Consider the following 55,068-nt stretch of genomic DNA (forward strand, 5'->3'; position numbering starts at 1 on the left):
GCCCGGTTTTGAAGATCTCTATTTCGAGATGTTGAAGGCAGGTGGATCGAAGCACCACAAAGAACTGCTCGCCCCCTTCGGCCTTGACGCCAGCGACCCTCAGTTCTGGGACAAAGGGCTTAGCATGATTTCGGGCTTCATCGACGAGTTGGAAGCAATGGAAGAGTGACCCGCATCGGGCGTTGGGCGGCACTTCGGGCGCGCCTGCGCCCGGCCCTGACCCACATCCGCCGCAACGTGCCTCGCGGACTGCGGATTATTGTTGGCCTGTTGCTGATTGTCGGCGGAGTGTTCGGCTTCCTGCCCGTACTCGGCTTTTGGATGATCCCTCTTGGCATCCTGGTCGCTGCGATGGACATCAACCTCTATCGCAGGTGGAAACGCCGCAGAAACAGGCAATGACCCTTGCTCAGTCTGCCGCCTGTTCAGGGGCTTTCCGCTTTGTCGTCATGAACACCGCCGCCACGATCAGTGCGGCACCAAAGACTTCAACAGGCGTTATCAACGTGCCGAGAAAAACCGCAGAATTGACGAAAGTGAATACAACAGATGACGCAAACATGAGGGTCGCGGTCAATGTCGAAACCCGCGCCGCGGCCTCGTACCACAGATAGTAGGCGAGAGCGGTCGGGAAAACGCCCAAGAGTACCAGAAAAACCGTATCATCTACGCTTGGCACCGTCAGCCCGAACAGCGCAAAGGGCATAAGGAGCAGGCCCGAGCAAACGAAAATTCCCAGCAGGAAGTTGAGCCGTTCCGTTGTCGAATTGGACGCCTTCATTGCCCTGCTGCTGGCGATCAGAAATATCGCCCAACTGAATCCCGCGCCTATTTCCATGACATCGCCGACAAGCGGTTCACCACCGCCTTCGAAATCCCGGAACACAGTCAGGAATACCCCGAAAATGGCGAGTACGGTTGCAATCACTTCTTTGGGTCCGACAGCCTCTCCAGCAAAAAAGTAAAGGAAAACCAGAACGAAGAATGGGGCCGTATTCTCCAAGACCATCGCATTTGCGGCGCCCGTGTGCTCTAGCCCAACATGGAACAGGATGTAATTCACGACGGTGGACAGAACGGCCAGCCGAAAATTCCAACTGCTGAAATTCATCGAAACCCGAGCGCCCATTAACCGTAAAAGAATAAAGATCGAACATGCCGCGATAAAAAGGCGTAAGGTTGCGATCTGAAGCCCACCCATATCGGCGGTCAAATACCGGACGATCACGCTGTGTGTTCCCCAAAGGAACGCAGCAAGAAACCCCAGTAACAGCCCATTCTTAAAAACAAAACCCATGCAGAATACCCGAGAGATAGTGCGCGCCCTACAAATTCGCTATTTCAACTGACTGTCCTTTGACCCCCGCCTGTTGAATCGCGCGCGTGGCTTGAAAGCCGTGTCGCGCTCCTGCTGGCAGTCGATGCACAGCTTGACGCCCGGCAGAGCTTTGCGGCGCTGCTCGGGGATCGGCTCTTCGCATTCCGCACATCGGGTCAGACTTTCTCCCACCGGGCGCTTTTGCGCCCGCAACCGCGCCAGTTCATCCGAAATCGACGCCTCGATCTGTTCACTTACCGCTCCGTCTCGCGCCCAGCCGCCCGCCATGTCACACCTCCGTTGAGGTCGAAATACTACCGTGTTTGAACGGCCTTGCAAACCAACCCGACACCGGCTGAAATTCAAGCTTTCTATGCGCTTCACGACCGCTAATGTGCGATTGACAGCGAATGAGGACGGTCATGCGCAAATTTCTGAAATGGGTCGGTGGGCTCATCTTACTTACAGTCATCGCCGGAATGGTCGTCTTTTTCGGCTTTCTTCCGGCTTATGTTGAGAACAGTCGAAATACCGTGCGCGGCCATGCCCCCTACCAGGTCTCGGATGCCGCCGTCGCGCTGCATGACACACTGCTCGTCGGAGATCTACATGCCGACCCGCTGTTGTGGAGCCGTGATCTGACGCAACGCGGAGAGCGCGGACAGGTTGACATTCCACGTTTGATCGAAGGCAACGTGGCGTTGCAGGTATTCACGGCTGTGACCAAATCGCCCGCCGGTCAGAACTATGACAACAACTCGGCGGATACGTTTGACAACATTACCCTGCTTGCAATCGCGCAGCTATGGCCATTGCGGACCTGGCGCAGTCTGCGCGAGCGGGCAATCTATCAGGCCGAAAAACTGCACAGGTTCGAGGCGGCATCGGATGGGCGGTTGAAAGTCATCAAGTCGGCGGCGGATCTGGAAGCGGTTCTGGCCGCGCGCAACGATGGTGAAAAGATCGTGGGAGGCATCCTGGGGATCGAAGGCGCGCATCCGCTCGAAGGTGACCTCGCCAACCTCGATCCGATCTACGATGCCGGGCATCGGGTATTCGGGCTGCAACATTTTTTCGACAACGAATTGGGCGGCTCGCTACATGGGCAAGGAAATTCCGGCCTGACGGAATTTGGACGCGCCGTGGTAACGGAGCTGGCGCAACGACCGGTGGTGATCGATCTGGCCCATTCCAGCCCACAGGTGGCGCTTGACGTCCTGGCAATGACCGATATCCCCCTGATCGTCAGCCATGGAGGTCTGCATGGTCATTGCCCGGTCAAACGCAACTTCCCGGACGATCTGATGCAGGCGATTGCGGCGACTGGTGGCGTCATCGGAATGGGGTACTGGGCGGACGTGACCTGCGGCGACATCTCACCGGCCGGAATTGCGAAAATGGTGCAAGCGGCCGTAGATACGGTGGGCGAGGATCACGTATCGCTGGGTTCCGATTTTGATGGTTCGGTCGAGACCGCATTCGACACGTCCGAACTTGCCGCGCTGACCTCGGCACTGCTGGATGAAGGATTGACAGACTCTCAGATCCGCAAGGTCATGGGTGAAAACATGGTGCGTGTCTTTCGGGCGCGCCTTGAGTGACGGAGGAGTCCGGGGCGCTGTACGACATCGCCGAATAACCCTTGATTCGACAAACGGATGTGATGCCCTGCACCTTGGATGTGCTGGCTCGACATGATAGTGGCAGGCAAATGTCCAACGCCAACCATCATCAGAATACCATTCTGAAGGTCAACTGCATTACTCACGGAGTGCAGGATGGTATGACGTCAACCATATTCGTTCTGCTTCCAGTTCTGGCCCAAAGTTTCGGCCTGAGCTACGCTCAGGTGGGGATGCTCAAGGGGATCAACAATGGCTCTCAGGCAGTATTCGAATTTGGCTCCGGCTGGCTGTCGGAACTATTCGGAGAAGCGCGTCTTTTAGCTGTCGGTCTAATTTTGGCCGGTGCGGGATACTCCCTGCTATCGGTCGCACCGGACATAGCTGCGATCATGGCCTGCCTGGTTCTGGTCGGTGCAGGCACGGCACTGCATCATGCGCCGTCATCGTCGCTTATTGCCAACGGGTTTGCGTTTAATAAACGTGGCCGAGCACTCGGGTTGTACAACGCTGCCGGGGACCTGGGCAAACTTGCCTATACAGGTGTTTTCAGCCTGTTTACGGCCTCGGGTGTTGTCTGGCACTATGTTGGCTTTGCCTATGGCGTTGCAGCCTTTGCCGCGGCATTAGCCGTTCATTCCGTCGCACGGACCTGGCCACACTCGTCTGGATTGAACACCAACTACACGACAAGCCACACCGGAGATAATGCTGTCACACGTTGGGGAGTGTTGAACTGGCGGTGTTTTGCAGCCTTGCTGGGTGTCACGAGCCTGGTCACCATGGTGCAGACTGGTATCTTTGTATTTTTAGCGTTCTTGATGCTATCCAAGGGGCTTCCTTTGGCCCTGGCGACGGGAGCCACCGTCATTCTCTTGGCAGGTGGCGTTCTGGGAAAAGCGGGGTGCGGCTTTCTGGCTGACCGTATCGGAGCGCGCCCGGCATTCATTCTAATCCAGATCCTGACCGCGATCGGGTTGACCGTGATCATCGCCGCCGACATCTGGCTGGCTTTTGTAATACTCTTTCCGCTTGGCGCGGTCGTTCAGGGATCGTCATCCATAATCTACGGTTTTGCGGCAAGTATGATCCACCCGCTCCGAATGGCGCGCGGCTATGCGTTGCTGTACTCCTCAGGCACGTTCGCCTCGGCGGTCGGACCACTGATCTATGGTTGGATCGCCGATTCATCGAGTTTGGAAAGCGCCATATTTTTCATGGCGGCGGTAACGGTTCTGTCCATTCCTCCGATATGGATCCTGAACGATACCCCCCTTGATCTGTCACAGAAGGTCTGAAACCAAGTTATGTCCGGCGCAGGTTCAGCGTGGGGCACCAAAAAAACCGCCCGGATCCACCGGGCGGTTCGTTTCTGATCAAATGATCAGGCTGTTGCCAGCATACCCTTTTCGCGGGCCAGTTCGCGCATCTTCTTTTGCAGTTTCTCGAATGCACGGACTTCGATCTGACGAATCCGTTCGCGGCTCACGTTGTACTGTGTGCTGAGATCCTCCAGCGTTACCGGTTGATCCATCAGGCGACGCTGCGTCAGGATATCCTTTTCGCGGTCATTGAGAACCTCCAACGCCGCGGCCAGAAGTTCGCGCCGCGCCTCAAGCTCATCGCGGGCTTCATAGTCGCCGGCCTGATCAGCGTCTTCATCCTCCAGCCAATCCTGCCATTGCATGGCGCTGTCGCCTTCGGTGCCAATGGTCGCGTTCAGCGAGGCATCGCCGCCAGACATCCGGCGGTTCATGCTGATCACGTCATCTTCGGTCACGCCCAGATCTTCGGCGATCTGCTTGACATTTTCCGGGCGCAGATCGCCCTCTTCCAGCGCGCCGATGCGGGCCTTGGCCTTGCGCAGGTTGAAGAACAGCTTTTTCTGCGCCGAGGTCGTGCCAAGCTTGACCAACGACCAGGACCGCAAGATGTATTCCTGAATCGAGGCGCGAATCCACCACATTGCATAGGTTGCCAGGCGAAAGCCCTTTTCAGGATCGAACCGTTTTACGGCCTGCATCAGGCCTACATTGGCTTCTGAGATCACCTCGGCCTGCGGCAGTCCATAGCCGCGATAGCCCATCGCGATCTTGGCAGCCAGACGCAAGTGAGACGTAACCATCTTGTGCGCGGACTCGGCATCCTGCTCTTCCACCCAGCGCTTGGCCAGCATGTATTCTTCTTCTGGCTCAAGCAGAGGAAATTTGCGGATTTCCTGCATATAGCGGTTCAGACCGCCTTCCGGGGTCGGAGCGGGAAGATTTGCGTAATTTGCCATGTTCCGTGTCCCTCCATTTAATGTTTAATGACTTAACATAGGATATGGGTCACATTTGTTTCCCTTTCAAGGGGACCGGCTAACAGTTTGTTCTTAAACTTTCATTAAGGAAAGATAAGTTTCAGAACATCACGCCCAATTGCGTTTTATGACACCCCCACCCGCAGCGCCGAAATGAGGTCCGCCATGTCTTGTGGCAGAGGTGCCTCGAAACGCAGCGCTTCACCGGTCACCGGGTGTTCGAACCCCAGAACCGCCGCGTGCAACGCCTGACGCGGGAAAGAAGAAACTGCCTCGGCCGCAACGGAATCGACCGACCGGCCTGGCAGTTTTCGCTTGCCGCCATAGACCGGGTCGCCAACCAATCCGTGCCCGGCATGGGCCATATGCACGCGGATCTGATGCGTCCGCCCGGTTTCAAGCCAGCACTCGATCAGCGCCAGAACTGGCGGAGTTCCAAATGCTTCGACCACCCGCGCCCGCGTCACAGCGTGACGGCCGCCATGAAACAGAACCGCCTGTTTCTGCCGGTCGGATTTGTGGCGCGCCAGTTGCGTGGTCAGACGCAGGATGTTTCCCGGTTCGAAACTTGCCCCTTTGATGCCGCGCAGACGGGGGTCGTTGGCGTCCGGCACCCCATAGCAAACCGCCCGGTAATATCGCTGGGCGCTGTGCGCCTCGAACTGGGCAGCAAGCCCGTGGTGAGCCGCATCCGATTTCGCCACAACCAGCAATCCGCTGGTATCCTTATCGATACGATGCACGATACCAGGGCGCTTGACGCCCCCGACCCCGGACAGATCATCACCACAATGATGCAGCAAGGCGTTGACCAGTGTTCCACCCGGCGATCCGGGTGCCGGGTGAACGACCATGCCGGCGGGTTTGTTTACGACGATCAGATCGGCGTCTTCGTAGACGATATCCAGAGGAATGTTTTCCGGACCAATGTGACTGTCTAGGGCCTCATCGATCGCAACAACGATCTTTGCACCTTCGACGACGCGGGTCCTGGCATCAGAAACGACGGTTCCGTCCACCGACACCGCGCCGCTTTCGATCAACCGCGCCAGCCGTGTGCGCGACAGGCTCGCCTCTTCTGGCACATCTCGCGAAAGCGCCTTATCAAGGCGGGGCGGCGGTGACGCCGTAATTTCGAATTCAATCAGGCGGGTGCCCATGACTGTCCCTTCCGAACCGCAAGAACCGCAGGAAACGCCGCAACTGAAACTTTTGAGGCGCATGGTCATGTTACTGACTGCGGTGATGATTGGCGGGGTTCTAGTGACATTCGCGTTGATTGTCATCCGCTTGTCGGACCGCACCCCAACTTTGCCCGACGAGGTCGAACTGCCAGACGGTGCCCGCGCGCAGGCCGTGACCATCGGGAACAATTGGTATGCCGTCGTCACCGACGACAACCGCATCCTGATTTTTGACAAGACCACGGGTCGGTTGCGTCAGACCGTAACGGTTGAACAAAACTGACAACACTCTCTTTCCGAACGGAAATCTTGGGTTCGCGCACGTTACAGGATAACACTGATTGAGAGATGGTACCGCCTCCCTGGCTTGAACAGGGGACCTCTGGATCCACAATCCAGCGCTCTAACCAACTGAGCTAAGGCGGCACTTGTGAGGGGCGATGTACCCAACGCGCCAAGGGATTGCAAGGGGATTATAGACGAATTCTCCAGCTTTGTTCGATCAATTCGACACCGAATGAGCGCACTGTTTTGCTGTCTTCCAGCTGCCAGCCAAAGGATGCATACAGCGCACAGGCAGCGCGGTGACTTTCATGGGTCCAAAGCACCATTTCCTTGTATTCGGAAGCGCGAGCGAAACCCATGCAGGTGTTCAGCAACCGCTTGCCCAACCCATTGCCGCGCGCCTCGGGGACCAAAAGGAACAGACGCAGTTTGGCTGTGGCCGGGCCTGCGGACACGCAAAATATGCTGCCCAGCCTTTTCCCGTTCTCTTCGGCGATCCAGCCCCGCTCGCGGGTTGGATCATGGTCAGCGATGAATTCGTCCAAAATTCTGCCGACCAATTGCGTGAATGTTTCGTCAAAGCCTTCGTCGCGGGCGTAAAGCATTCCGTGACGCTCAACCAGCCAGGGGGCGTCATCGGGGCGAAATCGGCGAAGGGTAATCTCGGACATGCCCCATCAGACCGCAAAGGGCGCTTGATTCTCAACCCGTTGCGGGCTAGCACAAACTTTCACATCCGGAGGCCGAAATGGGCATCAATACCGAACGCGATATCGAAGCGAATTTGCAGATCGGGCCGACCGATCAGGGTATGGTGCGCCTGTTTATCGAGGCTGGCGATCTTGAAATTCCGATGGATTTTGAACCCGAGGAAGCCGAGGAAATTGCCGAAGAAATCCGGGCCGCAGCGCAAGCCGCGCGCATCGTCAAGGGTTGAACGCTCAGAGCTTCGGATCACGCAACGCCCGCAGACGCCGGGCGGCATCCATAGCGAATTTCTGGATCATCTTTTTGCGGCGTGCGGGCGCAACCCTGTCTTCCGGTGCCATTCGAATGATTTCGGCATCATAGGCATCGGCGATGATCAGACCGGTTTCCGCAGGCAACAGGTCGGTTGGAAACTCGGTATCGACGGCCCAGAAGAACCGGTCACACCACGCCTGATAGCCCTGCCATTTCGAATCCGACTGATAATCGGTCCGGCTGGATTTGCATTCGATCACCCAAAGCTCTCCCTTCGGGCCCAACCCCATGACATCAACACGCAGCCCGCGCACCGGCACGAATTCTTCTATGGACACGAAGCCGTGCCCGGACAGATGCCGTGCGACGCCTCGCGCGAGTTTCTGGCCGGGCTGAAGGTCGAGTGTCATGGCTCAAACGTGAACAATAAGTGAACAAAATGCAATCCCCGGCAGGAAAAATCGATTTCAGTTCCGACCGAACTGATTTTCACTGCTGTTCGAACTTGGCACAAACCCGGAAAACCGGGGCGTTGCTTCCCGATCAACTGGAAACGGCCCCACGATAATCTGCCTGCCCTCTTGTACAAACCTCCGGCAAAGCCTAACTAGGCGCGTGGCGGGTTCTGCCCTTCTCGTGTCAGGCAGCATTCCGGTGGCCTTAACCATTTCCGAGGGGGCTGGCTCTGTTCAGGTCCTGGCCTGATTACCTGGCGCCCACCTGTACATGCAGGTCCTCGGGAATCAACGCCCCACGGTTGACTGGTGGTCCCGCCACATTCCGTCTTGCGGACGGATCAGCGTTTTGCATGAGCTTTCTGTGGCACCAGTGCGGGCCGGAGATCATGCGCAACCGGGGTACCGCCCCGGGGTTTGTTCGGTTTTTCTGCCATGTTCATAATGGCCCAGGCAAATTGCACCCCGGCAAATACAATGCCGTTCATGAACCAGATCATGCCCAACGCCAGCAGCCCGGCATCCGATCCAAAAATCAGCCCGCGCAGGTTCGCCACGTTCATCGCCAGAAGGATGGCAACGAAAACTGCGGAAAGGACGAAACCGATACAGACCTGCGAGATGTAGAGGCGGACGAGTTTAGGCATACCGAGTCTCCTTGCGCTCTGACATTCAGTCTAGCGCATGTGAGGCTGGCGTAAAGCACACGATGCCGTGTCAGAACGCCTCGGGTCTGGCCTCGCGCGCCATGTGATCCAGTACGGCATTGACGAACTTCGTCTCCTTGCCATCGGGAAAAAAGGCCCCCGCAATGTCAACGAATTCGTTGATTACGACCTTTGGCGGCGTGTCGCTTTGGATCAGTTCCGCCCCCGCGGCGCGGAATACGGCGCGCAGAGTCGGATCGATCCTCGAAATGGGCCATTTCGCCACAAGCGCCCGGTCAGTCATCTGGTCGATGGGTGCCTGATAGTTTACGGCGTCATCGACAGTTTTGTGGAACAGTGAACTGTCCCCATCAACCATCTCATCGCCTTCGTAGACCGCGCCGAACCGGTGATCCAGAAACTCGGCCACGATCTGTTCGATGGTCTGGCCTGTTTGCTCCATCTGAAACAACGCCTGCACGGCATAAAGCCGCGCGGCGGATTTCATCATGCGTTTCCGGTTGCCCGGCTTGGGCGCGTCTTTGGTATTCATGCCGTTGAGGATCCGTTGCTGTCGCCCGCCACCAGGACGGACTCGGACGGCGGCTTGAATCCGACGCCCTTCCTTGAGGCGCCCCACTTACGGCTGAGCGCGATCAGATGCAAGGCCGCAGCCGCCGCTCCGCCACCTTTGTTCATTTTTTCCGGGTTGGCGCGGACTTCGGCCTGATCGTCATTCTCGACGGTCAGAATGCCGTTTCCGATGCACAGGCCCTGAAGCCCCATCAACTGGATTGCACGGCTGGAATCGTTGCACACGGTTTCGTAATGCGTGGTCTCACCACGAATGACACAGCCCAGCGCAACATAGCCGTCAAAATTGCACTGGCGGTCGGCCATTGCAATTGCGGTCGGGATTTCCAGTGCACCGGGCACTTCGACCACCTCGCAGGTGCCGCCTGCCCCTTCGATTTCGGCCTTGGCACCGGCCACGAGATTGTCGGCAATGGCGCGATAAAACGGCGCCACCACGATCAGCAATTTCACCGGTTGGTCGAAAGCCGGCGTCGGAAGAACACCATGTTTATCTTGTTCAGCCACGATCATTCATCCTTGAGTATCGAACGGGTCCCGACGATGGACAGCCCAAAAGCGTCGAGTCCCAGATAGACCGTTTCCGGTGAATCGGTCAGCAGCACCAACTCCTGAATACCCATCTTGGACAGGATCTGTGCACCAAGTCCGGTTTGCTTGATGGTACGCGGGCCTTCTTCGCCGGTCGCATATAGTGAATTCCTCGGCTGACGAAAAAGGCAGACCACCCCGCGACCTTCTTCGGCAATCTTCTCCATCGCGCGAGGCAGTTCGCGTGATGATTTGGGACCAAGGCCCAGAATGTCCGGCGCTTCGTGCAGCGCGTGGGTTCGTGTCAGAACCGGCTCGGGCGTGGTGATGTCACCTTTGATCATCACGACATGTTCGATTCCGTGGGTCTGATCCGTGAAGATCCGCAACTCCCACTCTCCGCCATATTCGGAGTTCACCACTTCGCGTGAGGTTTCGACAACCAGATTGTCGTTGCGTGCGCGATAAGCGATCAGGTCGCTGATGGTACCGATTTTCAACCCGTGCTCCTGCGCAAACTCCACCAGATCGGGCAGACGGGCCATGGTGCCGTCGGGCTTCATGATCTCGCAGATTACACCGGCCGGCTTCAGCCCCGCCAGCCGCGAGATATCAACGGCTGCCTCGGTATGACCGGCGCGCACCAAAACCCCGCCCCGCTTGGCCCGCAGCGGGAATATGTGGCCCGGTGTAGCGATATGCGCCATCGTGTTCTGTTCGTTGATAGCGGTGGCCACGGTCAGGGCACGGTCGGCAGCCGAGATGCCGGTGCTGACCCCTTCGCGCGCCTCGATGGAAACGGTAAAGGCGGTCTCGTGCCGCGACGAGTTGTTCACCGCCATCATCGGCAGGCCCAGAGCATCGATCCGCTCGGCCGTCATCGGCAGGCAGATCAGACCCCGCCCGTAGGTTGCCATGAAATTGATCGCGTCGGCATCGGCGAATTCTGCGGCGATGACCAGATCGCCCTCATTCTCGCGATCTTCGTGATCGACCAGAATGTACATGCGACCCAATCGGGCCTCTTCGATGATCTCCTCGATCGGGCTGATTGCAGCGCGCAATCGGGCCTCGACGGGTCCGGGGGTTTCAAAGCTCATGTGGCAGCCTTTCGCAGAGCGGGTCTGTCGTGCGGGATAGACCACTAAACGGACAAAGGCCAGAGCGCAAAACGGCGGAGCAAGCCCGGACAATAACTCGAAATCCGCTTTGGTGGGCTTTGCCAGACAGGAAACCCGCTGAACCATTCTTGCTTCTGCTCTTGTCCCTGCCACAATATTGCCCGATTGCAATCCTCCGGTCGCCAAAATGAAAATTGACATTTCCTCCAGGCGCTTTGACATTTCGTGTGGCAACAGCAAGATCGAGCATGAGTTTTTCAGCAGAGTTTTCAAACCGACGTTCCGGACTGTGGGACATCGTCAGGCGGCGGCGGCTGCTATTGTCGATTGTTTTCTCTTATGCACTCGTCGGCAGCCTTATTGGTCACTCAATCGAACTGGATTTCTGGCCTACGGTACGCACATACATGTCGAGCGGACTGAACATTCTTCGGTTTTTGCTTTCTTTGTTTGGCGGAATTTATCTGATCTGGCGTTTTGCCGACGCTGTGTTCCGGGTAAAACCGAAAAAACCAATCCAGTGGTTTATCGATGATTTGCGTTCGACTTTCCTGGGCCCCGCCAACTTGCTGGAAGGTCTGATCTGCTTTCTGACCGTTTCGGTCTTCTTGGCCACCTTCGTGTTCTTCAAGAACCTGATCCCATTTTTCAATCCGTTCACGTGGGACCCGTTATTTGCCTCCCTGGACCGCAGCCTTCATGGCGGTGTGGACGCATGGACCTGGACCTGGCGCATCTTCGGCTCACCATTTGCGACCTACTTGCTGAATCTCGCCTATCATATCTGGTTCATCCTTGTGTATCTGGCAATTTTCGCTGCCTCTTTCGATCGAAAGGACCCCGGCAGAGGAGCCGTATTCCTGGTCGCGTTTGTCCTTATCTACATCGTTGGCGGGACCATTCTCGCGATGATCTTTTCATCGGGCGGGCCGGTGTATTTCGAAGCTTTCGGCTATGGCGGGACCTACGCCGAACAGATGCAGAAGCTTGAAGAGATAGGTGAAACCCACACGCTTTGGGCGCTGGAAGTTCAAAAGGCCGTGTTGGCGGAATACCAAGACAGGGGATTCAGCGTGATATCTGCCATGCCAAGCATGCATGTCGCCTCCAGCGTGATCATCGCGCTGTTCGGCTTTAGCTATTCGCGCTGGCTCGGCTGGTTGCTCAGCGCGTTTGCCGTCTGCATCGTCATTGGTTCAGTACATCTGGCCTGGCATTATGCCGTGGACGGATACGCCGGTATTGCCGTGGCATTCGCCTGTTGGTGGTGCGCCAAAGCGCTGGTACACAGATATGGGGAGGCCTGAGGCTACCCGGCCTCGGCCAGACGGGCGACATATCGCGCCAGCGTGTCGATTTCCAGATTCACGCGGTCACCAACAGCAACTTCGCCCCAGGTTGTCATTTCCTTGGTGTGAGGAATGAAATTGATGCCAAAGTCGCACCCCTCGACATCATTGACCGTCAGAGAGGTGCCATTCAGCGCAACCGATCCCTTTGGTGCAATAAACCGAGCGAGTCCCTCGGGCGCCCGCAGCGTGACGCGGGTACTGTCCCCCTCATCCTCGACCGTGATCACCTCGGCCACGCCATCCACGTGACCCGAAACAATGTGCCCGCCCAATTCATCACCGACTTTCAGCGCGCGTTCCAGATTGACACGCTTGCCCACACGCCAGCTACCAAGGTTCGTCTTGGAAACAGTCTCAGCGCTGATCTGGATATCGAACCAGTCGTTGCCAAGGGCAATCACCGTAAGACAAACCCCGTCGTTGGCGATAGAGGCGCCGATATCGATTGTACCGGTATCGTAGCCGGTCTGGATTCGAGCCCGTAAATCGCCCTGCTGGTCCAGTTCCACCACAGTTCCGATATCGGTGACGATCCCTGTAAACATGTCGTTAACTCTCCAACGGTTAGCGTTCAGTGCCGACGTAACCGCCCCAACCGATTGCGGCAAGCCCCGCCTTGCCCCGAATGCCGAAAGAAGTCATAAATTCGTGCCAGACAGCCACCATCACGGCCTGCGAACAGTTTCGATGACACACTCAAAGGCGAATTCCCGCATGTTGGCCTCTGGCCGGGTCTTCCTGTTTCTTCAGGGTCCGCATGGTCCTTTCTTCTCCATGCTGGGCGAAATGCTGCGCCGCGCAGGCGCGTCGGTTTGGCGGATAGGTTTCAACGCCGGCGATCAGGCGTTCTGGAACGACAAGGGCAGCTTTGTTCCCTACCGCGACCGCCTCGAAGAATGGTCGGTGAAGCTCGACACTCTGTTGGGCGAGCGCGGCGTCACGGATATTGTTCTTTACGGTGACACCCGCCCAATTCACGCGCAGGCGATCGAGGCCGCAGAAAAACGAGGGATTGCCGTTCACGTCTTCGAAGAAGGCTATCTGCGACCGTGGTGGATCACCTATGAAAGGGGCGGATCGAACGGGAATTCCCGATTGATGAAGATGGATGTCGCTGAAATGCGGCAGGCGCTGGACCAGTTCGGCACCGACGGGCCTCCGCCGCCGCCCGCTCACTGGGGTGATATGCGTCAACACATCTTTTACGGGGCGTTCTATCATTGGTTCGTGATGTTCCTGAACAAAAAATACCGGAACTTTCGCCCGCACCGGGCATTGCAGGTGTCGGAAGAATTTCAACTGTATTTCAAGCGCTTGATGTTGATGCCGCTGCATCGGATCGAAAGGTTTCTGGCCACGGCCCGAATACAACGCGGCGGGTTTCCATATCATCTGGTCCTGTTGCAACTGGAGCATGACAGCTCATTTCAATGCCACTCCGATTTCTCCTGCATGACCGAATTCCTGGATCAAGTGATCGCGGGGTTCGCCGCAGGTGCGCCCGGACATCATCACCTCGTCATCAAGGAACATCCGCTGGAAAACCATCGGGTGCCGTTACGCCATGAGGTCCGCCGCCTCGGTCGGGAGTACGGCGTCGCGGGGCGGGTCCACTATCTGCCCGGCGGTAAACTCGCAAGGTTGCTGGATGATGCGAACACTGCGGTTACGATCAATTCAACCGCCGGCCAGCAGGTCCTCTGGCGCGGCAAACCCCTGCGTGTCTTCGGTCGCTCTGTCTATGCCAAGCCTGAATTTGTGTCCTTGCAACCGATCAGCGAATTCTTCGCCCAGCCTCGACAGCCCGACAACCGCGCCTATCGCGACTATCGGCGGTTCCTCCTGGAAACGAGCCAGGTTCCGGGCGGTTTTTATTCGCGCCGCGGACGCAGACAATTGCTGCGACATGTGGTCGACATGATGCTAAACGTACAGGACCCCTATGAGGCGCTTTCAACAACGACAGAGTCCCGACGGCAACAGTTGCGACTCCTGAGGCAGAATCTCGGGCAAACGCTGGAAAGTCGTACTGGAACCGGGTAACTTGCGCCCAAAACTCAGAAAAGCAAAAAATAATGTTGAGGAGTTCGGGCAGTGATGGGTAAATCCCGCGGTTGGGCCAGATATTGCGCCCTGTTCGTGTCAGTTGGTCTGCTGACGGCCTGCACGCTTCCCAAATCCGGGCCGAATGAAAAGGAAATCCTTTCAGGGGCCGTTGAGGAAGGCGGGAACGCGCATGTCGTTCTGGTCGATGACAGGATCGCAAGAGCGTCGGCAGCCGTTCCGAATCTTGGTTTTTCCTCGGCTTTCCGCAGTGCCTCCAGCATCACCGCCGATACCATTCGCCCGGGCGATGTATTGGGTCTGACTGTCTGGGAAAACGTGGATGACGGATTGCTTAGCGGCGAGGTCGGAAACTCCACCATACTTGAAGAAGTACAGGTCGACAGTGACGGCTATATTTTCATGCCATACGCGGGACGCGTACGCGCGTCAGGCAACACGCCCGAGCAATTGCGCGAACTGATCACGTCGAAGCTGCAGGATCAGACGCCCGACCCTCAAATCCAGGTGCGCCGCCTGGCGGGCGACGGGGCGACCGTATCCCTGACCGGTGCCGTCGGAGCGCCCAGTGTCTATCCGATCGAACGCCCGACGCGAACGCTTTCCAACATGCTGGCCAAAGCGGGTGGTGTAACGGTCGAGCCGGAAATCGCCCAGGTGACCGTTATCCGGGGGCAGCACAAGGGAACGATCTGGTATCAGGATCTGTTCAAAGATCCGGGCTTGGATATTGCACTGCGCGGCGGCGACAGGATTCTGGTTGAAAAGGACACCAGATCCTATGTCGCCCTGGGAACGACCAGCAGCCAGGCCCGCGTCGCTTTCGAAAGTCAGGACCTTTCCGCGCTTGAAGCCCTGGCCCAGGTCGGCGGATTGCAGTCCTTCTCTTCCGATCCGACCGGCATTTTCGTCCTGCGCAACGAAACACAGGATATCTCGCGCAGCGTGCTGGGCCGCCCGGATCTGCAAGGGAAGCAGCGCCTGATCTATGTCCTGAATCTTACGGCCCCCAATGGCCTGTTCGTTGCCCGCGATTTCGTTATTCGGGACGATGACACGATTTATGTGACCGAAGCGCCGTATGCGCAATGGACCAAAACCCTGTCGCTCGTCGCCGGCGGCCTGACGCCCTTTGCCAACGTCAAGACGTTGACCGGAAGCTGACCATGAGCGAAAACCGGAACACGATTGCCGGGCGCGGACGCACCCGGCTTTTCGTATTCAACGGTGGGTTTCTGACGCAGCAACGCTTGCGCCGAATACTGATGCTCAGCGGCTATGACATCCGAATTGGACTGCCTGCCGAGGGAGATATCGTCAGCGTCTGGGGCAACAGCCCAACGGCCCATCGCGGTCTGAGCGTGGCCGCCAAACGCAATCTGCCCGTTCTGAGAGTCGAAGACGCATTTCTGCGATCACTGCACCCCGGGCGCAGTGGCGAGCCGCCCCTCGGGCTGCTTCTGGACCACTCGGGTGTTCATTTCGACCCGTCCTCGCCCTCGGATCTGGAAACGTTGCTTGCAACGCATCCGTTGGATGACACGGCGCTACTGGATCGCGCACGCGGCGCGATGAACCGGATGAAAGAGGCCCATCTGAGCAAATACTCAGCCTACGACATCACCGAGAATGTTCCGGAACCGGGTTATGTTCTGGTCCTCGACCAGACGCGTGGCGACGCCGCCGTTGCTGCGAGCAATGGTACCGACGCACTGTTTCGCGAGATGCTTATCTTTGCGCAAGAGGAGCATCCCGGTGCCCGCGTGATTATCAAGACCCATCCCGAAACATCTGCCGGTTATCGCGCCGGGCATTTCTCGACCGCTGATGTCAACGACCGAATAACTCTGCTGGATCGCCCTGTCAGCCCGTGGACTTTGCTTGAAGGTGCGGTCGGCGTCTATACGCTGTCCTCGCAAATGGGGTTCGAAGCTATTTTGGCGGGCCACAGTCCCCGGGTTTTCGGGCAGCCATTTTATGCCGGCTGGGGCCTGACTCAGGATGAACACCCTGTTCCCCGCCGCACTCGCAAACTGACCCGCGCGCAACTTTTTTCAGCGGCCATGTTGCTTTACCCGACCTGGTACGACCCCTATCGTGACCGGTTGTGTGAACTGGAAAACGTTCTTGATGGGCTTGACGCGCAGTCACGGGCATGGCGCGAGGATCACCGGGGGTGGACCGCGTCAGGCATGCGGATCTGGAAACGCCGACACTTGCAATCCATGTTCGGGCAGCAAAAAAGACTACGGTTCGTCGAAGACATCGCGCCTCCGTCAAACCGGCCGCATATGGTCTGGGCCAAACACGCGGGCAATGCCGAAGGAATCGTCCGGGTCGAGGACGGATTCCTCCGTTCTCGCGGATTGGGGGCAGAGCTTGTACCCCCTCTGTCGTTGGTGACCGACGATTTGGGCATCTACTATGATCCGACCTGCCCCAGCCGGCTGGAGGCGCTGATCGCCGCACGCGAAACCCTGCGCCCTGACCAGCATATGCGGGCCGAAAGGCTGACGGAGCGCCTGGTTCGCGAGGGATTGAGCAAATACAACCTTGGAGGTGAAAGCCCACAACTGCCCGACGGCCATCGCATCCTTGTTCCCGGTCAGGTCGAAGACGATATGTCGATCCGAAAAGGGGCAAGCGGCGTACGGACCAATCTCGAATTGCTGCAAGCCGCACGCGAGGCCAATCCCGAGGCGGTTATCATCTACAAACCTCATCCGGATGTCGAAGCCGGTCTGCGGGACGGGGCCATAGATGCCCGAGGGCTGGCTGATGTCGTTGCCAAGGGCGCTGACCCTGCCGGCTTGCTGATTCAAGTTCAGGAGGTATGGACGATCACCTCCCTCATCGGTTTTGAGGCATTGATCCGGGGCATCAAGGTCACCACACTGGGCGCGCCTTTCTATGCCGGCTGGGGCCTGACCAACGATCTTGGCGCGGTCCCCGCCCGACGTGGCGCACGTCCGAGTGTTCTTGGGCTCGTTCATGCGGCACTGATCGATTATCCCCGCTATCGCGACCCGGTAACCGGGCTGCCCTGCCCGGTCGAAGTTATTGTCAATCGCCTCGCCCTTGCGGACGTGCCGACGATCGGTATCGTCAACCGGATTTTGTCAAAGGCGCAGGGCACTTTCGCGACTTATGCTCATCTGTGGCGTTGAACCGGTTCACCGCGGCTTGAGGTTCAGTTCCCGCGTCCAGCGCAACAGAACATCGCCGCCTACCGCGCGGGTTTCGACCAGCTCAAAGCGCGGCGCATCCCCCAGGTGATTTACCCCAAGCGCTCCGACAGCAGGCAACCCTTCTGCTCCGATCGCGACTCCGGCGGAAAAGCCAATCAACTCGTCCACCAGATCCTCGGATAGCAGCGTTGCCGCCAGTGCCGCTCCGCCTTCGCAGAAAATCCGGGTCAGGCCCGCATTGCCCAGTTGCTGCAACAGATCCGTGGCGTCGATCTGGGTCCCATGCACCGCACAGGAAATGAGCCGGGCACCCAAACCTTCCCAGGCACGGGCGCGTTCGGCATCGGCCCCGGCGCCATGACACAGCCAGACCGGAATGTCCGACGCCGTTCGGGCCAACTGCCCCATCAGCGGCAGGTCGAGATGGCGCGACACCACTACGCGAACCGGCTGTTTCTCGACGCCAAGGTCGCGCACGGTCAACGAAGGGTCGTCCGCCCGGGCCGTCCCGGCCCCCACCATCACCGCATCGTGGCGCGCGCGCATGGCATGAACTGCGCGACGCGCTTGCGGCCCTGTGATCCATTTGCTTTGTCCCGTCGCAGTGGCGATGCGACCATCAAAACTGCTGGCCAGCTTGAGCGTCACATAAGGGCGCCCCTGCTCAGTTTTCAGGAAAAACCCGGCGTGATCGTGGGCGGCCTGTGCTCTCAGCACACCGGTCGTGACGTCGACCCCCGCATTGCGCAGCATGGCAAAGCCCTGCCCTGCAACTCTCGGGTCACTGTCTTCGACCGCACAGACGACGCGCGCGACTCCGGCAGAAATCAGAGCTTCAGAACAAGGCGGGGTCTTACCGTGATGCGCGCAAGGCTCCAGCGTGACATAGGCCGTTGCGCCACGCGCGGCTTCACCCGCCTGCGTCAGGGCTTCGGTTTCGCCATGCGGTCGTCCCCCCGGTTGGGTCCAGCCCCGACCGACGATCCGCCCGTCTTTCACGATTACACATCCCACTGCCGGGTTAGGCCAGCACATCCCCTGAGTACGCCGGCCCAAGGACAAAGCCAACGCCATATATCTTTTATCTGTATCGCTCACTCTTCAGTCGATGGCTGCGGCGGGCGCAGTTCGTGGACGAAGTCTTCGAAATCATCGGCCGCCTGGAAATTTTTGTAAACGCTCGCAAAGCGAACATAGGCCACCGTGTCGATCCGCGCCAGCGCTTCCATTACGATCTCGCCGATCTTGTTTGACGGGATATCCGTTTCGCCCATGCTTTCCAGCCGTCGCACGATACCCGAAATCATCTGATCGATCCGGTCGGGTTCGATCGGGCGCTTTTGCATCGAAATGCGGATCGAACGTTCCAGCTTGTCGCGGTCGAAATCTTCGCGCTTTCCATTTGTCTTGATAACAACGAGATCGCGCAGTTGCACCCGCTCGTAGGTGGTAAACCGTCCCCCGCAGGCCGGACAGAATCTGCGTCGCCTGATAGCAACGTGGTCCTCTGCCGGACGCGAATCTTTAACCTGAGTATCGATATTCCCACAAAACGGGCAGCGCATCCGCCGTCTCCTCGTCCCTTGTCCGCCTCTTTTGTAAGCACTTTGGCTTACTTATCCACAACTATAGGGCAGCCGCTAGGATTTGGGTAGTCGGAATTTTCTACCGCTAGATAATGGGCGTCTGGCAAAAGCCCCGCGCCCTCTCAAACATGAAGAGAGCGGCGATTGTAGCGTGACTGAAGCTGTAGCGTGACATGGGTTTTTGCACAGTTTGACAGAGATATTTGCAGCAACCCCCTTTTTTCACCGAGGTACTGTTTCAGCACGGCAGCCGGTCGCCGGTATTAAACACCCCTTGAACAGCACTTTAACAGCAAACCAGCGTGAACTGGGTCACTGTCCCGACCGTCCAGCCGTCGCCATTGATGCCGACGACCGAGCCGAGCGCGGCAATGGAGATCTCCTTCCGAAGCGCTCTGGTGCCGTTGGCCGCGAACCACGCTTGTAATATAGAGCGCAGCGCGAAGGGCATCGGAAAAGCCAATCCGTTGGCATAAGCAGGAAGCCAAGCCGCCCGGCACCGACATTTGCAACCACGGCCTCACTGACGACCATGGCCGCGCCGACTTGAACACCGATTGCCGCCGCCGCCCAAAGCGCCAATATCACAGATCGAGCCCCCAGACTTGCCCGACAAGGTCTTTACCAAAGCTGTGATGCGGCTCTTCTTCCAGCAATTTGAACCCCGCCGCCTCATAGATACGCCGGGCAGAAATCAGCACGTCATTCGTCCACAGCACCATGCGCTTGTAACCCTTGGCGCGAGCAAAGCGCAGGGTTTCGTCCACAAGCCGCCGCCCAAGGCCAAGACCCCGTGCGCTTTCATCGACGTAAAGCAGCCGCAGCTTGGCAATTTCCTCATCCTGCCGGACGACTAAGACTGATCCGATCACCGCGCCGTCACGTTCGGCCACCCAGCAGCGTTCGCAAGACGGGTCGTAGGACTTGGCGAATTGCCCGACGATCTCGGCTACCAGCGCCTCAAACGTCCAGTCCCAACCGTATTCCTTGGCATAAAGGCGTCCATGTTGATGGGTGATCGTTCCCAGATCGCCCGGCTCGGGGTCTCGCAAGATAAACGTGCTATCCTTCGTTGTGTCGCCCAATAGGCGGCGTATTCGCCCCATCGCACCGACCAATTCCCGCTGTTCGGTGTCCGACAGGTTTAGCAGAAGACCGGCGGCTTCCTCGGCAGAGGCCGCATTCAATCCCGCAAACACATCTCTGCCCTTCACTGACAAGGTAAGTTCCAGCCGCTTGGCGTTGGCCTTTGATGGCAACCGATCAATCAGCCCCTTCTTCACCAGCCCGTTCACGAGGCGACTGAGGTAGCCTGTATCCATCCCCAGAGCCTCGCCCAGATCGCGGGCAGAGGGGGGATTGGCAGGTGGAGCATTGGCGACCTCATACAAAACACGAACCTGCGGGAGCGTATAGTCTGACGCAAGCAAACGCTCATTGAGCGCCCCGACCAGACGAGTGTGAAAGCGGTTGAATTCCCGAAAGGCAGCGACGTTCTCATCCAGCATGTTGACGTATCTTTCATTGTATTGCCAAAGGCAACATATAGCAACAAGGAAGAAATTCAATGGTGGAAGGTAGCAGAGCGCAACGCATGTATGATGGCGACGCCCCGAAGAAGCACTCGGCGCGTCGCAGGTGGAGTTGGGAGACGGCATGGCGACACTGTCCTTGACGGCAACCGACAGCATGATTCAGGCGCAGAGAACTTGCCACGGTGGTACGATTTTCGCATTGGCTGACGCCGCTTTTGGCGTGGCCTGCAACAGAGGGGAGCACCCAGCCGTCGCCCAGCGATGCTCGATCAACTACCTGCGCCCAGCCAATGTATCTGACCGCCTGGCATTTGCAATCGAACGCCGGTCCGCAAGCGGTCGTACTGGTGTCTGAGGTGGGTCTGTCACCGATCGAGGTAAATCACTGATTGCCGAGTTTTGGAGTATTTCGCGTAGTCTGCCACCACGGGAATAGAATAACGGAGCGAGTCTATACACGTTATCGCCCGGATCACCTGAGAAAAGCCGCTGATGTGGTCGAATTTACGAAGGTCAGAAACGCATCTTAGGATCGAAGAACCGTGGAAAACTTCGCAGGATTTCGTTAAGCTATTGAAAAATATGGTGGGTGATAAGAGATTTGAACTCCTGACATCTTCGATGTGAACGAAGCGCTCTACCACTGAGCTAATCACCCATGGGCGGGGGTATTACTATCTCTCCCTTGCCTTCGCAAGAGGCCATTTCGGACAGCACATCAAAAATAATGCGGTCAATTGGCTGCTGAGAAATCCGAAAACACCAACTCAATATTGGTCGCAAAAAAGGCGGGCCGAGAAGCCCGCCTTTTCCAATCCTTGTGCTCAGTGAGCTGTTGCGGAGGGTCCGGATTCACCGGCCGACTGGGTTGCGGCCGCCGCCGCTTCTTCCGCCTCCTCATCCCATTCGATGGCCTCAGGCTGGCTTACCAATGCGTGCTCCAAAACCTCCGACACATGGCTGACAGGAATGATCGTGAGCCCATCTTTGACGTTGTCGGGGATCTCCGGCAGGTCCTTTTCATTTTCCTGCGGGATCAGAACGGTCTTGATACCACCGCGCAAGGCCGCCAGCAGTTTCTCCTTGAGCCCGCCGATGGCGCTGGCATTGCCGCGCAAAGTGACCTCACCGGTCATGGCGATATCCCTGCGCACCGGGATACCTGTCAGCACCGACACAATGGCCGTGACCATGGCCAGGCCCGCACTGGGACCGTCTTTGGGCGTGGCGCCATCCGGCACGTGGACGTGAATATCCAGCTTGTCGAATTGCGGTGGTTTGACTCCCAGCTTCGGGCTGATCGAACGGACATAGCTCGACGCCGCCTCGATCGACTCCTTCATCACATCGCCAAGTTTGCCGGTAGTTTTCATCCGGCCCTTGCCCGGCAGGCGCAGCGCCTCGATGGACAGGAGTTCTCCACCGACCGAAGTATAGGCCAGGCCGGTGACAACCCCCACCTGATCTTCCAGCTCGGCAAGGCCATAGCGGAATTTCGGCACGCCGAGGAATTCATCGAGGTTGTCAGGCGTCACGGTAACGCTTTCGGCCTCTTTCTTGATGATCTTGGTCAGCGATTTCCGCGCCACCTTGGCGATCTCGCGCTCGAGGTTCCGCACACCCGCCTCGCGGGTATAGGTGCGGATGATCGCGGTCAACGCTTCATCGGTCAGTTCGAACTCCTTGGTCTTGAGCCCATGGTTCTTGACCTGTTTCGAGATCAGGTGCTGTTTTGCGATCTCGCGCTTTTCATCCTCGGTGTATCCGGCAAGCGGAATGATCTCCATCCGGTCGAGCAGCGGCCCAGGCATGTTGTAGCTGTTGGACGTGGTCAGGAACATCACGTTCGAAAGATCGTATTCGACCTCAAGATAGTGATCCATGAAGGTATTGTTCTGTTCCGGGTCCAACACTTCGAGCATCGCGCTGGCCGGGTCGCCACGGAAGTCCTGTCCCATCTTGTCGATCTCATCGAGCAGGATGAGCGGGTTCGTGGTTTTGGCCTTTTTCAGCGACTGGATGATCTTGCCCGGCATCGAGCCAATATAAGTTCGCCGGTGACCGCGGATTTCAGATTCGTCACGCACACCGCCGAGGCTGATACGGATGAACTCGCGTCCCGTGGCCTTGGCGACAGATTTGCCCAGCGAGGTCTTACCCACACCCGGAGGGCCGACAAGGCACAGGATCGGCCCTTTCAGTTTTTTCGAACGCTGCTGCACGGCAAGGTATTCGACGATCCGTTCCTTGACCTTTTCAAGGCCGTAGTGATCGGCATCCAGAATCTCCTGCGCCCTGCCCAGGTCTTTCTTGACGCGGGATTTTGTGCCCCACGGCAAAGACAAAATCCAATCCAGATAATTGCGCACGACCGTGGCCTCGGCCGACATCGGCGACATGTTCTTTAGCTTTTTCAGCTCGCCCTCGGCCTTTTCACGCGCTTCCTTGGACAGCTTGGTCTCGGCGATTTTCGACTCCAGTTCGGCCACTTCGTTGCTGCCGTCCTCGCCATCGCCAAGTTCCTTCTGAATGGCCTTCATCTGCTCATTCAGATAATATTCGCGCTGTGTCTTCTCCATCTGGGACTTGACGCGGGTCTTGATCTTTTTCTCGACCTGCAGAACCGACATCTCGCCCTGCATCAGACCATAGACCTTTTCCAGCCGCTCGCTGACGGACAGGGTTTCCAGCAGGTCCTGTTTCTGCTCGACCTCAATACCCAGATGACCGGCGACCAGATCGGCCAACTTGGCCGGTTCGGCGGTTTCGCCAACTGCCGAGAGCGCCTCTTCGGGGATATTCTTACGCACCTTGGCATAGCGCTCGAACTCGTCCGCGACGGTGCGGATCAGCGCCTGTGTGGTCGTCACGTCGCCGGGAATTTCAGTCAGATATTCAGCTCGCGCCTCAAAAAAGTTATCGTTTTCAAGGAATTCTGTGATCTTCACACGCGCTTGCCCTTCGACCAGCACCTTGACGGTACCGTCGGGCAGTTTCAGCAGTTGCAGCACATTGGCCAGCACGCCGGTATCATAGATGCCGTCAATTTCCGGATCATCCACGCTGGGGTCGATCTGGCTGGACAGCAGGATCTGCTTATCATCCTGCATCACCTCTTCCAGCGCCCGGACCGATTTATCGCGCCCCACGAAAAGCGGCACGATCATGTGCGGAAACACCACGATGTCGCGCAGCGGCAGGACGGGGTAAGAGGAATTCAGAGGCTCTTGCATGCTCTATCCTTATCATTGGCAAGACGGCACCGGTCCCTGCGTGAGGCAACGCTCGGCCATCTCCTGTCTTGGACGGTAAAGGTGGGGCGCGGCAGCCCGTTTTTCAACCGTCGGGGCGATTTCATTGCGGCCACAATGGCGCGTGTGCGCCGGGACCGCAAGGTGGGAACGACATCCGTCGGAGTGCCATTTTTGGTGCGGCAGGCGGGTGGGCCGCACCTCGGCGAAAGAACGCCGCTCGACGGTCCCTCACACCGGCTCGATATCCCCTTGCTCACGCCTTGCGTGAAACTGGGATTGCCAGTCCGCAAACGTGCCCGCCGCAATCGCGTCGCGCATACCGGCCATGATTTCCTGAAAGTAATGCAGGTTGTGCCAGGTCAGCAGCATCGAACTGATGATCTCCTGACTGCGGAACACGTGGTGCAGATAGGCGCGGGAGTAGTTGCGACAGGCCGGGCAGGAACAATGCTCGTCCAGTGGCCGTGGGTCATCCTGATGGCGGGCATTTTTGATGTTAAGCACACCGTAGCGGGTGAACACCTGCCCTGTCCGACCGGAACGCGAGGGCAGCACACAGTCCATCATGTCGATACCGCGTGCCACCGCACCAACGATATCATCCGGTTTGCCGACCCCCATCAGATAGCGCGGCTTGTCCATGGGTAGAAAACCGGGCGCAAAATCGAGACAGCTGAACATCGCCTCCTGCCCCTCGCCTACGGCCAGCCCGCCAACGGCATAGCCGTCAAAGCCGATCCGTTTCAGCGCCTCGGCGCTTTCTTCACGCAGGTCTTGCTCCAGCCCGCCCTGCATGATGCCAAAAAGCGCGTGTCCGGGCCGGTCGCCAAATGCCTCGCGCGAACGTTCGGCCCAGCGCATCGACAAACGCATCGACTCGGCGATGCGGTCACGGTCAGCAGGCAGCGCGGGGCATTCATCGAAACACATGACGATGTCGGACCCTAGCAGGCGCTGGATTTCCATCGACCGTTCCGGGGTCAGCTCATGTTTCGAACCGTCGATATGGGATTTGAATGTCACGCCCTTTTCGGTCAGCTTGCGCAACCCCGCCAGCGACATGACCTGAAAGCCGCCCGAATCGGTCAGGATCGGCCGCTCCCAATTCATGAATCTGTGCAGCCCGCCCAACCGGTCGATGCGTTCCGCCGTAGGGCGCAGCATCAGGTGATAGGTGTTGCCCAGCAGGATATCGGCACCGGTGGCGCGCACACTCTCGGGCATCATTGCCTTGACCGTCGCTGCGGTGCCGACCGGCATGAAGGCCGGCGTCCGGATCTCGCCGCGCGGTGTGCGGATCGCCCCGGTGCGAGCCTTGCCGTCGGTGGCATGCAGGAGAAATGAGAAACGTTCGGTCATGTATCTGCCCCGGATCGCTGAACCGGGCAGGCTTTGCCTGAAATGCCCAGCCTTTGCAACCCGTCCGGGCAACGTTGCATCCCGCTCTGTCGAGAGGCGCGCACCTTGTGCCCCGTCGACATCACGGCGCACCCGGATCGGTCCAGATGGTCATTTTCGTCCGTGCTGGATCGTGCAGGCAGACGAGGATGCAAAGCGGCCACAGAGAGGCTTTCATTGCCCATACCTGCCGTTCCAGCACCTTGCCAGTACGGCCTTTCCACCCTTACCAGTATTGAAATTTTACGACTCAACCACCAAATGCATACCATCGTATACAAAAAGACTGAGGGACAAGTATGACCGAAGACATGATCATCGGCCTGATCACGCAGAACATCGTTTTCGTTCTGGCGGCGATATTCGTTATCGTCATCATCTTCAAAGGCATCAAGATCGTACCGCAATCCGAAAAATACGTGGTCGAACGGTTTGGGCGCCTGCATTCTGTGCTTGGGCCCGGGATCAATTTTATCGTGCCGTTTCTGGATGTCGCGCGGCACAAGATCTCAATTCTCGAGCGCCAGCTGCCTAACGCCACACAGGATGCCATTACAAAGGACAACGTGCTGGTGCAGATCGACACCTCAGTCTTTTACCGTATTCTGGAGCCGGAAAAGACGGTTTATCGCATTCGCGATGTAGACGGCGCCATTGCCACAACCGTAGCGGGCATCGTGCGCGCAGAAATCGGCAAGATGGATCTGGACGAGGTCCAGTCGAACCGCGCGCAATTGATCGAACGCATTCAGGAAAGTGTCGAGACGGCGGTGGATGACTGGGGGATCGAGGTGACGCGGGCCGAGATTCTGGACGTGAATTTGGATCAGGCCACCCGCGACGCGATGCTGCAACAGTTGAACGCCGAACGCGCCCGCCGCGCGCAGGTGACCGAAGCCGAAGGACAGAAACGAGCCGTCGAGCTAAACGCGGATGCCGAGTTGTACGCGGCGGAGCAAACCGCCAAGGCCCGCCGCATTCAGGCCGAGGCCGAGGCGTATGCGACCGAGGTCGTTGCCAAGGCGATCCGCGAAAACGGAATAGAGGCGGCTCAGTACCAAGTGGCGTTGAAGCAGGTCGAGGCGTTGAACGCCCTGGGCAATGGCAATGGCAAGCAGACCATCGTTCTGCCCGCCAACGCGCTGGAAGCCTTTGGCGATGCGTTCAAATTGCTGAAAGGAGGCAAGCCATGACCGAACCGCTCTGGTCCATCTGGTGGATCTGGCTGGCCGGGGCACTGATCCTGGCGATTGCCGAGATGCTGCTGCCGGGATTCATCTTTCTGGGCTTCGCCATTGGCGCGGCGGTGACCGGCCTGCTGTTGGTGGTGCCTGGCCTGTCAATCTCGCTCCCGGTCCTGTTGCTGATCTTTGCCGTGCTGTCACTGGCAGCGTGGCTGATCCTGCGCCGGGTGTTCGCCCTGCCCCGCGGACAGGTGAAGCGGTTCGAGGACGACATCAACGGCTGATCTTTAGGCGAATTCGCTAAAACCTGTTATCCTGTCGGCACTTGACCGATTTGCCCGTGCCGTCAGGATGAGATGGAAAATCAAATTGACCGCATCAACGCACTGACCAACAACGCCCGGAACACGTGGTTCGTGCTGCTTGGCGCATTGATCTTTGTCGGTGTGACCCTGATGCAGGTCGAACCCATCGATTTTTTTGGCGTGGACCGTGCGACGCAGCTTCCGCTGGTCAGCGTTTCGGTCCCCACCCGCCTTTTCTTTTATGCTGCGCCGTTTCTCGTTGCCGCAGTTTACGGCTATTTCCACCTGTACCTGATCCGGCTTTGGGATGTGCTGGGCCAGACCCCTTACCAGACCGAACATGGCGAACCTCTGTCCGAAGCCATTCAGCCATGGCTAGTATCGGATGCCGCATTGCATTTTCGCAGCTACCTGAGAGGCGGCGAACCCTGCACCCGGCCGCATGCGCTGGAATGGCCTGCCGCTGTGCTCAATTTCGGGTTGGCCTGGGCGTTCGGGCCTTTGGTTTTGTTCTATATGTGGTGGCAATCCCTGCCTGCCCGGACAATGCCGCTGACCCTGATCATCACGGCCATGCTGGGGCTGTGCCTGATGGTCGGAGCTGCGAGTTTCAACAAGCTGTTGTTTCGCATGGGTCCCTTCAGGCCCTGGGAGCCGAATGTCTGGACTTCGGGCGCGATGATGAGCGTCGGGGTCGTTCTGATCTATTTCCTCATTCCGGCATCCATCACCCAGACTGCCCGCTTTTCCGATAACGTCGCTCCGCTTGTTCTGACCGGGGAACGGCTCGTGCAACGCCCGGAAGGCTGGTTACCGCCTCTTGTTGCCGAGAAAACCGCGCTGGCGAAATGGTGCGAGCTTGAGGGCAAGTCGTGTTCCGTGCTGACCGCAAAGGAAAAGGACGCATTCCAGAGCGAATGGGATCTTTTACGCAAGAACGCCATATCAGAGCTGAAGAAACCCGGGTTCAATCCGTTGCGGTTTGATCAACTGACCGCTGTCGTGGCGTCGGCGCTGGGACAGGAGTTGGCGCAGGCCGATACGACAAATCAGACCACTTTCGATACCATCAATGCAGCAATCGCCAAACAGTCAGTCAGGGCGCCGGATTTTCGAAACGCGGATTTAAACGACAGCTTTTTGGTGGGCGCCAATCTTTTGGCCGCCCGGATGCAAGGGGTTCAGGCGCAAAATGCCAATCTGGAACTCGCAAACATGGCGTTTGCCGATCTCAGAAACGCCAATCTGGCCTTTGCGGTCCTGTTCAGGTCAAACCTCAGCCTGGCGCAGATGCAGGGGGCGGACTTGCGGCATGCCCAGATGCAGCGAACAATTCTACGCGGCGCGCAGATGCAGGGCGCAGACCTTTCCAACGCGCAAATGCAGAGCGCCAATCTACGGCGCACGCAGATGCAGGGAGCCATCCTGCGGGAGGCACAATTGCAGGGCGCAACCCTTTTGGAGGCCAATTTGCAGAAGGCGAACCTGCGACGCGCGAACTTGCAGGGGGCAAAGTTTAGTTGGGCGCAGATGCAGGACGCGGATCTCTGGGAGGCAGATATGCGGCGTGCGGTCCTGCGCGGCGCTCGGATGCAGGGGGCCATTTTGTGGAAAGCAAAATTGCGGAATGTGAATCTGCGGGACGCGCAGATGCAGGGCGCGGTCCTGCGACAGACACAAATGCAGGAGGCCAACATGTGGGGCGCGCTGATGGAGCGGGCCGACTTGAGCGGCGCGCAGATGCAGGGCGCGAACTTTTGGGATGCGCAGATGCAGGGGACAAATTGGTCTTTTTCATTGTTAGCAGGGCGGCCGGACATGCGCGATGCCCTTTGGGGCAGTTCCCTTGCGGGCAGTGTAAATCTGGGTGGGGCGGTAAGAGAGATGGACCTGACGGTCGCCCTATTTGACAAGCAGAGCGACTGGAAGAATGCGTTTCTGGATGCCTCGGTCGACGTGCCGCCCGACCTGAGACGGTGGATGGGGAATCCGTGCCAGTGGCGATGGGCCGAAACCTATCGCGACGACAACGGGCCGCTATCAAATGTAGAATTTTTTGGCCTTTGGCGCGGCTGGTGGGAAAGATCAGATCACGCCGCGCAACAAAGCTGGGAAGACATTGCTCCACAAGGCTGGCACGACGTTCGGGCGGTGGCACCGCCACCCGGCTGTAAATGGAAAAAGTAACCAGGGCGGGATGATTGCCAACGTCTCGTGTCACTCTTCGCCTTCAGTCTCCTCTTCCGGCTTGGGCTTGGCGACCGCCCATTTCCACACCCCCCGGATCACCAGGCTGACGGCGAGGCAGATCACCATCAACAGACCCACGCCCGCGCCGGTATGGGGCGCAGCCCAACTGACCAGGCCAATACCTGCAAGCAGGCCGAACGCGCCCCAGGCTCCGTAAGACAGCCAGTCCATCGCGTCAGCCCTTTCCGAGGAAAGACAGGATGCCGGCACCCCAACGATCCGCCCAGTTTCCAATGGTATCCGCCAGCGTGTCTTCTTTCCAACCGTCAATCCAGAGATCCTGCTTGGCCTCGATCTCATCCCGCCAGGCCTCGAATTTCTCGCGCGCCTGGGTGGCGGTTTCCACATCCGACATGTCCATGCGCAGGATCAGCGCATCGGCTGCGCCTTTTTTCGCGGTTGGGCTCCAGGCAAGAACAAAGGGGCCACGGCGGGACTGCAACGTGTCAATATCAGCCTGAGGCAATGCCGCGCGAGCATCGTTCAACGCAGTCAGAGAAGTGCCCAACCCATATTCGTCCACGGCCCCTTCGCATCCCTCCAGGTCTTCCTGTTCCATCGTCCGGATCGCAACATAGTCCTGATTGACGGGCCAGACCGTCACCAGTTGCTGGTCCAACGGCACCTGGATTTCCGAATAGGCGAGAATGGCAGCGACATATCCGTGGCAGATGTTGAGAAACCGGTTTCGGTCTTGCGGCAGCGGCCTTGATTTGAATGCGATGATCGCATAGGCCGCGAAATACTCGGGCGGAAACATACCGGGACCGGCAAAAATGCGGGTGGCTCTTCCCTGTCTTCGGGGCGGGTTCAGGGCAGCCACGTCAGTGGATGTTCCGGTGTCAGGAGCGGCGGTCGCGGGCGGGGCTGGCGGTGGCGGTGCAGGTTCTGCCGGAACGACATAAACCGGTCCCCCGGTATCCGGAACAATCACATAGCCGCCGTTGGAATTGCCGTAGGTGCTCCATCCTCCGCCGTTAAATCCGCAATAGGTGCAGCCGCGCGTTCCTCCGTTGCCGGCTGCGCCGCCATCTTCCTCTTCTTCCTCATCGCGCGAGTAAGCGTCCCCCGATTGGGCGAGGGCAAAGCGTTGCGGGAAAGACGGCGACAAAAAAGCCACCACCATCATCAGCAGAAGCGCGCGCATGTCTCAATACCTCAAAACAATGAACTTAATATACCATTTACATCGATGTATTGCCAGTTCTCCTTCTGGTTTAGTCGGGCATCCGGCCTGCGGATTTTTGCAACTTTTCTGCCCCGTCATGCTAGTTTGAGAAATCAGACCGACGCATCGAAACCCAGAAAGACCTCGCATGCCGATGTTGCGATCCTATCCGGACGATCTATCCTTCCCGTGCCGGGACGGCGAAACTCTGCTCGAAGCGGCCACGCAGGCAAATCTTCCACTGACCCATGTCTGCGGAGGCAAGGCGAAATGTTCGACCTGCCGGATCTGGATTCTGGATGGGTTGGAAAATTGTCCCGAGCGATCGGAGTTGGAAGACAAACTGGCCGTACAGCTTGGACTTGATCCGCATGTACGTCTGTCATGCCAACTCCGCCCCAGGGGTGACATTTCCTTTCGCAGGCTGGTTCTGGACGAAACCGATATCCTGCTAACCAGCCAACTAGACGGGCGCGACAGCCGCAAAGTCGGAGAACTAAGAAACGTCGCAGTTTTCTTCTCGGATATCGAAGGATTCACGGGCATTTCAGAAAGCCTGCTGCCCTATGACGTGATGCATCTGTTGAACCGTTACTTCGCCCAAATGGGCGAAATCGTTGAGAGCAATTCCGGATACGTGGACAAGTTCGTCGGCGACGGAATGATGGCGATATTCGGGATTGAAGAGCAAGAAGAGGCACCTTTGCGCGCAGTCAACGCGGCTTTGCAATGCTTGTCCGCTATTGACCGGATGAAACCTTTTTTCAAGAGCATGTACGACATCGACTTTGATGCCCGGATCGGGCTGCACTGGGGCGAGGCGGTGATCGGGTCGGTCGGGTCGGTCGGCAGCGCGCGGATGACGGCAATTGGCGACGTGGTGAACGTGGCCAGCAGGGTTGAGCGCGCGAACAAAGAGGCCGGAACCCGGTTTCTTGTGTCCGAAGCGTTGCATGATCAGGTCAAGAAAAGCGTGGAAACAGCCGACTTCGTCCGTATGCGCCTTCCGGGAACCTCGCAACGCACCACCCTTTACGAGATTACCCGTCTGACACCAAAGACTGCGGCCCGGTTGAATGAAATCTCTGATCGCAAGACAATGCGCTTTGCCGGACGCAACTGGACACGGGTGTTCGAAGCTCATGCGATTGGCGACGGCGAGACGCGGATTGTCGAATTTCCCAGCCTCGATCTTGCCGTCCTTCGTCGCGGTGACAGTTATTATGCTTTCAATAACGCCTGTCCGCATATCAACCTGCCATTGTTCAACCGTCGCCAGAATCTGGACCACCCCGACAAACTGCGTCCGGACGAAAGCGAAGCCCAGGACAACGAGGTGGTTTGTCGGTGGCATCGCAGCAGGTTTGATCTGGCCAGCGGCGAGGTCATCGTGTGGTGCGAATTGCTCAATGACGACGGAACTTCGGAAGGGATGGAGTATCTGGGCGACATTTCAAAGAACTGCAGGCCGCTGGAAACCTTTCCGGCACGCGTTGACGACGGCTACTTGTGGATTGCGCTGGACACATGACCGCACTGCGGCAGAAGTTTCACGCCCCTCTGGACGCTGGTTGGTGATTTCCCTATATAATTGCTCAGGTAACTGAGCCGAGGATTTGATGACCTACGCCAACGAACCGCTTGAGGGCGCGCCGCTGATTGCACCCTCTTCCGTCGATCACCCGCTGTACGAGCCGGTCGTCGAGGCATGCCGAACGGTCTATGACCCGGAAATCCCGGTTAATATCTATGAGCTCGGCCTGATCTATACTGTTGACATCAATGCCGAGAACGACGTCAAGGTCATCATGACGCTGACGGCGCCGGGCTGTCCAGTGGCTGGTGACATGCCGGGGTGGCTGGTGGATGCCATAGAACCGGTGCCGGGGGTGAAAAGCGTCGACGTGGAACTGACGTGGGAACCGCCCTGGGGCATGGAGATGATGTCGGACGAGGCCAGGCTGGAGCTTGGCTTTATGTAGTCGCTCCGGAAAATTGCAAAATCTCTGAGGCGTAACAGACTTGTTACGCCTTTGTTTTTTGTTTGTTACATTCGAACGCCAACCTGCGGGCGGCAGAAATTCTTCTGCGTCTGCGGGTCGCTCTCAAGAATGCCCGTCCCCTCAATGAAACGTGACCCGGATCTCAGGACCGCTCTGCCCGGGGCGGTCCACCTTTCTCTTGATGAAAAGAAGCGGAGAATCGTCGCCCAGGCCGTCTCCGCGACCTCGCTTTCCGTCAGGCAAAGCAGGCGCTTGCGTATAGCTTTGTTTCCCAGTCGGAAACACTAAGAGGAGATTCCTCGCAATGTCGCGACTTTTTTCGATTTAGGCAAATTTAAGGCGGAAATGTGGCCATTTTTGCTGGCCGGAGCGCCAATCGAACGGTTAGGTTTTCTCCAGACGATCGCAATTGGGGGCTATAGATGGTCAGTATTGTTCGTTCGGCAACCTGTTGCCCGCGAAGAATAGGTTTGCCTTGTCTACAGGGGCGGCGTGCTTGGGAAAGACGCGAGGCCGGCTTCGACGCAAGTCGCGAAAGGCAGGTTTAATGCTGGCTCCGTTCGCAATTTATAGCATCATCTTCGTGGTTACTTTTGGTTTCTACATGCTGATCGTTCGAGCGGTAGCGCTCTCGTTTCAGGCGGTCTTGATACGCTATCCGGCTCTGAGACCCGCAACCACGTCTTACTTCAGTCGCGGCGTGCACTATGTCGGCTCTACTTTCGAAGTGGTAACGTTGGTGGTCTATTGGCCGATCATAGTTCTGTTGGCCATGCTATGTGGCATCGTTTTTTTGCCCGGCTACATCTTCCGCTGATCTGAACGACGTTTTTTTGATCCGAGCGACTATCTTGCGGACAGGATGCACCATTTGTGCTTCCGTCTCTTGAGCCTTGCCGATTGCGCCATTAAATTAAGTGCAGCACGCGAAAATCGGAGACCGCAATGTTCGGCATTCCCGGCAAACAGGCCGTTACGATGACTCCCCGGGCCGCCACCCAGATCACCCGCCTGATGGAAAAGGGCGGCCATGCCGGTTTGCGCATCGGCGTCAAAAAGGGCGGTTGCGCGGGCATGGAATATACCATGGAGTATGTCGACGAGGCCGAGGCGCATGACGAGGTGGTCGAACAGGACGGCGCACGGATTATGATTGCGCCGATGGCGCAGATGTTCCTGTTCGGGACAGAGATCGACTATGAGGTCTCGTTGCTGGAAGCAGGGTTCAAATTCAAGAACCCGAACGTGGTCGATGCCTGCGGATGTGGAGAATCGATCAAATTCGACGAAAGCCTGCCGCAACGCTGAGAGGTTCCTGCTCTGAGCTGATTTCCGACGTCAACGCCTGTCGCGGCGGCGATTGTCACCCGACCGCACGGGTGCTATCCCCGAATGCAAATATCGACAAGCAGACGGGGACGGGTGAATGCGGCGCAAACTGGCGGCAGGCAACTGGAAAATGAACGGCACCGGCGCGGCGCTGGCAGAGTTGGAAATGCTGGCGCAGGCCCACCCTGCCCCCAATATTGACATCCTGATCTGCCCGCCCGCAACGCTGCTCAGTCGTTCGGCGCAAGCGCTTGCCGGTTCGGCCGTCGCGCTGGGAGGGCAGGATTGCCACGCTGAGGTCTCCGGGGCGCATACGGGTGATATCAGCGCCGAGATGCTCAAGGATTCCGGAGCAACGGCAGTAATCGTCGGCCACTCCGAGCGGCGCGAGGATCATGAGGAAGACAATGAAACCGTCCGCGCCAAGGCCCGTGCCGCGTTCGAGGCGGGCCTGACGGCGGTGATCTGCTTGGGCGAGAGCCTGGCCCAACGCGAGGCGGCCAATACACTTGATATCATCGCAGGGCAGATGTCGGGCTCGATTCCGGATCAGGCGACCGGCGAAAATCTGGTGGTCGCCTATGAACCGATCTGGGCCATCGGTACGGGCAAGGTACCGACGCTGGAGCAGATCGGAGAAGTGCATGATTTCATCCGAAACCGTCTGGAACGCCGTTTTGGGCCGGGTGTGGGGCGGTCGGTGCGATTGCTGTATGGCGGATCGGTCAAACCGGGCAATGCAGCAGAGATTTTCTCCGTTTCAAACGTGGATGGGGCCTTGGTCGGCGGCGCCAGTCTGAAGGCTGCGGATTTCTCACCGATCATCGGTGCCTTGGAACAGGCCTAGAGCAAGCAGGCCGGCAAAGAGCTGATCCGTCCGATATACCAGTGCGCCGCCATCGCGCTTCGAACGATCCCAGGTGAATGCTCGCAATGAATAGGGCCGCCCCTTTACCGTTTCCACGTCTGCCGGCTGAAACTTGAAATGGTTTTCATGAAACTCCGGGCGGCCTGAGCCGCCCGGTGAATGCGGTCATCACTTCGTAATGATCTCCGGCCCCATGAACGTGTTCGGCAACACTGTCGAAAGCCAGGGAATATAGGTGATCATGATCAGGAAGACAAAAAGCACGGCGAGAAATGGCAGCGCCGCGCGCACCACGCCCATCATCGGCATCCCCGCAACGCCGGAAGTGACGAAGAGGTTCAGGCCAACTGGTGGCGTGATCATTCCGATCTCCATGTTGACGACCATGATGATGCCAAGGTGAATGGGGTCGATACCCAGTTCGATGGCGATCGGAAATACCAGCGGTGCAACGATGACAAGCAAGCCCGAGGGCTCCATGAACTGGCCGCCGATAAGCAGGATCACGTTGACGACGATCAGGAACGTGACCGGACCAAGACCCGCCGACAGCATTGCGCTCGCTATACTCTGAGGCACCTGTTCGTCCGTCAGAACATGCTTGAGGATCAGCGCGTTGGCGATGACGAAAAGCAGCGTCACCGTCAGTTTGCCCGCTTCAAAAAGCGTGTGCTTGGTGTCGGGGTGGACGAAAGCGGTGATCAGCGCATAAGGCTTTTTGACAAGCGGCAGGTTTGGCGCGTCGCCTTCGGTGCTGAGTGGCCCCATGTCCTTGTAGACAAAGCTGGCGATCAGGAAGGCATAGACAGCGGCGACGGCGGCGGCCTCGGTCGGGGTGAAGATACCGCCATAGATACCGCCCAGAATGATCACGATCAGGAACAGGCCCCAACCGGCCTCGCGGGCCGAAGCAAAGACCTCGCCCCAGCCTTTCCAGTCGCCCTTGGGCAGGTTCTTGACCTTGGCCATGACATAGATGGTGATCATCAGCATCAGGCCCGCCATCAGGCCCGGGATCACGCCCGCCAGGAACATCCGGCCCACCGAGACCTCGACCGCGGCGGCATAGACCACCATCACAATGGATGGCGGGATCAGGATGCCCAGCGTGCCTGCGTTACAGATCACACCCGCAGCGAATTCCTTGGAATATCCAACCTGACGCATCCCGGCGATAACGATCGAGCCGATGGCCACCACGGTCGCCGGAGACGACCCGGACAGTGCCGCGAACAGCATACAGGCAAAGACACCCGCAATCGCCAGACCGCCCGGCAGATGCCCCACACAGGCAATCGAAAACCGGATGATCCGCCGCGCTACCCCGCCAGTCGTCATGAAGGACGAGGCCAGGATGAAGAACGGGATCGCCAGCAGGGTAAAGTGCCCTTCGAACGCCTCGAACAGAGTGCCCGCGACCGACGCCAGCGAACTGTCGGAATAGATCAGCAGGAACAAAGTCGAACTTAGACCCAACGACACCGCGATTGGAACACCGATCATCAGCAGGCCGATGACCATTGAAAACAGGATGACAACGTCCATCAGTCATGCTCTCCCTGCTGGGCGCGAACCTCTTCCAGTTCGTCCTCGACCTCGTGGCTGGCGACAATTCGATCGGTTTCCCCGCGCCATATCTGAACCGCGACCTGCGTAAACCGGATCACCAGAAGCAGCATTGACAGCGGAAGTACAAAATAGGGCACCACCTTGGGCAGCTTCTCGTAGCCCTCGCCATAATTGATCAGGTTTTCGAGAAAACGCAGCGGCGCGACCATGGGGATGTCGTCGACCTCATAGAAACTCTGGCTACGCGCGCTGGTGTCGAACCCGGTCGGGAACCAGCGGCCCGAGGTGGGCGGCAGATCCGCAAAAACGGCCCAATAGTCATAGGCCCCTTTCAGCATCAGCAGCGAGAAGGCAATGCAGATGCCGACAGAGATCAGCGCCATGATCCGGCGAGGGCCTGGTGCCAACATGTTGAGTATTGCATCGACGCCCAGATGAGCGTGCTTTTTGACCGCATAGGACGCACCCAGCAGCACCAGCCACCCGAAAGTGAACACGGTCAGTTCCAGCGCCCAAAGGATGTTGGAATTGAACACGAACCGGGCAATCACGTTGGCAAAGGTCACCGCCGTCATCAGACCGAGCAATGCGGCGATGAGGGTCTCCTCGAATTTGTCGATTAGGCCCGGCGGGCCGTATCTGGCACCAGACATCTCACTGTCCCCATTTTTTTGAGAGTTCAAGTTTGGCGGGCCTCGATTCAGGCCCGCCCGGACTGCACGTGTCAACCACCCTTAGGTCGCGAGCGCGCAGTCGTGGCCGAATATCAGAACCCGGCGTTAACCGCCTGAGCGGCGTCGATCTTTTCTTGGCCAACGTCACCGGCGAATTTCTCCCAAACCGGTTTCATCGTATCGACCCAGGCCTGACGCTGTTCCGGGGTCAGTTCACGAATGACGCCGCCCGCATCGATGATCGACTGCTTGGCCGCGTCGTTGACCGCGAAGGCCTCATTGTTGCGGGTCTCGGTGACCTCGGCGAGAATCGTCAGGAACTGATCGCGCACTTCGGGGTCAAGGCTGTCCAGCCAATCCACCGATGTCACGACCAAATAGTCGATGATGCCGTGGTTGGTCTCGGTGATGCCGTCCTGCACCTCAAAGAATTTCTTGCCGTAGATGTTGGACCAGGTGTTTTCCTGCCCGTCCACAACGCCCTGCTGCAGCGCGCCGTATACTTCCGAGAACGCCATCTTCTGCGGGCTACCGCCAATGGCTTCCATTTGGGCAACCAGAACGTCCGAAGACTGGACGCGGAATTTCAGACCGTTCGCGTCCGACGGATCGACCAGCGGCTTGTTGGCCGACATCTGCTTCATACCATTGTGCCAGAAGGCCAACCCCTGCAGGCCGCGGCGCTGCATGCTGTCCTTCATCGCCTGACCGTCGGCTGACGCCTGGAATGCATCGACCGCGTCAATGTTCTTGAACATGAACGGCAGGTCGAACAGACGGAACTGTTTGGTGAACTTTTCGAACTTCGACAGCGAAGGCGCGGCCAGTTGTACGTCGCCCTGCAGCATCGCCTCAAGCACCTTGTCGTCATTGTACAGCGTGGAGTTTGGGAACACTTCCACGCACATGGTACCGTTCATTTCCTCGTTCACGCGCTGTTCCAGCAGCGCGGCGGCAATTCCCTTGGGATGTTTGTCGGTGTTGGTGACGTGGGCGAACTTGACCACGATCTCGCCATCGTCACAGGCGGCAAAGCCTGCCGTGGCAGTGACGGAAAGCGCCAGAGCGGTGGCGGCGGTTGTCAGGTATTTCATTTCTCTACTCCTCCCGAAGTTTGCAATTGACCCTGCTGGACGCCGGTTGGGCGTCTCATGGACGGGAGTGAAGCGAATCACAGAGCTTCGCTCAACGATTTGTGAAAACCCTGCCCGTTTCTTCTTTTTTCCGTTTATTTACAAAAAGATAAATAACCCCTCCGCGGGATGCTTAGGTGGAGGAAGACGATTCGTGTGCGAAAATCCGCACTCTCCTCTTGGCGCTTGTGCGAGATTTCGCACAACTTGATTCGCTTGCTGCGGAGGTGCGACCCGCCTGTACCGCCGAAAATCATCCGGAGCGTAACCGTAGAATACGTTCGATCAACACTGACGGACGTCAGGATCAATGGTCACGACCTGAATTCCGTGCGCGAGTCAATTCGAATCTATTCTTCTTCGTCATCGGGAAAGGGATAAGGCCCACCGTCGAACAGGAACGCCTGAACGGACGCCAAGTACGCTTGCCATTCCTCGTCATCGTCGAACTCGTCGTCCGTCGTTTGCTCCCATGCCTCGCGGCTCAAGCCATTTCCATTCACGGTCTCGGACAGGGCAGTTTCGAATTTTTTCGCAGCTTCGGCATTGTGCGCCTCTTCAAGAAACGCCTTCAAGTCCTCCAGATCGTAGGCTTGGGGATTCAGATATCCACCGGCCATGTCATTCAATACCTGCATGGGATCGCGGTCAGCCATGTCTTGAGTCTCCATCTTCAGGTTTCATCGCCGGTCATCCGATCTGTCCTGTCATGCGACCGGATTGGGGTAAAGCGTCACCAATCGCAAGGTTCCGTCATCCAATAGATCATAAATCGCCTTGCAGGTGCTGTGGGGACCCCAGATTGCGTCAACGCAGGTGTCAGCTTGATCTTTCTTCTTCTTGCGCTTGACCCCTTGAACGTAGTTTTTCCATTGCGCCCCGAGAATATCGACCAGCTTGGCGTCCATCGGCGGCAACCTGACGGGTTGAGCCCCCTTGGGCGGTGGCGAGATCTTGTTGGATTCGATATGCGCCAACGCCTGTGTCCGCAAGGACATCTGACTGTCGACATAGGCGCCCTTGTCGGTGAAGTTCGAGGCCTTGTGAACCGGCTTGCCCTTGAACTTCTTTCCGGTGCGCGGGTTCTTTTTCTTTAATATCCGGTCTTCCTGGCTTTGGATCGACAATCCCGGCCCGTGACATTGCGGGCCGTGCGCCTTGGGTGGCTTGTCCACGTGATCGTAAAACAGCGTGTCCATCTCGTCTTTGATCGCCTGAAGCTCGGTTGCGTTGTCGGGTGGTGGTTTCTTCGACAGCGCGCTTTTCAATGCCTTTCGCATGTCCCGCATTTCGGGAAAGGCCTGATCCATGAATTCCGGTTCAGCCTTGACGCGCGCCGCGCAGGATTTGACCATACCGCCAAGTTTTCCGAGTTCCTTCGGATCGTCGCCAGCGGATTTCAGGCAATCGGCGAGCCGTACTGTCGATGGTGTTGACATGACCAGTTTCCGCAGCGCAGTCAGCGCCTTGACCGCGTTATCCGGGCTTTTTGCGGTCATCGCCTTTTTGTAGAGGGCAACAACCTTAGCCATCTTTTCGCGATGATCGGGAGGCGCGGAATTCAGGCTTCGCACCAAGGGCACCTTCATCGCATCGAAATGGCTGGTGATCTTTTCCAGCACCTTCTCGATATCGTCGCCAAGTTCGGCGGTCGCATCCGGTTTGCCGGTGTCTTCCTCTTCGCCGTCGTCGATGACATCGCCCGTCTCGGACAACAAGCGCACTTTCATCTTGATGCCACGGGCGCTGAGATATTTGCGAAAGGTCTTAGCAAAGTTTGCCGGCGTCGAGTCGGGGTCTTCGACAATCAGGTCGGCAATCTTTCCGTCAACTTCAAGCGCGCCCACGGCGCCCTTTGCACCGGCGCCATCGTCCTTGGCCATCTTTCTGAGCGCGGACTTGTTCTTGGACTTATGCGCCTTGAAGATCAGGTCTTCTGGTCCGTGAAACAGTGCAAAATTGTGCCTGATTTTACGGGCTGCCGCGATGATACCGGACACTTCCTTGGTCTCGGCCGCCAATTCGGATTTTGTCTTTTTTCCCATTCTGGCCTCCCTTGACCGTCAGTAACGGGCAGGTCAGCGGTTCAGTCAAGTCGGGAATACGACAAGGGTCGACTTGAATAACTTGTCGGAGCAAGTGTGCCGAACCATCTTTCCGACGCCTTCAGCGGCGGTAAGCGTCGGGACGAATGCCATATTTGGCGAGCTTGTCGTAGAATGTCTTTCTTGGAAGTTTCAGCGCCTTCGCCGCCTCGGCCGCCCTGCCGTTGTGCCGCCCAAGTGCCGCCGTCAAAAGGCTGCGTTCCACCCGTGCCATCTGTTCGGCCAGCCCAAGTTCAGACGCCTGCGCGACATCTTCGGGCATTCCCAGAACAAACCGCATGGCCGCCGACATGAGAGAGCGCGCATTACCCGGCCAATCCTGCGCCATCAGCGCGGCCTGATGATCCTGAGTGATTTCGGGTTCGGGGATACCGGCCTGTTCGGCGGCGAGTCCGACGTAGTGGCGGAAGATCACCGGGATGTCTTCGGGACGCTCTGACAGCGAAGGAATGCGCACACGCATTACGTCGAGGCGATAGAACAGGTCGGGATTGAACCGCCCATTGGAGGCCAGATTAGCCAGATCGCTGGTGGTTCCGGCCAGAATACGCAGCCCCGCGCCCTGCTCCAGCCGTTCGAGAACCGCGTATTGAGTAGCCTCGTGCATAGCCGAAACCTCGTCCAGGAAAATCGACCCGCCCGCCGCATCATTGCAAAGGCGGATGAATTCGCTGGCGATCAGACCCGAAGCCCTCCGTTTGACAAATGGCCCCTGCGCCGAGGGAGACATCAGATGGATGACCTCGGCCACTTTCGAAATGCCACTACCGGGCGGGCCGGTTACCAGCACTTCGGCCTGGGTCGGAGCGACGCTACGGACCCTTTCCCGCAACGCTTCGGACTGGGCCGATACCCCAAAGAGCATCCGCGCCGCCGGATCGCCTCTTTCCAGCTGCCGTTTGAGAGCCCGATCTTCGAGAACGGCTTTTCTTATCCTGAAGGCCCGTTCCAGCACCTCCAGCAAATCAGAGGCGGCGCAGGGCTTTTCGAGAAAATCGAACGCCCCCTGCCCCATCGCCTGAACCGCCATCGGAATGTCGCCCTCGCCGGTCAGCAGTATCACCGGCAGGTCGGGATCGATTCCCTGAGCATAACTCAGCAAGTGAAACCCGTCGCGTCCCGGCATGCGGATGTCTGACAGGATCACGCCATGAAAGTCGGCGCGGATATGATCTTTGGCCGCCACAAAGGAACTGGCCGCGAGCGGCTGGTAATCGGCCAGTTCCAGCGTCTGTCCCAGCGCCTCGCGCACCGCCGCGTCGTCATCCACCAAAAGCACCTTTCGGATCATGCGGCCTGTTCCTCGCGATAGTGGTCGAGTTCCACAGTAAATTCGGCGCCATCCAGGGTGTTGGCGCCCTTGATGTTGCCACCAAAGCTTTGCACCAGACCATAGGAAATCGACAGGCCCAGGCCCAGGCCCTCGGAACTGCCGACGGCCTTGGTGGTATAGAACGGCTCGAATATCTTTTCCGGGTCTTCAATGCCCGGACCTGTGTCGCGTACCGCAACCGTCAGACGGTCGCCTTCCGTCAGCGTGATCGAAATGCGCTTGCCGGATTGACCGGACATAGCGTCGGCAGCGTTGTTGATGAGATTGACGAAAACCTGCACCAGCCGCACCTCGCCGCCCCAGGCATAGACCGGTGCATTGGGCGGCAGCCAGTCCAGCGAAACGGCGTCGGCGCGCAACCGGGCTTCGGTCAGTTCGGCGGCAGTGTTCACCACCTGCACCAGATCGACCTTGCCCACTGGTTCACTTTCATTGCGGGCAAAAGCGCGAAGGTTTTTAATAATCCGTGCCATGCGCGACGCCATCTGCGAAATCCGGCCAAGGTTTTCACCGGCTCGCTCGCCATTGCCGCGTGCCAGAAAGGCCGATCCGTTGTCGGCAAACTGCTGGATCGCCATCAGCGGCTGGTTGAGTTCATGGCTGATCCCCGCCGACATCTGCCCCAACGCGCTGAGCTTGCCTGCCTGGACCAAGTCCGCCTGAGCGCGTTTCAAGGCGGCTTCGGCTTCTTGCCGTTCGACCACTTCACGACGCAGGGCGGTATTGGCCGCGGTCAGCGCGCGGGTGCGCTGCGCCACCCGGCTTTCCAGCACCGTGTTCGCCGCTGCCAAAGCGCGCCGGCGTTCGGTAGCAAGATAGAGCATCGCCCCGAAGGCCAGGCAAATGGCCGCCACCGCCGCCGCCTGCAACCCCGCCAAACGCTGAGCCGGGCCCACATCCACAAGCACCTCGGCAGTCATGTCAATCACCGGCAGATCGAGTGTCAGGTGCAGCGCACGTCGGGGCAGATACCGCCCCCAATTCAGTTTCCAAAGCTCATACCCACCAAACCGGGCCATGGAGAAATCGACCGTCTCGCCCCCCGGCGGCGTCAGCCCCGGCTGCTCGTCGGCGCGTTGCCAGAACAGCAGGTCTGACCGGTTCGAGATAAAAACGACCCCGTCCCCGTCGACGAAGAACACCGCCTCGGTGCTACCGCGCCACGTCTGCTCCACATCCTGCACATCGGCAGTGACCATCAGCGCGCCCTCAACCTGCCCCGAGGGACCAAAGGCGGGGGCGGCATAGGAGTATATCCGGTCGCCATTGCTGGGCTGGACACCATGCGCGCTGCCCAACGCACCTTGCATGGCGCGCTCAAAGGTAGGATGCCCGGCCATATTGTGCTGCGCGACCGGCTGCGCCGCAGCCAGAACCCGACCGCTCCGATCCAGATACATCATGTTGTCCGCCGCCGTCTTGTCGGCCACGTCCTGCAGCAACGCCTGTGCTGCTCGGCGTTGCGCCTGCGTCTCAAGCGTCCGCAGAACGGGATGTTCCGCCATCAACACCGCTAGTTCCTGATACACCTGCATCTGTGTGGTCAGCCGGTCAGCCGCCAGTTCCAGGTCAGCCTCGGCCTTTTCGCTCAACTGTGAAAGGGCCTGACGGTACCCATAGGTCCATACGGCGACAGACAGCAATCCGACCGCGCACAGAAAACCAAGAATGATCCAAGCTCTTTGCATTTCATATGGTCTTGCATTCAAAGAGGCACATGGCAAGTCTGCGTGGATGAAGACCTTGAACCAGAGCCCGGTCGAACCCGGTTTCGTCCAAAACCCCTACCCCTTTTATCAGGCCGCCCGCACCGCCGGCCCGCTTGCCTTCTGGGCCGATTACGGGATGCCCGTGGCTCTGACATACGATCTTGTTCACGGCCTGCTGCGCGACCGGCGGTTCGGGCGCGAAGTACCTGCCGAGCTTGCCACCGAGGGGCCACCGCATCTGGCACCCTGGCTGGCAGTCGAGTCGCATAGCCTGCTGGAGGCGGAACCACCCCGGCATACACGGCTGCGGTCACTGGTTCTGCGAGCCTTCACCTCGCGCGCGATTACGGCGCTGGCCCCGGATATCGAAGCATTATGTCACGATCTGGTGGATGCGTTTCCCGAAACGCCTTTCGATCTGTTGGAGGCCTATTGCACCCAGGTGCCGGTCGTCACCATCTGTCGCCTGCTGGGAGTTCCCCAGGCTATGGCACCGCAACTGTTGCAGTGGTCGCATGCGATGGTCGCGATGTATCAGGCCGGCCGAACTCGCAACACAGAAGACACCGCGGCACAGGCCGCGGGCGAATTCGCCGATTTTCTGCGCGGCTATGTCGATCGGCGCCGCTCGGACCCGCGCAGCGATCTGATCACGCGTCTCATCGCCGCCGAGGAAGAAGGTGAGCGGCTGTCGCCCGACGAATTGATCGCGACCTGCATTCTTTTGCTGAATGCGGGACATGAGGCAACGGTCCATGTACTTGGCAACGGCGTGAAAACCCTGTTGGAAACCGAAACCGACCTTGCAGCCCTTGCACCCGAGAGGATCGACCGCACGGTCGAGGAGATCCTGCGTTTCGACCCGCCGCTGCACATGTTCACGCGTTATGCCTATGAGGATGCCGAGATATGCGGCCATCGATTCACACGCGGCGATCGGGTGGCGCTGCTGCTGGGGGCGGCGAACCGCGATCCGGCGGTGTGGGACCGGCCCGAGCAGTTCGATCCGTCTCGAGACATTCAGACCAATACCAGCTTCGGCGCCGGCCTGCATTTCTGCGTCGGCGCGCCGCTGGCACGGCTGGAAATGCGGATCGCGCTGCCGATCCTGTTCGAACGGTGCCCCGGGCTGCGCCTTGCGCAACAGCCAAGGTTTGCCAACAGCTATCATTTTCACGGGCTGAAGGCCCTGACGGTCCGGCACTCTTAGTCAGCTGACAGCGCATCCAGCGGCAGCATGGTGGTGGATTTGATCTCTTCCATCGACAAAAGCGCCGTGACGTTGTGCACGCGCACTTCCGAAATCAGCGCCTGATAGAACGCGTCATAAGCCCGGGCGTTTCTGACCCGGACCTTGAGTATATAATCAATATCCCCGGCCAGCCGGTGCGCCTCCTGCACTTCGGGGCGGTCGCGCAAGGCCTGAAGGAAACGTTTCTGCCAGTCGGCCTCGTGCTCGGAAGTGCGGATGAGCACAAAAAATGTTGCTTCGAACCCCAGAGCCTCGGCATCGAGCAAAACCGTCTGCTGACCGATTACACCAGCACCTTTTAGCTTGCGGATGCGATTCCATACTGGTGTCTTGGAACTGCCCACACGGCTGGCTATTTCGTCCAGCGACTGGCTGGCATCACGCTGCAGCTCAGCCAGAATTTTTCGATCCGTGTCGTCTATCCGCACCGACATTCCTGATTTCCCTTTCAATTGAAACTGGCGTTCTGGTTTTTTGACAAACCGGAACATATGTCCTTATTTCTGCGCACATATGGCGGCTAGGGGGGAATATTTCCTATATTGCAGTTCAAGTCAAACACACCGCACGGACAGCCAATGCCCTCGCACATCGCCAAAACGGACACCCTGTTTATTGCAAACCCGAACCGCACATCGCGGGTTGGGTCGTGACGGATTTCAACAAGGAGCTTACCTGATGGCCCGCGCATTTACGCCCAAAATCGTTACCGCCAATGATCTGCTGGAAGGCGATGTCATCTATCTGACCGAGGATGATCGCTGGTCACGCGATCTGTCCGACGCCGAACTGATCACCGACGAAGCCCATGCACAGGTGCGCCTACTGGATGCCGAGCGCCAAGCCAACAAGATCGTCGGCGCCTATCTGGCTGATGCTGTGGCGGGTCGGAACGGCCCCGAACCCACCCATTTCCGGGAAGATTTCCGCCGCACCGGTCCGTCCAACTATGCCCACGGCAAACAGGAAACTTCCCCGCAGCCCCGGGTCTGAATTCAGGCTCCTCTCTCCCCAACAACGCCCCGGATCCGGGGCTGCAACAAGGACAGCCAATCATGTATCGCTACTCCGAGTTCGACCACGCCTTCCTCGCCGAGCGCAACGCGCAGTTCCGTGCCCAGGTCGAGCGCCGTATCGACGGATCGCTGACCGAGGATGAATTCAAGCCTCTGCGCCTGATGAATGGCCTGTATCTGCAATTGCACGCCTATATGCTGCGCGTGGCCATCCCCTATGGCACGCTGAACAGCGCGCAGATGCGTCAACTGGCGCTCCTGGCCGAGAAGTGGGACAAGGGTTACGGCCATTTCACCACCCGTCAGAACATTCAATACAACTGGCCGAAACTGAACGACGTGCCGGATATGCTGGACGCGCTGGCCGAGGTCGGGCTGCACGCCATCCAGACCAGCGGAAACACCATCCGCAACGTGACCGCCGACCACTTCGCAGGCGCCGCTGCGGATGAGGTCGCCGACCCGCGCCCCTATGCCGAACTGCTGCGCCAGTGGTCGACCGACCACCCGGAATTCCAGTTCATGCCGCGTAAGTTCAAAATCGCGATCACCGGCTCGGAAAACGACCGTGCCGTGATCAAGGCACACGACATCGGCCTGCAACTGGTCGAGCGTGACGGCGTGCTGGGTGCCCGGGTCATCGTCGGCGGCGGGTTGGGCCGAACCCCGATGATCGGCAAAGAACTCTCCGAGTTCGTCGCCTTTGACGACCTGCTGGCGTATCTGGAAGCCACCGTTTCCGTGTGGAACCAGATCGGGCGCCGCGACAACAAGTACAAGGCGCGCATCAAGATCACCGTGCACGAAAACGGCATCGATACCATCCGCGCCAAGGTGAACGAGCGTTTCCTCAAGGTGCGCGCCCAGTTCAAGGGCGCCGACATGGCCCTGCTGGACGAGATCAAGGGCCATTTTGCGCCGCCGGCCTTCCGCGAAGGGTCTGTTGCGTTGTTCGAAAGCGCCTACACCAACGATCCGGTCTTCCGTTCGTGGGTCGACACCAACATTGCGCCACACAAGAACGCGGACCACGCGATTGTCACGATCTCGATCAAAAAGCATGGCGCAACGCCGGGTGATGCGACCGCCGAGCAGATGCGCGTGATGGCCGATCTGGCCGAAGAGTTCGCCTATGACGAACTGCGCATCAGCCATGAGCAGAACGTGATCCTGCCGCATGTTCACAAGTCTGACCTGCCCGCGATCCACGCGAAGCTGAAGGAATACGAGCTGGCGACCGCCAATATCGGTCTGATCAGCGACATCATCGCCTGCCCCGGCATGGACTATTGCGCGCTGGCAACGGCCCGTTCGATCCCGGTTGCGCAAGAGATTGCGACCCGGTTCGAAGACCTGAAGCTTGAGCATGATATCGGCCACCTGAAGATCAAGATCTCTGGCTGCATCAATGCCTGCGGGCATCACCATGTGGGCCATATCGGCATTCTGGGTCTGGATCGTGCAGGCGTCGAAAACTACCAGATCACTCTGGGTGGCGACGGCACCGAAACAGCCGCCATCGGCGACCGCACCGGCCCGGGCTTTGCCTATGACGAGATCGTGCCGGCCGTTGAACGGATCGTGGACACTTATCTGGAACAGCGCGACAGCGCCGAGGAGACTTTTTTGCAGACCTACCGCCGCGTTGGCATGGCGCCGTTCAAGGCGGCGCTGTATCCCGAGGCGCAGGCCAATGCCGCTTGACCTGATCCAGACAGAACTGGGGGCTGACCGGCGCGAACTGACCGAAAAGGTCGATGCGCTGAACGCCCGGTTCCGCCACCACAGCGCCCATGACGTTATGCATGGCGCGCTGGAGGAGATCGACGAGCTTGCGCTGGTCTCCAGCTTTGGTGCGGAATCGGTGGTGTTGCTGCACATGGCGGCTGTGGTCGACAAGATGACGCCGGTACTGTTCATCGACACCCAGATGCTGTTTGCCGAAACGCTGGAATACCAGCACGAGGTCAGCGAGCGTCTGGGCTTGCGCAATATCCGGATCATCCGCGCCGATGACGAGGATATTGAGCGCGACGATCCGTATGGTGCCCTCCGCCTGCGCGACACCGATGCGTGCTGTAACCTGCGCAAGACCTTTCCGCTGCAAAAGGCGCTGTCGGAATTCCATGGCTGGATCACCGGGCGCAAGCGGTTTCAGTCCGGAACCCGCGCCGCGCTGGAGTTCTTTGAGGTCGAGGACGGCACCGGCCGGATCAAGGTCAATCCGCTGGCCCATTGGGCGCCCGATGACGTACGCGCCTATATGGTCGAAAACAACCTGCCCCGGCACCCGCTGGTGGCCAAAGGATACCCTTCGATCGGCTGTGCGCCCTGCACTTCGCCGGTCAAGGAGGGCGAAGACCCCCGCGCCGGACGCTGGCGCGAACAGAACAAGGAAGAATGCGGTATCCATTTTGTCGATGGCAAGATGGTGCGCGCCGGAGAAAAGATATGAATGTGATCGTAACGGATGAGGGCTTTTCGCCCGATGACTGGACCGACGGCTTTGTCACCCTGGCCGATGCCGCCAATGACGTGGTGGCGCTGGATGTGGCCTCGGACACCGACCCGGATGAGCTGTTTGACCGGCTGGGCAGCGCGCAGATGGTGCGGGTGGACTTTCCCTCGTTCGCCGATGGCCGTGGATTCACCATCGCCCGCACCCTGCGCCTGAAAGGTTTTACCGGCCGCCTCCGCGCCAAGGGGCACGTGCTGGCCGATCAATACGCCATGGCCCGCCGCAGCGGCTTTGACGAGGTTGAAATCGACAACACCCTGGCCAATCGCCAGCCCGAGGATCAGTGGTTGGCCCGTGCGAACTGGCAGGCTCACAACTATCAGTCCCGCCTGCGCGGTTAAACCTCACAATCATTTGTACTCTAATGAAAGGGGAAGACTTTCCCCTTTTCATGACGTATATCAAAGAATATGGAGAGGCGCCGGTCTAGCAGACTGGCAGTGAAACGATGACAGAGATGAAATCCGTGACCGAAGCCACCGTTGTAAAAGCCCCTGTCCTGCCGGACGCTCAAACCGTTCTGGACGTGAAACACTGGACCGACCGCTTGTTCTCGTTCAAGGTATCGCGCCCGCAATCGCTGCGGTTCCGGTCGGGCGAGTTCGTGATGATCGGCTTGCTGGGCGACAATGGCAAGCCGCTGTTGCGCGCTTATTCGATTGCCTCGCCCTCGTGGGACGAAGAGCTGGAGTTCTATTCGATCAAAGTGCAGGACGGTCCGCTGACTTCGAAACTGCAACATATCAAGCCGGGCGATCAAATCATCCTGCGTCCCAAGCCTGTTGGAACACTGGTGCATGATGCCCTGCTGCCCGGCAAGCGCATCTGGTTTTTCGCCACCGGCACCGGATTTGCCCCCTTTGCTTCGCTGCTGCGCGAACCGCAGACCTATGAGGATTACGACGAGGTCATCATCACCCATACCTGTCGCGACGTGGCCGAATTGGAATATGGCAGACAGCTGATCGAAAGCATAAAGCAGGACGAGTTGCTGAACGAACTGATCGGTGAAGGTTTTGGCGACAAGATTCGTTACTATCCCACCACGACGCGCGAAGAGAGCCCGAAAATGGGGCGTATCACCAACCTCCTGAAGGATGGCACCGTGTTCGCGGATCTGGGCATCGAGGGGGGCATCAAGCCGGAAACAGACCGCGCGATGGTCTGTGGCTCACTGGCGTTCAACCACGACATCAAGGCAATCCTGGAAGAGTTCGGTCTGCGCGAAGGCGCCAATTCGGACCCCAAGGAATTCGTGATCGAAAAAGCTTTCGTCGGATAATCCGGCTAAAATTAGCCCAATTGTTTCCACCCCCGGAACGATCCTTCGTTTTGGGGGTGTTCTCGTAAATATTGGCTTTCATTCAGAAAACGGTACAAGAGGCGGCTATTCAACGTCGGCTGACAACCGTTTTGATGGCCGATATGACAGGTTTCAGTCACCTGATCGAGGTGGAAGGTGACAGCGTACTAACGCGGCAGCGCAGCCATTTGAAAGACCTGATCTACCCCACCATAGAGCGCAGCCGGGGCCGCATCGTGAAATCCACCGGTGACGGAATGCTGGTGGAATATCCCAGTGTTCGCGAAGCGGTCCGCAGCGCGCTGGACATTCAGGCAGAGATGTCAAAGCGCGAAAACGACCAACCCGAAGATCATCGCATCCGATATCGTGTCGGCGTCAATATCGGCGATGTGGTGGACGAAAATGGAGATGTTCTGGGAGAAGAGGTCAACGTCGCCGCCTGCCTGGAACAGATGGCGGAACCAGGTGGCGTCTGTGTTTCGGATACGGTCTATCAACTGGTTTGGAATGGCCTGTTCGAGACATTCGTCGATCTGGGTTCGCAATCGGTCAAGAACATGTCCCGACCCTTACGCGTATGGCAGTGGACACCCTATTCTCGCGCCCGGTTCACCGGCGCTGAAGAGCTATATGGCAACAGAAGATCGAGTTCTGCCGCGCCCAGGACGGGGTTAAGCTCGCATATGCGTCGGTTGGAAAAGGCCCGCCCGTCTTCAAGATGCCGAATTGGCTGAGCCATCTGGAATACGATTGGTCAAGCCCGATCTGGGGGCCACTTTCGCACGACGTTGCCAGCCATTTCCTGCTGGTGCGAATCGACCAGCGCGGGAACGGATTGTCGGATTGGAACGTCGACTGTATTTCCAACTGCGCGATGCGACATATCCGCGTTCGCGCCCAAGCTGAATGTGCCCGTTCTCTTGGCACACGCGGAGGGTGACAAGCGCGTGCCGTTGGAAGAAGGGCGACGTCTGGCTGCCCTGATCCCCGGCGCCGAGTTCGTCCCCCTACCCGGCGACAACCACCTGCTATTGCCCGGTACCACCGCAAATGATCGTTTCCGCCACGCTTTCCACGACTTTGTCGCCGAACATGCGTCCTGAAAGGCCGCACCATCGGAAAACATCAGGAATCGTGTATGTTGCCGCTTGAATCGGTTGACATGCCGGTCTAAATTCCGGCCTCGATATTCTGCAATCAGCAAAGGAATGAACCCATAGCCCGCAGACCTCACAACGCGCCGCCGCAACGCGAAACCGGCCCGCGCGTCAATGAAAAGATCCGTGCCCCCGAAATCCGCCTGATCGGCGCTGACGGTGACAATGTCGGGGTGGTTCATCCCGCCAAAGCCCTGCAAATGGCCGCAGATGCCGGTCTCGATCTGGTCGAGATCTCGCCCAATGCCAATCCGCCGGTCTGCAAGATCATGGATTTCGGCAAGTACAAATACGAACAGCAGAAACGCGAAAGCGAAGCCCGCAAGAAACAGAAGATCATCGAGGTGAAAGAGGTCAAGTTCCGGCCCAACACTGACACCCATGACTATGACGTGAAGATGAAGAACGTCGTCAAGTTTCTGGAAAAAGGCGACAAGGTCAAAGTCACTCTGCGCTTCCGCGGCCGCGAAATGGCACACCAAAACCTGGGTCGCGAGTTGCTGGAACGGGTGGCCGAGGACATCAAGGAAATCGGCAAGATTGAGAATATGCCAAAGATGGAAGGTCGTCAGATGATCATGATGATCGGTCCGCTGCCGCAGAAATAAGCCATCATTCCATTCTGTTTGCCAAAGCCCCCTCGGAGTACGAGGGGGCTTTTCTTCTATCGATCCCCGGTTCCGGACCGGGGCCATGGCTCATTCCAGTGGCCTATGAACAGGCATCCACGGCGCGTTTGGCCATAACCCCAACCAGATGCGCGCGGTATTCCTTGCTGCCATGCAAATCGCCGATCATGTTCATCGGATTGATCCGCAGATCCATCAGGGCATCGGCCCTGAACTCCTTGTTCAGCGCCTGTTCCGCCTCGGCCCAGCGGAAGACTCCGTTTTCGCTCGCCCCTGTCACCGCAACCCTGGTGCCATCCGCAAACCTGGCGACAAACACGCCCACCAGCGCAAACCGCGAGGCCGGTTGCAAGAATTTCTGATAGCTGGCCGCCTGCGGCACCGGGAAACGCACCGAGGTGATGATCTCGCCATCCGCAAGGGCGGTGGTGAACATACCCTCAAAGAAATCGTCCGCGGAAATTTCGCGCCCATTGGTAATAATGGTCGCACCCGACGCCAGCGCGACAGCCGGGTAACAGGCCGCCGGGTCGTTATTGGCAAGCGAACCGCCAATGGTGCCGCGATTGCGCACCGCCGGATCTCCGATGTGTCCGGCCAGATCGGCCAGCGCCGGGTACTTACCCGCAGCCTCGCGTGCCACCGCGGCATGGGTCGTCGCCCCGCCGATGACCAACGAACCGTCGTTCTCGACACACACGCCCTGCATCTCGGCGATTCCGGTGAGGCTCACCAGCCTGGACGGAGCCGCCAGCCGTTGCTTGAGCGTCGGGATCAGCGTCTGCCCACCGCCCAATGCCTGCGCCTCTTCCGTCGCCAGCGCCGCCAGCGCATCAGCGATTGTCGAAGGCTTCTCAAACTCGAAACTGTACATTTCGCTTTTCCTTTCCGAAAGGCGCGGATCCGCCCTTCATCTGGCTATAAATATCCCGGGGGTCCGGGGGCTGGCCCCCGGTCCGCCCCATCCATTCAATCGTTCATCGCCGCCCAGACTCGTGACGGGCTCACCGGCATGTCGATATGATCCACCGTCTTGCCGCCCGAGTTCAGCGCATCCAGCACCGCGTTGACCACGGCAGGCGGCGAGCCGATCGCACCGGCCTCACCACAGCCCTTCACGCCAAGTGGGTTGTGCGTACAGGGCGTCTGGCTGGAATGGTCCACAGCATAGAATGGCACGTCATCGGCCCGTGGCATGGCGTAGTCCATATAGGACGCACTCAGCAGCTGACCATTCTCGTCATAGGCACAATTCTCCAGCAACGCCTGACCGATGCCCTGACCGATACCGCCATGAACCTGGCCATCCACAATCATCGGGTTGACGATGTTGCCGAAATCATCCGCGGCGGTGAACTTTTCGATGCTGACCTGTCCGGTCTCGGGGTCTACCTCGACCTCGCAGGCATAGGCCCCCGCCGGGAAGGTGAAGTTGGCCGGGTCGTAAAACGCGGTCTCCTCCAGCCCCGGCTCGACCTCCAGCGGATAATTGTGCGGGACATATGCCGTCAGGGTCACATCGCCCCAGGCCACCGACTTGTCGGTGCCAGCAACGCTGAACTGACCGTCCTTCAGCTCGATATCGGCCTCGGACGCCTCCAGCAGATGGGCGGCGATCTTCTTGGCTTTCTCGATCACTTTCTCGGTCGCCTTGACCATGGCCGAGCCACAGACTGCCAGCGAGCGTGAGCCATAAGTGCCCATGCCGAACGGGATTTTCGACGTGTCGCCATGCACGATCTCGACCATCGACTCGTCGATGCCGATCATGTCGGCCACCACCTGCGGGAAGGCGGTCTCATGCCCCTGCCCGTGGCTGTGTGCACCGACCATGACGCTGATCGATCCGGTGGCGTTCACCCGCACCGTCGCGGCATCATAGAGACCCGCCCGGGCTCCCAGCATGCCAACGATGTTTGAAGGCGCGATCCCGCAAGCCTCGATATAGCAGTTGATGCCCAGACCTCGCAGCTTGCCATTGGCCTCGCTTTGCGCCCGACGCGCGGCAAAACCCGCCAGATCGGCGGCGGCCTCAAGCTTGTCCATCGTTCCGTGGTAATTGCCCGTGTCATAGGTCAGCGCGACCGGCGTATCGTAGGGAAATTCGGTGATGAAGTTCTGACGCCGCAGCGCAATCGGATCAACGCCCAGTTCGCGCGCGGCCTTGTCCACGACACGCTCCAGCTGGAAGGTCGCCTCGGGGCGGCCCGCGCCGCGATAGGCATCCACCGGCACCGTGTTGGTGAACATCGCCTTTACATTCACCTGAATGACCGGCGTCTTGTAGTTGCCCGCCATCAGCGTTCCGTGCAGCCAGGTCGGAACCGAGCTGGAGAAGGTCGACAGATAAGCGCCCAGATTGGCATAGGTATTGGTGCGCAAGCCGATAAAGTTGTTATCCGCATCCAGCGCCAGTTCGATCTTGCTGACATGGTCGCGGCCATGGGCGTCAGACATGAACGCCTCGGACCGGCTGGAGGTCCACTTGACCGGGCGGTTGCAGGCCTTGGCGGCGAAGGTGCAGAAAGCCTCTTCTGCATAGTGGAAGATCTTGGTGCCAAAACCGCCACCGACATCCGGGGCAACCACACGCACCTTGTGCTCGGGCAGACCCAGAACAAAGGCGCACATCAGCAGCCGGATCACATGGGGGTTTTGCGAGGTGGTATAGAGCGTATATTCGTCGGTTCCGCGTCTATATTCAGCCACCGCCACGCGCGGTTCCATAGGGTTCGCAACCAGGCGGTTGTTGACCAGTTCCAGCGTCGTCACATGAGCCGCATTGGCAAAGACCGCGTCAACCTTGGCGTCATCGGCCTCACCCAGCATCCAGTCATAACAAATGTTGGATTTCAGATCGTCGTGAACCTTGACCGCGCCATCCTGTGCAGCGGCTTTCATATCCATGACGGCGGGCAGTTCCTCGATGTCAAAGGCGATTGCCTCGGCGGCGTCCCGCGCCTGCTCCAGACTGTCGGCGACTACGGCTGCAATGGGATCACCCACATGCCGTACCTTACCCTGCGCCAAAATCGGATGCGGCGGTTCCTGCATTGGCGCACCGTGCCGGTCGGCAACTTCCCAACCGCAGGGAATACCGCCAACGCCTTCGAAATCCTTGCCTGTAAATACCCGGACCACACCGGGCATGGCGGCCGCATCCGAAGTGTCGATGCTGTTGATTGTGCCGTGTGCGATATCGGAGCGCAGGAAATGGACATAAGCCTGCCCCCGCACGTTGATGTCGTCTGTGTAGTTGCCCGCTCCGGTCAGAAAGCGTACGTCCTCGCGCCGCTTGGAACTGGCTCCGATGCCACTGTCTTTGGGCATTGCTTGTTCTCCTCCCTGAAAAAGAATTTTCGTCGAAAATTCTCTGTAGCCGCGTCACTCGGCGGCGATGGCGCTCACGTCCTGACCCGATGCGGCCAGTATCGCCTTGACGATATTGTGATATCCGGTGCAGCGGCACAGGTTGCCTTCGAGATATTTGCGGATCTCGGCCTCGGTCGGTCTGGGATTGTCCTTGAGCAGGGCCGCCGCACTCATCACCATGCCGGGCGTGCAAAAGCCGCATTGTAGCCCATGATGATCCTGGAACGCCTGCTGGATGGTGTTGAGCGTGCCGTCCGCGTTGGCCTGCCCTTCGATGGTGCCGACCTCGGAGCCGTCGGCCTCCAGCGCCAGCATGTTGCAGGACTTGACCGCCTCGCCGTCGACGTGAACCACGCAGGCGCCGCACTGTGCAGTATCACAACCGACATGCGTTCCGGTCAGCGACAGGTGATCGCGCAGAAAGCTGGACAACAGCGTCCGGCCTTCGACATCACCGCTAACGGGCTTGCCGTTCACGGTCATGGTGACCTGTGTCATGAGATCCTCCCTATTGATTTTTCTCCCTTGCCTCGGAGTTAAACACGGCAAATTTCGTTTGAGAACAAAAATATTTACCAAATTTCCGAACAAGTTTCAGGCATGAACCTCATCAACTAAGGCCGCTTGAAGCGGCGCCCAAAGTGCCGTCGCGTCACTTTGTTCTGCCCGCGCGCGGCTGTGGGCGAGTGGGAATTTCCTTGAGCAACCCGCCCACGCCCATGGCCGCGATGTCTACGTTTGTCGTTTCGATCCCGCAGGCAACACGCGACAGAACCCAGTCAGCGCCAT

Annotated in this window: 58 protein-coding genes, 2 tRNA genes and 1 pseudogene (2 of these 61 running past the window's edge); 28 read left to right on the forward strand and 33 right to left on the reverse strand. The window is 58.5% G+C overall.

Annotation, left to right across the window (positions count from 1 at the left end):
- Together ACR0AO_RS06505 and ACR0AO_RS06510 are read left to right on the forward strand one after the other, a co-directional pair.
- On the forward strand, positions 1-169 hold the end of the coding sequence (locus ACR0AO_RS06505; protein WP_480601393.1) for a M3 family oligoendopeptidase. Its footprint begins 1,652 nt before the window's first position; 169 of the gene's 1,821 nt are visible here — the last part of the coding sequence; the start codon falls outside the window, past its left edge; the stop codon is at positions 167-169.
- Positions 166-402, forward strand: a complete 237-nt coding sequence (locus tag ACR0AO_RS06510) for a hypothetical protein (protein WP_480601395.1) — start codon at positions 166-168, stop codon at positions 400-402. Before ACR0AO_RS06505 ends, ACR0AO_RS06510 begins: the two co-directional genes overlap by 4 nt.
- Positions 403-409: 7 nt before the next feature.
- On the opposite strand, the gene ACR0AO_RS06515 is transcribed toward ACR0AO_RS06510, so the two are convergent.
- Together ACR0AO_RS06515 and ACR0AO_RS06520 are read right to left on the reverse strand one after the other, a co-directional pair.
- On the reverse strand, positions 410-1,297 hold the full coding sequence (locus tag ACR0AO_RS06515; RefSeq protein WP_480601397.1) for a DMT family transporter: 888 nt from the start codon (positions 1,295-1,297) through the stop codon (positions 410-412).
- Positions 1,298-1,336: 39 nt separating this feature from the next.
- The gene (locus ACR0AO_RS06520) at positions 1,337-1,606 is read right to left on the reverse strand and encodes a DksA/TraR family C4-type zinc finger protein (RefSeq protein WP_480601399.1); all 270 of its coding nucleotides are present in this window, start codon (positions 1,604-1,606) and stop codon (positions 1,337-1,339) included.
- 134 nt (positions 1,607-1,740) lie between these two features.
- On the opposite strand from ACR0AO_RS06520, the gene ACR0AO_RS06525 reads away from it, so the two are divergent.
- The gene (locus tag ACR0AO_RS06525) at positions 1,741-2,919 is read left to right on the forward strand and encodes a dipeptidase (protein ID WP_480601402.1); all 1,179 of its coding nucleotides are present in this window, start codon (positions 1,741-1,743) and stop codon (positions 2,917-2,919) included.
- A gap of 110 nt (positions 2,920-3,029) precedes the next feature.
- The gene (locus tag ACR0AO_RS06530) at positions 3,030-4,238 is read left to right on the forward strand and encodes an MFS transporter (protein ID WP_480601404.1); all 1,209 of its coding nucleotides are present in this window, start codon (positions 3,030-3,032) and stop codon (positions 4,236-4,238) included.
- An 86-nt stretch (positions 4,239-4,324) separates the two neighbouring features.
- On the opposite strand, the gene rpoH is transcribed toward ACR0AO_RS06530, so the two are convergent.
- Entirely contained in the window at positions 4,325-5,221 is an 897-nt protein-coding gene (gene rpoH / locus ACR0AO_RS06535) for an RNA polymerase sigma factor RpoH (RefSeq protein WP_480601407.1), read from the reverse strand.
- Between the two features lie 146 nt (positions 5,222-5,367).
- Positions 5,368-6,402 carry an RluA family pseudouridine synthase gene (locus ACR0AO_RS06540; protein ID WP_480601410.1) on the reverse strand — a complete coding sequence of 345 codons (1,035 nt, stop codon included), beginning with the start codon at positions 6,400-6,402 and terminating at the stop codon, positions 5,368-5,370.
- On the opposite strand from ACR0AO_RS06540, the gene ACR0AO_RS06545 reads away from it, so the two are divergent.
- Positions 6,401-6,709 (forward strand): DUF6476 family protein, encoded by a 309-nt coding sequence (locus ACR0AO_RS06545; protein ID WP_480601413.1) that lies wholly within the window; start codon positions 6,401-6,403, stop codon positions 6,707-6,709. The genes ACR0AO_RS06540 and ACR0AO_RS06545 overlap by 2 nt on opposite strands.
- A gap of 66 nt (positions 6,710-6,775) precedes the next feature.
- Here ACR0AO_RS06545 and ACR0AO_RS06550 read toward each other — a convergent pair.
- Both ACR0AO_RS06550 and ACR0AO_RS06555 read right to left on the reverse strand, forming a co-directional pair.
- Positions 6,776-6,852, reverse strand: a tRNA-His gene (locus ACR0AO_RS06550).
- A 47-nt stretch (positions 6,853-6,899) separates the two neighbouring features.
- Positions 6,900-7,382, reverse strand: a complete 483-nt coding sequence (locus tag ACR0AO_RS06555) for an N-acetyltransferase family protein (RefSeq protein WP_480601416.1) — start codon at positions 7,380-7,382, stop codon at positions 6,900-6,902.
- 77 nt (positions 7,383-7,459) lie between these two features.
- Here ACR0AO_RS06555 and ACR0AO_RS06560 point away from each other — a divergent pair, with 77 nt between their 5' ends.
- On the forward strand, positions 7,460-7,648 hold the full coding sequence (locus tag ACR0AO_RS06560; RefSeq protein ID WP_480601419.1) for a DUF6324 family protein: 189 nt from the start codon (positions 7,460-7,462) through the stop codon (positions 7,646-7,648).
- A gap of 4 nt (positions 7,649-7,652) precedes the next feature.
- Here the strand turns inward: ACR0AO_RS06560 and ACR0AO_RS06565 are convergent, their stop codons facing one another.
- The 5 genes from ACR0AO_RS06565 to ribB form a co-directional block, all read right to left on the reverse strand.
- Complete coding sequence (locus tag ACR0AO_RS06565) at positions 7,653-8,084, reverse strand: MmcB family DNA repair protein (RefSeq protein WP_480601421.1); 432 nt, start codon at positions 8,082-8,084, stop codon at positions 7,653-7,655.
- A 386-nt stretch (positions 8,085-8,470) separates the two neighbouring features.
- The gene (locus ACR0AO_RS06570) at positions 8,471-8,776 is read right to left on the reverse strand and encodes a hypothetical protein (RefSeq protein ID WP_480601424.1); all 306 of its coding nucleotides are present in this window, start codon (positions 8,774-8,776) and stop codon (positions 8,471-8,473) included.
- Between the two features lie 70 nt (positions 8,777-8,846).
- Positions 8,847-9,329: a transcription antitermination factor NusB gene (gene nusB, locus ACR0AO_RS06575; RefSeq protein ID WP_480601426.1), complete on the reverse strand. Its 483-nt coding sequence runs from the start codon at positions 9,327-9,329 to the stop codon at positions 8,847-8,849.
- Entirely contained in the window at positions 9,326-9,883 is a 558-nt protein-coding gene (locus ACR0AO_RS06580; RefSeq protein ID WP_480601429.1) for a 6,7-dimethyl-8-ribityllumazine synthase, read from the reverse strand. The genes nusB and ACR0AO_RS06580 overlap by 4 nt, the downstream gene beginning before the upstream one ends.
- Complete coding sequence (gene ribB, locus ACR0AO_RS06585) at positions 9,880-11,001, reverse strand: 3,4-dihydroxy-2-butanone-4-phosphate synthase (RefSeq protein WP_480601764.1); 1,122 nt, start codon at positions 10,999-11,001, stop codon at positions 9,880-9,882. Before ribB ends, ACR0AO_RS06580 begins: the two co-directional genes overlap by 4 nt.
- Before the next feature lie 269 nt (positions 11,002-11,270).
- Here ribB and ACR0AO_RS06590 point away from each other — a divergent pair, with 269 nt between their 5' ends.
- The gene (locus ACR0AO_RS06590; protein ID WP_480601431.1) at positions 11,271-12,329 is read left to right on the forward strand and encodes a phosphatase PAP2 family protein; all 1,059 of its coding nucleotides are present in this window, start codon (positions 11,271-11,273) and stop codon (positions 12,327-12,329) included.
- A 2-nt stretch (positions 12,330-12,331) separates the two neighbouring features.
- On the opposite strand, the gene ACR0AO_RS06595 is transcribed toward ACR0AO_RS06590, so the two are convergent.
- Entirely contained in the window at positions 12,332-12,919 is a 588-nt protein-coding gene (locus tag ACR0AO_RS06595; protein ID WP_480601433.1) for a riboflavin synthase, read from the reverse strand.
- Between the two features lie 142 nt (positions 12,920-13,061).
- On the opposite strand from ACR0AO_RS06595, the gene ACR0AO_RS06600 reads away from it, so the two are divergent.
- From ACR0AO_RS06600 to ACR0AO_RS06610, 3 genes are read left to right on the forward strand one after another with little or no spacing between them, the layout of a single operon-like run.
- Entirely contained in the window at positions 13,062-14,417 is a 1,356-nt protein-coding gene (locus ACR0AO_RS06600; RefSeq protein WP_480601435.1) for a capsule biosynthesis protein, read from the forward strand.
- A gap of 54 nt (positions 14,418-14,471) precedes the next feature.
- Complete coding sequence (locus ACR0AO_RS06605) at positions 14,472-15,602, forward strand: polysaccharide biosynthesis/export family protein (RefSeq protein ID WP_480601766.1); 1,131 nt, start codon at positions 14,472-14,474, stop codon at positions 15,600-15,602.
- A gap of 2 nt (positions 15,603-15,604) precedes the next feature.
- The gene (locus ACR0AO_RS06610) at positions 15,605-17,605 is read left to right on the forward strand and encodes a capsular polysaccharide biosynthesis protein (protein WP_480601437.1); all 2,001 of its coding nucleotides are present in this window, start codon (positions 15,605-15,607) and stop codon (positions 17,603-17,605) included.
- 6 nt (positions 17,606-17,611) lie between these two features.
- Here the strand turns inward: ACR0AO_RS06610 and ribD are convergent, their stop codons facing one another.
- From ribD to ACR0AO_RS06630, 4 genes are all read right to left on the reverse strand, one after another.
- Positions 17,612-18,724, reverse strand: coding sequence for a bifunctional diaminohydroxyphosphoribosylaminopyrimidine deaminase/5-amino-6-(5-phosphoribosylamino)uracil reductase RibD (ribD, locus tag ACR0AO_RS06615; RefSeq protein ID WP_480601439.1), 1,113 nt, complete (start codon positions 18,722-18,724; stop codon positions 17,612-17,614).
- Positions 18,721-19,191, reverse strand: a complete 471-nt coding sequence (nrdR, locus tag ACR0AO_RS06620) for a transcriptional regulator NrdR (protein WP_480601442.1) — start codon at positions 19,189-19,191, stop codon at positions 18,721-18,723. Before nrdR ends, ribD begins: the two co-directional genes overlap by 4 nt.
- Before the next feature lie 307 nt (positions 19,192-19,498).
- A complete protein-coding gene (locus ACR0AO_RS06625) occupies positions 19,499-19,663 on the reverse strand; it encodes a hypothetical protein (RefSeq protein ID WP_480601445.1) in 165 nt (54 codons plus the stop codon).
- Between the two features lie 133 nt (positions 19,664-19,796).
- A complete protein-coding gene (locus ACR0AO_RS06630; protein ID WP_480601447.1) occupies positions 19,797-20,720 on the reverse strand; it encodes a bifunctional helix-turn-helix transcriptional regulator/GNAT family N-acetyltransferase in 924 nt (307 codons plus the stop codon).
- Positions 20,721-20,841: 121 nt separating this feature from the next.
- Between ACR0AO_RS06630 and ACR0AO_RS06635 the strand changes: the two are divergent.
- Positions 20,842-21,102, forward strand: a pseudogene (locus ACR0AO_RS06635) (hotdog fold thioesterase); the annotation flags it as partial.
- 228 nt (positions 21,103-21,330) lie between these two features.
- Here ACR0AO_RS06635 and ACR0AO_RS06640 read toward each other — a convergent pair.
- From ACR0AO_RS06640 to tgt, 3 genes are all read right to left on the reverse strand, one after another.
- A tRNA-Val gene (locus tag ACR0AO_RS06640) sits at positions 21,331-21,405 on the reverse strand.
- Between the two features lie 166 nt (positions 21,406-21,571).
- Positions 21,572-23,980 (reverse strand): endopeptidase La, encoded by a 2,409-nt coding sequence (gene lon, locus ACR0AO_RS06645; RefSeq protein ID WP_480601449.1) that lies wholly within the window; start codon positions 23,978-23,980, stop codon positions 21,572-21,574.
- Positions 23,981-24,229: 249 nt separating this feature from the next.
- Positions 24,230-25,360, reverse strand: coding sequence for a tRNA guanosine(34) transglycosylase Tgt (gene tgt / locus ACR0AO_RS06650; RefSeq protein ID WP_480601451.1), 1,131 nt, complete (start codon positions 25,358-25,360; stop codon positions 24,230-24,232).
- A gap of 338 nt (positions 25,361-25,698) precedes the next feature.
- On the opposite strand from tgt, the gene ACR0AO_RS06655 reads away from it, so the two are divergent.
- The 3 genes from ACR0AO_RS06655 to ACR0AO_RS06665 all read left to right on the forward strand — a co-directional run bounded on the left by ACR0AO_RS06655 (position 25,699) and on the right by ACR0AO_RS06665 (position 29,075).
- Positions 25,699-26,592: an SPFH domain-containing protein gene (locus ACR0AO_RS06655; RefSeq protein ID WP_480601453.1), complete on the forward strand. Its 894-nt coding sequence runs from the start codon at positions 25,699-25,701 to the stop codon at positions 26,590-26,592.
- Positions 26,589-26,867, forward strand: coding sequence for an NfeD family protein (locus tag ACR0AO_RS06660; protein WP_480601455.1), 279 nt, complete (start codon positions 26,589-26,591; stop codon positions 26,865-26,867). Before ACR0AO_RS06655 ends, ACR0AO_RS06660 begins: the two co-directional genes overlap by 4 nt.
- A 72-nt stretch (positions 26,868-26,939) precedes the next feature.
- Positions 26,940-29,075 (forward strand): pentapeptide repeat-containing protein, encoded by a 2,136-nt coding sequence (locus tag ACR0AO_RS06665; RefSeq protein WP_480601458.1) that lies wholly within the window; start codon positions 26,940-26,942, stop codon positions 29,073-29,075.
- Between the two features lie 30 nt (positions 29,076-29,105).
- Here ACR0AO_RS06665 and ACR0AO_RS06670 read toward each other — a convergent pair whose 3' ends face one another.
- Entirely contained in the window at positions 29,106-29,309 is a 204-nt protein-coding gene (locus ACR0AO_RS06670) for a hypothetical protein (protein ID WP_480601460.1), read from the reverse strand.
- A gap of 4 nt (positions 29,310-29,313) precedes the next feature.
- Positions 29,314-30,285 (reverse strand): hypothetical protein, encoded by a 972-nt coding sequence (locus tag ACR0AO_RS06675; protein WP_480601462.1) that lies wholly within the window; start codon positions 30,283-30,285, stop codon positions 29,314-29,316.
- Positions 30,286-30,454: 169 nt separating this feature from the next.
- On the opposite strand from ACR0AO_RS06675, the gene ACR0AO_RS06680 reads away from it, so the two are divergent.
- From ACR0AO_RS06680 to tpiA, 5 genes are all read left to right on the forward strand, one after another.
- Positions 30,455-31,837, forward strand: coding sequence for an adenylate/guanylate cyclase domain-containing protein (locus ACR0AO_RS06680; protein WP_480601465.1), 1,383 nt, complete (start codon positions 30,455-30,457; stop codon positions 31,835-31,837).
- Positions 31,838-31,925: 88 nt separating this feature from the next.
- Positions 31,926-32,288, forward strand: a complete 363-nt coding sequence (locus ACR0AO_RS06685; RefSeq protein WP_480601467.1) for an SUF system Fe-S cluster assembly protein — start codon at positions 31,926-31,928, stop codon at positions 32,286-32,288.
- A gap of 568 nt (positions 32,289-32,856) precedes the next feature.
- The gene (locus tag ACR0AO_RS06690; protein ID WP_480601469.1) at positions 32,857-33,126 is read left to right on the forward strand and encodes a hypothetical protein; all 270 of its coding nucleotides are present in this window, start codon (positions 32,857-32,859) and stop codon (positions 33,124-33,126) included.
- A 128-nt stretch (positions 33,127-33,254) separates the two neighbouring features.
- A complete protein-coding gene (locus ACR0AO_RS06695; RefSeq protein ID WP_480601471.1) occupies positions 33,255-33,617 on the forward strand; it encodes a HesB/IscA family protein in 363 nt (120 codons plus the stop codon).
- A gap of 118 nt (positions 33,618-33,735) precedes the next feature.
- Positions 33,736-34,485, forward strand: coding sequence for a triose-phosphate isomerase (tpiA, locus tag ACR0AO_RS06700; RefSeq protein WP_480601474.1), 750 nt, complete (start codon positions 33,736-33,738; stop codon positions 34,483-34,485).
- Between the two features lie 189 nt (positions 34,486-34,674).
- Here the strand turns inward: tpiA and ACR0AO_RS06705 are convergent, their stop codons facing one another.
- The 7 genes from ACR0AO_RS06705 to ACR0AO_RS06735 form a co-directional block, all read right to left on the reverse strand.
- On the reverse strand, positions 34,675-36,051 hold the full coding sequence (locus ACR0AO_RS06705; RefSeq protein ID WP_480601476.1) for a TRAP transporter large permease: 1,377 nt from the start codon (positions 36,049-36,051) through the stop codon (positions 34,675-34,677).
- The gene (locus ACR0AO_RS06710; RefSeq protein WP_480601478.1) at positions 36,051-36,728 is read right to left on the reverse strand and encodes a TRAP transporter small permease; all 678 of its coding nucleotides are present in this window, start codon (positions 36,726-36,728) and stop codon (positions 36,051-36,053) included. The genes ACR0AO_RS06705 and ACR0AO_RS06710 overlap by 1 nt, the downstream gene beginning before the upstream one ends.
- A gap of 113 nt (positions 36,729-36,841) precedes the next feature.
- Positions 36,842-37,843: a DctP family TRAP transporter solute-binding subunit gene (locus ACR0AO_RS06715; protein ID WP_480601480.1), complete on the reverse strand. Its 1,002-nt coding sequence runs from the start codon at positions 37,841-37,843 to the stop codon at positions 36,842-36,844.
- A 389-nt stretch (positions 37,844-38,232) separates the two neighbouring features.
- Positions 38,233-38,538, reverse strand: a complete 306-nt coding sequence (locus ACR0AO_RS06720) for a hypothetical protein (protein WP_480601482.1) — start codon at positions 38,536-38,538, stop codon at positions 38,233-38,235.
- Positions 38,539-38,589: 51 nt separating this feature from the next.
- Positions 38,590-39,927, reverse strand: a complete 1,338-nt coding sequence (locus ACR0AO_RS06725) for a hypothetical protein (protein ID WP_480601484.1) — start codon at positions 39,925-39,927, stop codon at positions 38,590-38,592.
- Positions 39,928-40,048: 121 nt separating this feature from the next.
- Positions 40,049-41,278, reverse strand: a complete 1,230-nt coding sequence (locus ACR0AO_RS06730) for a sigma-54-dependent transcriptional regulator (protein ID WP_480601487.1) — start codon at positions 41,276-41,278, stop codon at positions 40,049-40,051.
- Positions 41,275-43,008 (reverse strand): sensor histidine kinase, encoded by a 1,734-nt coding sequence (locus ACR0AO_RS06735; RefSeq protein ID WP_480601489.1) that lies wholly within the window; start codon positions 43,006-43,008, stop codon positions 41,275-41,277. The genes ACR0AO_RS06730 and ACR0AO_RS06735 overlap by 4 nt, the downstream gene beginning before the upstream one ends.
- 46 nt (positions 43,009-43,054) lie before the next feature.
- Here ACR0AO_RS06735 and ACR0AO_RS06740 point away from each other — a divergent pair, with 46 nt between their 5' ends.
- Positions 43,055-44,239: a cytochrome P450 gene (locus ACR0AO_RS06740; protein ID WP_480601769.1), complete on the forward strand. Its 1,185-nt coding sequence runs from the start codon at positions 43,055-43,057 to the stop codon at positions 44,237-44,239.
- Here ACR0AO_RS06740 and ACR0AO_RS06745 read toward each other — a convergent pair.
- Entirely contained in the window at positions 44,236-44,715 is a 480-nt protein-coding gene (locus ACR0AO_RS06745; RefSeq protein ID WP_480601492.1) for an Lrp/AsnC family transcriptional regulator, read from the reverse strand. The genes ACR0AO_RS06740 and ACR0AO_RS06745 overlap by 4 nt on opposite strands.
- A gap of 244 nt (positions 44,716-44,959) precedes the next feature.
- On the opposite strand from ACR0AO_RS06745, the gene ACR0AO_RS06750 reads away from it, so the two are divergent.
- The 8 genes from ACR0AO_RS06750 (at position 44,960) to infC (ending at position 50,886) form a co-directional block, all read left to right on the forward strand.
- Positions 44,960-45,274: a DUF2849 domain-containing protein gene (locus tag ACR0AO_RS06750; RefSeq protein WP_480601494.1), complete on the forward strand. Its 315-nt coding sequence runs from the start codon at positions 44,960-44,962 to the stop codon at positions 45,272-45,274.
- A gap of 62 nt (positions 45,275-45,336) precedes the next feature.
- The gene (locus ACR0AO_RS06755; RefSeq protein WP_480601497.1) at positions 45,337-47,001 is read left to right on the forward strand and encodes a nitrite/sulfite reductase; all 1,665 of its coding nucleotides are present in this window, start codon (positions 45,337-45,339) and stop codon (positions 46,999-47,001) included.
- On the forward strand, positions 46,991-47,752 hold the full coding sequence (locus tag ACR0AO_RS06760; RefSeq protein WP_480601500.1) for a phosphoadenylyl-sulfate reductase: 762 nt from the start codon (positions 46,991-46,993) through the stop codon (positions 47,750-47,752). Before ACR0AO_RS06755 ends, ACR0AO_RS06760 begins: the two co-directional genes overlap by 11 nt.
- A complete protein-coding gene (locus tag ACR0AO_RS06765) occupies positions 47,749-48,156 on the forward strand; it encodes a DUF934 domain-containing protein (RefSeq protein WP_480601503.1) in 408 nt (135 codons plus the stop codon). The genes ACR0AO_RS06760 and ACR0AO_RS06765 overlap by 4 nt, the downstream gene beginning before the upstream one ends.
- Positions 48,157-48,263: 107 nt before the next feature.
- Positions 48,264-49,097 carry a ferredoxin--NADP reductase gene (locus ACR0AO_RS06770; RefSeq protein ID WP_480601505.1) on the forward strand — a complete coding sequence of 278 codons (834 nt, stop codon included), beginning with the start codon at positions 48,264-48,266 and terminating at the stop codon, positions 49,095-49,097.
- 134 nt (positions 49,098-49,231) lie between these two features.
- A complete protein-coding gene (locus ACR0AO_RS06775; protein WP_480601507.1) occupies positions 49,232-49,855 on the forward strand; it encodes an adenylate/guanylate cyclase domain-containing protein in 624 nt (207 codons plus the stop codon).
- A 186-nt stretch (positions 49,856-50,041) separates the two neighbouring features.
- Complete coding sequence (locus tag ACR0AO_RS06780; protein WP_480601509.1) at positions 50,042-50,224, forward strand: alpha/beta fold hydrolase; 183 nt, start codon at positions 50,042-50,044, stop codon at positions 50,222-50,224.
- A gap of 200 nt (positions 50,225-50,424) precedes the next feature.
- Positions 50,425-50,886: a translation initiation factor IF-3 gene (gene infC, locus ACR0AO_RS06785; RefSeq protein ID WP_480601772.1), complete on the forward strand. Its 462-nt coding sequence runs from the start codon at positions 50,425-50,427 to the stop codon at positions 50,884-50,886.
- A gap of 103 nt (positions 50,887-50,989) precedes the next feature.
- On the opposite strand, the gene ACR0AO_RS06790 is transcribed toward infC, so the two are convergent.
- The 4 genes from ACR0AO_RS06790 to ACR0AO_RS06805 form a co-directional block, all read right to left on the reverse strand.
- Positions 50,990-51,781 (reverse strand): FAD binding domain-containing protein, encoded by a 792-nt coding sequence (locus ACR0AO_RS06790; protein ID WP_480601512.1) that lies wholly within the window; start codon positions 51,779-51,781, stop codon positions 50,990-50,992.
- A gap of 95 nt (positions 51,782-51,876) precedes the next feature.
- A complete protein-coding gene (locus tag ACR0AO_RS06795) occupies positions 51,877-54,237 on the reverse strand; it encodes a xanthine dehydrogenase family protein molybdopterin-binding subunit (RefSeq protein WP_480601516.1) in 2,361 nt (786 codons plus the stop codon).
- 54 nt (positions 54,238-54,291) lie between these two features.
- Positions 54,292-54,777, reverse strand: coding sequence for a (2Fe-2S)-binding protein (locus ACR0AO_RS06800; RefSeq protein WP_480601518.1), 486 nt, complete (start codon positions 54,775-54,777; stop codon positions 54,292-54,294).
- Positions 54,778-54,931: 154 nt separating this feature from the next.
- Positions 54,932-55,068, reverse strand: partial view of a molybdopterin-binding protein gene (locus ACR0AO_RS06805; protein WP_480601520.1) — the final stretch only. It continues 865 nt past the right edge of the window; only the last 137 of its 1,002 coding nucleotides appear in the window; the start codon falls outside the window, past its right edge; it ends in the stop codon at positions 54,932-54,934.

Source organism: Ruegeria sp. AF8, from assembly GCF_056541825.1.

Excerpts from the sequence above, each read along its gene's own strand:
- ACR0AO_RS06750 (WP_480601494.1), top strand. The coding sequence starts at position 44,960 with ATGGCCCGCGCATTTACGCCCAAAATCGTTACCGCCAATGATCTGCTG.
- ACR0AO_RS06555 (WP_480601416.1), bottom strand. The coding sequence starts at position 7,382 with ATGTCCGAGATTACCCTTCGCCGATTTCGCCCCGATGACGCCCCCTGG.
- ACR0AO_RS06610 (WP_480601437.1), top strand. The coding sequence starts at position 15,605 with ATGAGCGAAAACCGGAACACGATTGCCGGGCGCGGACGCACCCGGCTT.
- ACR0AO_RS06755 (WP_480601497.1), top strand. The coding sequence starts at position 45,337 with ATGTATCGCTACTCCGAGTTCGACCACGCCTTCCTCGCCGAGCGCAAC.
- ACR0AO_RS06570 (WP_480601424.1), bottom strand. The coding sequence starts at position 8,776 with ATGCCTAAACTCGTCCGCCTCTACATCTCGCAGGTCTGTATCGGTTTC.
- nusB (WP_480601426.1), bottom strand. The coding sequence starts at position 9,329 with ATGAATACCAAAGACGCGCCCAAGCCGGGCAACCGGAAACGCATGATG.
- ACR0AO_RS06725 (WP_480601484.1), bottom strand. The coding sequence starts at position 39,927 with ATGGGAAAAAAGACAAAATCCGAATTGGCGGCCGAGACCAAGGAAGTG.
- nrdR (WP_480601442.1), bottom strand. The coding sequence starts at position 19,191 with ATGCGCTGCCCGTTTTGTGGGAATATCGATACTCAGGTTAAAGATTCG.
- ACR0AO_RS06720 (WP_480601482.1), bottom strand. The coding sequence starts at position 38,538 with ATGGCTGACCGCGATCCCATGCAGGTATTGAATGACATGGCCGGTGGA.
- ACR0AO_RS06630 (WP_480601447.1), bottom strand. The coding sequence starts at position 20,720 with ATGCTGGATGAGAACGTCGCTGCCTTTCGGGAATTCAACCGCTTTCAC.
- tpiA (WP_480601474.1), top strand. The coding sequence starts at position 33,736 with ATGCGGCGCAAACTGGCGGCAGGCAACTGGAAAATGAACGGCACCGGC.
- ACR0AO_RS06605 (WP_480601766.1), top strand. The coding sequence starts at position 14,472 with ATGGGTAAATCCCGCGGTTGGGCCAGATATTGCGCCCTGTTCGTGTCA.
- ACR0AO_RS06710 (WP_480601478.1), bottom strand. The coding sequence starts at position 36,728 with ATGTCTGGTGCCAGATACGGCCCGCCGGGCCTAATCGACAAATTCGAG.
- ACR0AO_RS06600 (WP_480601435.1), top strand. The coding sequence starts at position 13,062 with ATGACACACTCAAAGGCGAATTCCCGCATGTTGGCCTCTGGCCGGGTC.
- ACR0AO_RS06790 (WP_480601512.1), bottom strand. The coding sequence starts at position 51,781 with ATGTACAGTTTCGAGTTTGAGAAGCCTTCGACAATCGCTGATGCGCTG.
- ACR0AO_RS06660 (WP_480601455.1), top strand. The coding sequence starts at position 26,589 with ATGACCGAACCGCTCTGGTCCATCTGGTGGATCTGGCTGGCCGGGGCA.
- tgt (WP_480601451.1), bottom strand. The coding sequence starts at position 25,360 with ATGACCGAACGTTTCTCATTTCTCCTGCATGCCACCGACGGCAAGGCT.
- ACR0AO_RS06625 (WP_480601445.1), bottom strand. The coding sequence starts at position 19,663 with ATGCCCTTCGCGCTGCGCTCTATATTACAAGCGTGGTTCGCGGCCAAC.
- ACR0AO_RS06525 (WP_480601402.1), top strand. The coding sequence starts at position 1,741 with ATGCGCAAATTTCTGAAATGGGTCGGTGGGCTCATCTTACTTACAGTC.
- ACR0AO_RS06770 (WP_480601505.1), top strand. The coding sequence starts at position 48,264 with ATGACAGAGATGAAATCCGTGACCGAAGCCACCGTTGTAAAAGCCCCT.
- ACR0AO_RS06800 (WP_480601518.1), bottom strand. The coding sequence starts at position 54,777 with ATGACACAGGTCACCATGACCGTGAACGGCAAGCCCGTTAGCGGTGAT.
- ACR0AO_RS06560 (WP_480601419.1), top strand. The coding sequence starts at position 7,460 with ATGGGCATCAATACCGAACGCGATATCGAAGCGAATTTGCAGATCGGG.
- ACR0AO_RS06795 (WP_480601516.1), bottom strand. The coding sequence starts at position 54,237 with ATGCCCAAAGACAGTGGCATCGGAGCCAGTTCCAAGCGGCGCGAGGAC.
- ACR0AO_RS06705 (WP_480601476.1), bottom strand. The coding sequence starts at position 36,051 with ATGGACGTTGTCATCCTGTTTTCAATGGTCATCGGCCTGCTGATGATC.
- ACR0AO_RS06775 (WP_480601507.1), top strand. The coding sequence starts at position 49,232 with ATGGCCGATATGACAGGTTTCAGTCACCTGATCGAGGTGGAAGGTGAC.
- ACR0AO_RS06680 (WP_480601465.1), top strand. The coding sequence starts at position 30,455 with ATGCCGATGTTGCGATCCTATCCGGACGATCTATCCTTCCCGTGCCGG.
- ACR0AO_RS06580 (WP_480601429.1), bottom strand. The coding sequence starts at position 9,883 with ATGATCGTGGCTGAACAAGATAAACATGGTGTTCTTCCGACGCCGGCT.
- ACR0AO_RS06515 (WP_480601397.1), bottom strand. The coding sequence starts at position 1,297 with ATGGGTTTTGTTTTTAAGAATGGGCTGTTACTGGGGTTTCTTGCTGCG.
- ACR0AO_RS06595 (WP_480601433.1), bottom strand. The coding sequence starts at position 12,919 with ATGTTTACAGGGATCGTCACCGATATCGGAACTGTGGTGGAACTGGAC.
- ACR0AO_RS06690 (WP_480601469.1), top strand. The coding sequence starts at position 32,857 with ATGCTGGCTCCGTTCGCAATTTATAGCATCATCTTCGTGGTTACTTTT.
- ACR0AO_RS06655 (WP_480601453.1), top strand. The coding sequence starts at position 25,699 with ATGACCGAAGACATGATCATCGGCCTGATCACGCAGAACATCGTTTTC.
- ACR0AO_RS06760 (WP_480601500.1), top strand. The coding sequence starts at position 46,991 with ATGCCGCTTGACCTGATCCAGACAGAACTGGGGGCTGACCGGCGCGAA.
- ACR0AO_RS06735 (WP_480601489.1), bottom strand. The coding sequence starts at position 43,008 with ATGCAAAGAGCTTGGATCATTCTTGGTTTTCTGTGCGCGGTCGGATTG.
- ribB (WP_480601764.1), bottom strand. The coding sequence starts at position 11,001 with ATGAGCTTTGAAACCCCCGGACCCGTCGAGGCCCGATTGCGCGCTGCA.
- ACR0AO_RS06765 (WP_480601503.1), top strand. The coding sequence starts at position 47,749 with ATGAATGTGATCGTAACGGATGAGGGCTTTTCGCCCGATGACTGGACC.
- ACR0AO_RS06670 (WP_480601460.1), bottom strand. The coding sequence starts at position 29,309 with ATGGACTGGCTGTCTTACGGAGCCTGGGGCGCGTTCGGCCTGCTTGCA.
- ACR0AO_RS06730 (WP_480601487.1), bottom strand. The coding sequence starts at position 41,278 with ATGATCCGAAAGGTGCTTTTGGTGGATGACGACGCGGCGGTGCGCGAG.
- ACR0AO_RS06675 (WP_480601462.1), bottom strand. The coding sequence starts at position 30,285 with ATGCGCGCGCTTCTGCTGATGATGGTGGTGGCTTTTTTGTCGCCGTCT.
- ACR0AO_RS06545 (WP_480601413.1), top strand. The coding sequence starts at position 6,401 with ATGACTGTCCCTTCCGAACCGCAAGAACCGCAGGAAACGCCGCAACTG.
- ACR0AO_RS06665 (WP_480601458.1), top strand. The coding sequence starts at position 26,940 with ATGGAAAATCAAATTGACCGCATCAACGCACTGACCAACAACGCCCGG.
- ACR0AO_RS06565 (WP_480601421.1), bottom strand. The coding sequence starts at position 8,084 with ATGACACTCGACCTTCAGCCCGGCCAGAAACTCGCGCGAGGCGTCGCA.
- lon (WP_480601449.1), bottom strand. The coding sequence starts at position 23,980 with ATGCAAGAGCCTCTGAATTCCTCTTACCCCGTCCTGCCGCTGCGCGAC.
- ACR0AO_RS06520 (WP_480601399.1), bottom strand. The coding sequence starts at position 1,606 with ATGGCGGGCGGCTGGGCGCGAGACGGAGCGGTAAGTGAACAGATCGAG.
- ACR0AO_RS06695 (WP_480601471.1), top strand. The coding sequence starts at position 33,255 with ATGTTCGGCATTCCCGGCAAACAGGCCGTTACGATGACTCCCCGGGCC.
- ACR0AO_RS06530 (WP_480601404.1), top strand. The coding sequence starts at position 3,030 with ATGTCCAACGCCAACCATCATCAGAATACCATTCTGAAGGTCAACTGC.
- rpoH (WP_480601407.1), bottom strand. The coding sequence starts at position 5,221 with ATGGCAAATTACGCAAATCTTCCCGCTCCGACCCCGGAAGGCGGTCTG.
- ACR0AO_RS06685 (WP_480601467.1), top strand. The coding sequence starts at position 31,926 with ATGACCTACGCCAACGAACCGCTTGAGGGCGCGCCGCTGATTGCACCC.
- ACR0AO_RS06740 (WP_480601769.1), top strand. The coding sequence starts at position 43,055 with ATGAAGACCTTGAACCAGAGCCCGGTCGAACCCGGTTTCGTCCAAAAC.
- ACR0AO_RS06540 (WP_480601410.1), bottom strand. The coding sequence starts at position 6,402 with ATGGGCACCCGCCTGATTGAATTCGAAATTACGGCGTCACCGCCGCCC.
- ACR0AO_RS06745 (WP_480601492.1), bottom strand. The coding sequence starts at position 44,715 with ATGTCGGTGCGGATAGACGACACGGATCGAAAAATTCTGGCTGAGCTG.
- ACR0AO_RS06590 (WP_480601431.1), top strand. The coding sequence starts at position 11,271 with ATGAGTTTTTCAGCAGAGTTTTCAAACCGACGTTCCGGACTGTGGGAC.
- ACR0AO_RS06715 (WP_480601480.1), bottom strand. The coding sequence starts at position 37,843 with ATGAAATACCTGACAACCGCCGCCACCGCTCTGGCGCTTTCCGTCACT.